The sequence below is a fragment of the Clostridium phoceensis genome, from assembly GCF_001244495.1.
Taxonomy (GTDB): Bacteria; Bacillota; Clostridia; order Oscillospirales; family Oscillospiraceae; genus Lawsonibacter; species Lawsonibacter asaccharolyticus.
The window spans coordinates 1,398,213-1,453,498 of sequence record NZ_LN866274.1 but is presented as its reverse complement, the minus strand read 5'-3'; the positions used below and the strand labels follow the sequence as shown (position 1 = coordinate 1,453,498).

The 55,286-nt window shown below is 63.6% G+C and carries 56 protein-coding genes, 2 pseudogenes and 1 riboswitch (1 of these 59 only partly in view); of the genes and pseudogenes, 21 read left to right on the top strand and 37 right to left on the bottom strand.

Annotated features, from left to right (window positions below):
* From BN1969_RS07865 to thiM, 7 genes are all read right to left on the bottom strand, one after another.
* Positions 1-617: the 5' portion of a SufB/SufD family protein gene (locus BN1969_RS07865; protein WP_050623797.1), read on the bottom strand. 301 nt of this gene lie to the left of the window's left edge; the window shows 617 of its 918 coding nt (coding positions 1-617); it begins with the start codon at positions 615-617; its stop codon lies off the left edge, out of view.
* A gap of 15 nt (positions 618-632) precedes the next feature.
* The gene (locus tag BN1969_RS07860) at positions 633-1,361 is read right to left on the bottom strand and encodes an ABC transporter ATP-binding protein (protein ID WP_050623796.1); all 729 of its coding nucleotides are present in this window, start codon (positions 1,359-1,361) and stop codon (positions 633-635) included.
* 363 nt (positions 1,362-1,724) lie between these two features.
* Positions 1,725-3,032, bottom strand: coding sequence for a phosphomethylpyrimidine synthase ThiC (thiC, locus tag BN1969_RS07855; protein WP_050623795.1), 1,308 nt, complete (start codon positions 3,030-3,032; stop codon positions 1,725-1,727).
* A 65-nt stretch (positions 3,033-3,097) separates the two neighbouring features.
* Positions 3,098-3,931 (bottom strand): bifunctional hydroxymethylpyrimidine kinase/phosphomethylpyrimidine kinase, encoded by an 834-nt coding sequence (thiD, locus tag BN1969_RS07850; RefSeq protein ID WP_050623794.1) that lies wholly within the window; start codon positions 3,929-3,931, stop codon positions 3,098-3,100.
* 366 nt (positions 3,932-4,297) lie between these two features.
* On the bottom strand, positions 4,298-4,957 hold the full coding sequence (locus BN1969_RS07845; protein WP_050623793.1) for an HAD family hydrolase: 660 nt from the start codon (positions 4,955-4,957) through the stop codon (positions 4,298-4,300).
* Complete coding sequence (gene thiE / locus BN1969_RS07840) at positions 4,954-5,595, bottom strand: thiamine phosphate synthase (protein ID WP_050623792.1); 642 nt, start codon at positions 5,593-5,595, stop codon at positions 4,954-4,956. Before thiE ends, BN1969_RS07845 begins: the two co-directional genes overlap by 4 nt.
* Positions 5,582-6,406 carry a hydroxyethylthiazole kinase gene (gene thiM, locus BN1969_RS07835; protein ID WP_050623791.1) on the bottom strand — a complete coding sequence of 275 codons (825 nt, stop codon included), beginning with the start codon at positions 6,404-6,406 and terminating at the stop codon, positions 5,582-5,584. The genes thiE and thiM overlap by 14 nt, the downstream gene beginning before the upstream one ends.
* 69 nt (positions 6,407-6,475) lie before the next feature.
* Positions 6,476-6,582, bottom strand: a riboswitch (TPP riboswitch).
* 558 nt (positions 6,583-7,140) lie between these two features.
* Here thiM and cdd point away from each other — a divergent pair.
* The 13 genes from cdd (at position 7,141) to BN1969_RS17085 (ending at position 17,998) form a co-directional block, all read left to right on the top strand.
* Entirely contained in the window at positions 7,141-7,539 is a 399-nt protein-coding gene (gene cdd, locus BN1969_RS07830; protein ID WP_050623790.1) for a cytidine deaminase, read from the top strand.
* Between the two features lie 69 nt (positions 7,540-7,608).
* On the top strand, positions 7,609-7,821 hold the full coding sequence (locus BN1969_RS07825) for a DUF378 domain-containing protein (protein WP_050623789.1): 213 nt from the start codon (positions 7,609-7,611) through the stop codon (positions 7,819-7,821).
* Between the two features lie 213 nt (positions 7,822-8,034).
* The gene (locus tag BN1969_RS07820) at positions 8,035-8,913 is read left to right on the top strand and encodes a phosphate ABC transporter substrate-binding protein (RefSeq protein ID WP_050623788.1); all 879 of its coding nucleotides are present in this window, start codon (positions 8,035-8,037) and stop codon (positions 8,911-8,913) included.
* Between the two features lie 215 nt (positions 8,914-9,128).
* On the top strand, positions 9,129-9,986 hold the full coding sequence (pstC, locus tag BN1969_RS07815; protein WP_050625431.1) for a phosphate ABC transporter permease subunit PstC: 858 nt from the start codon (positions 9,129-9,131) through the stop codon (positions 9,984-9,986).
* A 3-nt stretch (positions 9,987-9,989) separates the two neighbouring features.
* Positions 9,990-10,949 carry a phosphate ABC transporter permease PstA gene (gene pstA / locus BN1969_RS07810; RefSeq protein ID WP_082203537.1) on the top strand — a complete coding sequence of 320 codons (960 nt, stop codon included), beginning with the start codon at positions 9,990-9,992 and terminating at the stop codon, positions 10,947-10,949.
* 11 nt (positions 10,950-10,960) lie between these two features.
* The gene (pstB, locus tag BN1969_RS07805) at positions 10,961-11,722 is read left to right on the top strand and encodes a phosphate ABC transporter ATP-binding protein PstB (RefSeq protein ID WP_050623787.1); all 762 of its coding nucleotides are present in this window, start codon (positions 10,961-10,963) and stop codon (positions 11,720-11,722) included.
* Positions 11,722-12,366, top strand: coding sequence for a phosphate signaling complex protein PhoU (gene phoU, locus BN1969_RS07800; protein ID WP_050623786.1), 645 nt, complete (start codon positions 11,722-11,724; stop codon positions 12,364-12,366). The genes pstB and phoU overlap by 1 nt, the downstream gene beginning before the upstream one ends.
* Positions 12,367-12,409: 43 nt before the next feature.
* Positions 12,410-13,108 carry a response regulator transcription factor gene (locus tag BN1969_RS07795; protein WP_050623785.1) on the top strand — a complete coding sequence of 233 codons (699 nt, stop codon included), beginning with the start codon at positions 12,410-12,412 and terminating at the stop codon, positions 13,106-13,108.
* Positions 13,105-14,814 carry a sensor histidine kinase gene (locus tag BN1969_RS07790; protein ID WP_077138729.1) on the top strand — a complete coding sequence of 570 codons (1,710 nt, stop codon included), beginning with the start codon at positions 13,105-13,107 and terminating at the stop codon, positions 14,812-14,814. Before BN1969_RS07795 ends, BN1969_RS07790 begins: the two co-directional genes overlap by 4 nt.
* A gap of 260 nt (positions 14,815-15,074) precedes the next feature.
* Positions 15,075-15,287 carry a FeoA family protein gene (locus tag BN1969_RS07785; protein WP_050623784.1) on the top strand — a complete coding sequence of 71 codons (213 nt, stop codon included), beginning with the start codon at positions 15,075-15,077 and terminating at the stop codon, positions 15,285-15,287.
* A 14-nt stretch (positions 15,288-15,301) separates the two neighbouring features.
* Positions 15,302-15,523, top strand: coding sequence for a FeoA family protein (locus tag BN1969_RS07780; protein WP_050623783.1), 222 nt, complete (start codon positions 15,302-15,304; stop codon positions 15,521-15,523).
* Positions 15,524-15,584: 61 nt separating this feature from the next.
* Entirely contained in the window at positions 15,585-17,795 is a 2,211-nt protein-coding gene (feoB, locus tag BN1969_RS07775) for a ferrous iron transport protein B (RefSeq protein WP_050623782.1), read from the top strand.
* A 26-nt stretch (positions 17,796-17,821) separates the two neighbouring features.
* Positions 17,822-17,998: a FeoB-associated Cys-rich membrane protein gene (locus BN1969_RS17085; RefSeq protein ID WP_242850298.1), complete on the top strand. Its 177-nt coding sequence runs from the start codon at positions 17,822-17,824 to the stop codon at positions 17,996-17,998.
* Positions 17,999-18,311: 313 nt separating this feature from the next.
* Here BN1969_RS17085 and BN1969_RS07770 read toward each other — a convergent pair.
* From BN1969_RS07770 to BN1969_RS07745, 6 genes and pseudogenes are all read right to left on the bottom strand, one after another.
* Positions 18,312-19,802: pseudogene (locus tag BN1969_RS07770) on the bottom strand (RecQ family ATP-dependent DNA helicase); the annotation flags it as partial.
* A 335-nt stretch (positions 19,803-20,137) separates the two neighbouring features.
* Entirely contained in the window at positions 20,138-21,349 is a 1,212-nt protein-coding gene (rpoD, locus tag BN1969_RS07765) for an RNA polymerase sigma factor RpoD (RefSeq protein WP_077138818.1), read from the bottom strand.
* A gap of 92 nt (positions 21,350-21,441) precedes the next feature.
* Positions 21,442-23,205 (bottom strand): DNA primase, encoded by a 1,764-nt coding sequence (dnaG, locus tag BN1969_RS07760; protein WP_050623780.1) that lies wholly within the window; start codon positions 23,203-23,205, stop codon positions 21,442-21,444.
* A 66-nt stretch (positions 23,206-23,271) separates the two neighbouring features.
* Positions 23,272-24,276, bottom strand: a complete 1,005-nt coding sequence (locus BN1969_RS07755; protein ID WP_050623779.1) for a deoxyguanosinetriphosphate triphosphohydrolase — start codon at positions 24,274-24,276, stop codon at positions 23,272-23,274.
* 120 nt (positions 24,277-24,396) lie between these two features.
* Positions 24,397-25,050, bottom strand: coding sequence for an IMPACT family protein (locus BN1969_RS07750; protein WP_050623778.1), 654 nt, complete (start codon positions 25,048-25,050; stop codon positions 24,397-24,399).
* Positions 25,051-25,488: 438 nt separating this feature from the next.
* Positions 25,489-25,683: a type II toxin-antitoxin system RelB family anti-toxin gene (locus BN1969_RS07745; protein WP_050623777.1), complete on the bottom strand. Its 195-nt coding sequence runs from the start codon at positions 25,681-25,683 to the stop codon at positions 25,489-25,491.
* Positions 25,684-25,812: 129 nt separating this feature from the next.
* Between BN1969_RS07745 and BN1969_RS07740 the strand changes: the two genes are divergently transcribed.
* Positions 25,813-26,064 carry a hypothetical protein gene (locus BN1969_RS07740; RefSeq protein WP_050623776.1) on the top strand — a complete coding sequence of 84 codons (252 nt, stop codon included), beginning with the start codon at positions 25,813-25,815 and terminating at the stop codon, positions 26,062-26,064.
* Here the strand turns inward: BN1969_RS07740 and BN1969_RS07735 are convergent.
* From BN1969_RS07735 to BN1969_RS07675, 13 genes are all read right to left on the bottom strand, one after another.
* Positions 26,025-26,531, bottom strand: a complete 507-nt coding sequence (locus BN1969_RS07735) for a GNAT family N-acetyltransferase (protein ID WP_242850297.1) — start codon at positions 26,529-26,531, stop codon at positions 26,025-26,027. The genes BN1969_RS07740 and BN1969_RS07735 overlap by 40 nt on opposite strands.
* Positions 26,532-26,573: 42 nt before the next feature.
* Positions 26,574-27,860, bottom strand: coding sequence for a GTPase HflX (gene hflX, locus BN1969_RS07730; RefSeq protein WP_050623774.1), 1,287 nt, complete (start codon positions 27,858-27,860; stop codon positions 26,574-26,576).
* A gap of 59 nt (positions 27,861-27,919) precedes the next feature.
* On the bottom strand, positions 27,920-28,417 hold the full coding sequence (locus tag BN1969_RS07725; RefSeq protein ID WP_050623773.1) for a flavin reductase family protein: 498 nt from the start codon (positions 28,415-28,417) through the stop codon (positions 27,920-27,922).
* 134 nt (positions 28,418-28,551) lie between these two features.
* Positions 28,552-28,755, bottom strand: coding sequence for a 50S ribosomal protein L31 (gene rpmE, locus BN1969_RS07720; protein WP_050623772.1), 204 nt, complete (start codon positions 28,753-28,755; stop codon positions 28,552-28,554).
* Between the two features lie 133 nt (positions 28,756-28,888).
* Positions 28,889-31,450 (bottom strand): UvrD-helicase domain-containing protein, encoded by a 2,562-nt coding sequence (locus BN1969_RS07715; protein ID WP_082203660.1) that lies wholly within the window; start codon positions 31,448-31,450, stop codon positions 28,889-28,891.
* The gene (locus BN1969_RS07710) at positions 31,450-32,760 is read right to left on the bottom strand and encodes a UvrD-helicase domain-containing protein (RefSeq protein WP_050623770.1); all 1,311 of its coding nucleotides are present in this window, start codon (positions 32,758-32,760) and stop codon (positions 31,450-31,452) included. Before BN1969_RS07710 ends, BN1969_RS07715 begins: the two co-directional genes overlap by 1 nt.
* Positions 32,761-32,791: 31 nt before the next feature.
* Positions 32,792-33,205 carry an EamA family transporter gene (locus BN1969_RS07705; protein ID WP_050623769.1) on the bottom strand — a complete coding sequence of 138 codons (414 nt, stop codon included), beginning with the start codon at positions 33,203-33,205 and terminating at the stop codon, positions 32,792-32,794.
* 35 nt (positions 33,206-33,240) lie between these two features.
* Positions 33,241-34,074 carry a pyridoxamine kinase gene (locus BN1969_RS07700; protein WP_050623768.1) on the bottom strand — a complete coding sequence of 278 codons (834 nt, stop codon included), beginning with the start codon at positions 34,072-34,074 and terminating at the stop codon, positions 33,241-33,243.
* A 46-nt stretch (positions 34,075-34,120) separates the two neighbouring features.
* Positions 34,121-34,882, bottom strand: a complete 762-nt coding sequence (locus BN1969_RS07695) for an MBL fold metallo-hydrolase (RefSeq protein WP_050623767.1) — start codon at positions 34,880-34,882, stop codon at positions 34,121-34,123.
* A gap of 22 nt (positions 34,883-34,904) precedes the next feature.
* On the bottom strand, positions 34,905-35,600 hold the full coding sequence (locus tag BN1969_RS07690; protein ID WP_050623766.1) for an alpha/beta fold hydrolase: 696 nt from the start codon (positions 35,598-35,600) through the stop codon (positions 34,905-34,907).
* A gap of 13 nt (positions 35,601-35,613) precedes the next feature.
* Positions 35,614-35,943, bottom strand: coding sequence for a YqfO family protein (locus tag BN1969_RS07685; protein WP_050623765.1), 330 nt, complete (start codon positions 35,941-35,943; stop codon positions 35,614-35,616).
* 14 nt (positions 35,944-35,957) lie between these two features.
* Positions 35,958-39,293: a PD-(D/E)XK nuclease family protein gene (locus BN1969_RS18870; RefSeq protein WP_050623764.1), complete on the bottom strand. Its 3,336-nt coding sequence runs from the start codon at positions 39,291-39,293 to the stop codon at positions 35,958-35,960.
* A 122-nt stretch (positions 39,294-39,415) separates the two neighbouring features.
* A complete protein-coding gene (locus BN1969_RS07675) occupies positions 39,416-39,691 on the bottom strand; it encodes a hypothetical protein (protein WP_050623763.1) in 276 nt (91 codons plus the stop codon).
* Positions 39,692-39,922: 231 nt separating this feature from the next.
* Between BN1969_RS07675 and BN1969_RS07670 the strand changes: the two genes are divergently transcribed.
* Positions 39,923-40,432, top strand: a complete 510-nt coding sequence (locus tag BN1969_RS07670; protein ID WP_050623762.1) for a helix-turn-helix domain-containing protein — start codon at positions 39,923-39,925, stop codon at positions 40,430-40,432.
* Positions 40,433-40,527: 95 nt separating this feature from the next.
* Here BN1969_RS07670 and guaB read toward each other — a convergent pair whose 3' ends face one another.
* The 5 genes from guaB to BN1969_RS07645 all read right to left on the bottom strand — a co-directional run bounded on the left by guaB (position 40,528) and on the right by BN1969_RS07645 (position 44,363).
* On the bottom strand, positions 40,528-42,003 hold the full coding sequence (gene guaB, locus BN1969_RS07665) for an IMP dehydrogenase (RefSeq protein ID WP_050623761.1): 1,476 nt from the start codon (positions 42,001-42,003) through the stop codon (positions 40,528-40,530).
* Between the two features lie 93 nt (positions 42,004-42,096).
* Entirely contained in the window at positions 42,097-42,837 is a 741-nt protein-coding gene (locus BN1969_RS07660; RefSeq protein WP_050623760.1) for an acyl-[acyl-carrier-protein] thioesterase, read from the bottom strand.
* Between the two features lie 6 nt (positions 42,838-42,843).
* Positions 42,844-43,461, bottom strand: a complete 618-nt coding sequence (locus BN1969_RS07655; RefSeq protein WP_050623759.1) for a hypothetical protein — start codon at positions 43,459-43,461, stop codon at positions 42,844-42,846.
* Between the two features lie 167 nt (positions 43,462-43,628).
* On the bottom strand, positions 43,629-43,844 hold the full coding sequence (locus tag BN1969_RS07650; RefSeq protein ID WP_050623758.1) for a helix-turn-helix domain-containing protein: 216 nt from the start codon (positions 43,842-43,844) through the stop codon (positions 43,629-43,631).
* Between the two features lie 12 nt (positions 43,845-43,856).
* Positions 43,857-44,363 carry a DUF2975 domain-containing protein gene (locus tag BN1969_RS07645; RefSeq protein ID WP_050623757.1) on the bottom strand — a complete coding sequence of 169 codons (507 nt, stop codon included), beginning with the start codon at positions 44,361-44,363 and terminating at the stop codon, positions 43,857-43,859.
* A gap of 333 nt (positions 44,364-44,696) precedes the next feature.
* Here BN1969_RS07645 and BN1969_RS07635 point away from each other — a divergent pair, with 333 nt between their 5' ends.
* The 5 genes from BN1969_RS07635 to BN1969_RS07615 all read left to right on the top strand — a co-directional run bounded on the left by BN1969_RS07635 (position 44,697) and on the right by BN1969_RS07615 (position 48,246).
* Positions 44,697-45,323 (top strand): alpha/beta fold hydrolase, encoded by a 627-nt coding sequence (locus tag BN1969_RS07635; RefSeq protein ID WP_050623755.1) that lies wholly within the window; start codon positions 44,697-44,699, stop codon positions 45,321-45,323.
* Positions 45,324-45,354: 31 nt separating this feature from the next.
* Entirely contained in the window at positions 45,355-46,353 is a 999-nt protein-coding gene (locus BN1969_RS07630; RefSeq protein WP_050623754.1) for an asparaginase, read from the top strand.
* Between the two features lie 136 nt (positions 46,354-46,489).
* Positions 46,490-47,506: a stage V sporulation protein AD gene (gene spoVAD / locus BN1969_RS07625; RefSeq protein WP_050623753.1), complete on the top strand. Its 1,017-nt coding sequence runs from the start codon at positions 46,490-46,492 to the stop codon at positions 47,504-47,506.
* Positions 47,507-47,538: 32 nt separating this feature from the next.
* A complete protein-coding gene (gene spoVAE, locus BN1969_RS07620) occupies positions 47,539-47,895 on the top strand; it encodes a stage V sporulation protein AE (protein ID WP_050623752.1) in 357 nt (118 codons plus the stop codon).
* Between the two features lie 90 nt (positions 47,896-47,985).
* Positions 47,986-48,246, top strand: a complete 261-nt coding sequence (locus tag BN1969_RS07615; RefSeq protein WP_050623751.1) for a GNAT family N-acetyltransferase — start codon at positions 47,986-47,988, stop codon at positions 48,244-48,246.
* Positions 48,247-48,313: 67 nt separating this feature from the next.
* On the opposite strand, the gene BN1969_RS07610 is transcribed toward BN1969_RS07615, so the two are convergent.
* The 4 genes and pseudogenes from BN1969_RS07610 to BN1969_RS07600 form a co-directional block, all read right to left on the bottom strand.
* Complete coding sequence (locus BN1969_RS07610; RefSeq protein ID WP_050623750.1) at positions 48,314-49,213, bottom strand: AAA family ATPase; 900 nt, start codon at positions 49,211-49,213, stop codon at positions 48,314-48,316.
* Between the two features lie 95 nt (positions 49,214-49,308).
* The gene (locus tag BN1969_RS07605; protein ID WP_050623749.1) at positions 49,309-50,811 is read right to left on the bottom strand and encodes an FAD-dependent oxidoreductase; all 1,503 of its coding nucleotides are present in this window, start codon (positions 50,809-50,811) and stop codon (positions 49,309-49,311) included.
* Complete coding sequence (locus BN1969_RS18540) at positions 50,804-51,646, bottom strand: sulfide/dihydroorotate dehydrogenase-like FAD/NAD-binding protein (protein WP_242850388.1); 843 nt, start codon at positions 51,644-51,646, stop codon at positions 50,804-50,806. Before BN1969_RS18540 ends, BN1969_RS07605 begins: the two co-directional genes overlap by 8 nt.
* 297 nt (positions 51,647-51,943) lie before the next feature.
* Positions 51,944-53,467 (bottom strand): annotated as a pseudogene (locus BN1969_RS07600) (bifunctional metallophosphatase/5'-nucleotidase); the annotation flags it as partial.
* A gap of 310 nt (positions 53,468-53,777) precedes the next feature.
* Here BN1969_RS07600 and BN1969_RS07595 point away from each other — a divergent pair.
* Positions 53,778-53,990, top strand: coding sequence for a hypothetical protein (locus BN1969_RS07595; RefSeq protein ID WP_050623747.1), 213 nt, complete (start codon positions 53,778-53,780; stop codon positions 53,988-53,990).
* Positions 53,991-53,996: 6 nt separating this feature from the next.
* On the opposite strand, the gene rfbA is transcribed toward BN1969_RS07595, so the two are convergent.
* Together rfbA and BN1969_RS17890 are read right to left on the bottom strand one after the other, a co-directional pair.
* Positions 53,997-54,854 (bottom strand): glucose-1-phosphate thymidylyltransferase RfbA, encoded by an 858-nt coding sequence (gene rfbA, locus BN1969_RS07590; RefSeq protein ID WP_050623746.1) that lies wholly within the window; start codon positions 54,852-54,854, stop codon positions 53,997-53,999.
* Between the two features lie 212 nt (positions 54,855-55,066).
* Positions 55,067-55,286 (bottom strand): biotin/lipoyl-containing protein (locus BN1969_RS17890; protein WP_147577159.1); only part of this gene is annotated, 220 nt, incomplete at its 5' end.

Below are 55,286 nucleotides of genomic sequence, written 5' to 3'. Positions count from 1 at the left end.
CCGTCCAGGTCCACAGTGAAGTCGGACTTGGCCAGCTGCCTGCCGTGGGTCATCACCTTCTCCCTGATGATGAGGGTGGCGCGGGGCCCCAGCTTGGCGTTGGTGGTGCGCACAGTGGAGTCCACCCCCTTGATCTGGGTGGTCTCCATCTCCATGTAGCTGTCCTCGTCCATCTCCACTACGGTAGTGGGGTTCATGATGTTCTCCCCCCGGCCGTCCCCCTCGCCGTAGTGGCGCTCCACATAGCGCACCTTGGAGCGCTTGCCCACATGGAAGGTGTGGATGCCGGAGTGCTCCGAGTTCTGCACCCCGCAGTTGTGGATGCCGCAGCCGGCCACGATGGTCACGTCGCAGTCGTCTCCGATCAGGAAATCGTTATATACCGTCTCCGTCAGACCGCTCTCGCTCAGCACCACCGGGATGTGGACCGACTGGTTTTTGGTCCCCGGCTTGATGATGATGTCGATGCCGTCCTTGTCCTCCTTGGAGACGATGTCGATGCTGGCGGTAGTGTTTCGGGCCGCCGCCTTGCCGTTTGCCCGGATGTTATAGGCCCCCTCGGGCACCTCGTGGAGCCCGGCCACCTGCTCCAGCAGGCTTTTCTGGATCGCGTCCATCTCTCTGCTCCCTCCTTACCGCACTTTTTCCGACAGGGCGCTGCACACGCCCGGGACCTCTCCCAGCAGCTGGGGCAGCACCTCATCCCGGGTCCCCTGGGTCTGGATGCGCCCGTCGGCCAGCACGATGATCCGGTCCGCAATGTCCAGGATACGCTCCTGGTGAGATATGATGATAATAGAGCCGTTGATCTTCTCGTGCAGATGCTCAAACACCTGGATCAGATTGCTGAAGCTCCACAGGTCGATGCCCGCCTCCGGCTCGTCAAAGACAGACAGCTTGGTGCCCCGGGCCATGATCATGGCGATCTCGATACGCTTGAGCTCTCCGCCGGACAGAGATGCGTCCACCTCCCGGTCGATGTAGTCCTTGGCACACAGCCCCACCTCGGACAGATAGCCGCACGCCTCCGGCACCCCGATCTGCTTGCCCGAGGCCAGGGTGATCAGGTCCTTCACCGTCAGGCCCTTGAAGCGGACAGGCTGCTGGAAGGCAAAGCTGATCCCCTTCTGGGCCCGCTGGGTGATGTCCAGCCCGGTGATATCCTCCCCGTCCAGCAGGATGCGCCCCTGAGTGGGGGTCAGGATGCCCGCAATGACCTTGGCCAGAGTGGACTTTCCTCCGCCGTTGGGCCCTGTGATAGCCACGAACCGCTCGTCGATGGTCAGGCTGATGTCCCGCAGGATGTTCTTGCTGTCGCCGTCCTGCTCCACGCCATAGCTGATGTTTTGTAACTCTAACATGAGGTTCCTCCCGCGTACAGGCCCGGACCTGCTCCGACCGGGCTCCGCTTTCTTTCTATCAGTTTGCCCCGGGACTCCGCTCCTCAAACGGCGCTCAGCCCCTTCTCGCCAGGATCTGCCCCTATTCTAGCACGTTCTGCTCCAAATGTCTAACTGTATTTTTTCTGAAAACAGAAATTTTCCTATTATTTTAATGGGTAAAACAACGAAGCGGCCCGTCTCCGGCATTTCCCCCCGTATTTGTCAAGACCGCCCTCGTGAGAGGGCGGTCTTCAGCGCTGTTCAGCTGTTGGTCCGGGAATGGGCGCCCACCCTGGGGGGCGCCTATCCCTCCTGCTCCCTTTTCTGATGGGAGACAATCCATCAGAGGATGTCGATATACTCCCCGCTGAGGGCCTTGTTCATGGAGCGCACAGCACAGAACTTGCCGCACATGGAGCAGGTGTCGTCATGCTCGGGGGAGCGGTCGTCCCGGATGGCCTTGGCGGTCTCCGGGTCCAGGGCACAGGCCCACTGGGCCTCCCAGTCCAGGGCCCGGCGGGCGTCGCCCATCTTGTCGTCGATGTCCCGGGCGCCCCGGATGCCCTTTGCGATATCGGCGGCGTGGGCAGCGATCCTGCTGGCAATGATGCCCTGCTTCACATCGTCCAGGTTGGGAAGCGCCAGGTGCTCGGCTGGGGTGACATAGCACAGGAAAGCAGCGCCGCTCATGGCGGCGATGGCCCCGCCGATGGCAGCGGTGATGTGGTCATAGCCGGGGGCGATGTCGGTGACCAGGGGGCCCAGCACATAGAAGGGGGCTCCCATGCAGATGGTCTGCTGCACCTTCATGTTGGCGGCGATCTGGTCCATGGGCACATGGCCGGGCCCCTCCACCATCACCTGCACGTCCTTCTCCCAGGCCCGTTTGGTCAGCTCGCCCAGGCGGACCAGTTCCTCGATCTGACATACATCGGTGGCGTCAGCCAGGCAGCCGGGGCGGCAGGCGTCGCCCAGGGAGATGGTCACATCGTACTCCCGGCAGATATCCAGGATCTCGTCGTAGAACTCATAGAAGGGATTCTCCTCCCCGGTCATGCACATCCATGCGAACACAAGGGAACCGCCCCGTGAGACGATGTTCATCTTCCGCTTGTGCTTGCGGATCTGATCTATGGTCTTACGGGTGATGCCGCAGTGGAGGGTGACGAAGTCCACGCCGTCCTGGGCATGGAGGCGGACCACATCGATGAAGTCCTTGGCACTGAGGGTGGCCAGGTCCCGCTGGTAGTGGATGACGCTGTCATAGACAGGGACGGTGCCGATCATCACCGGGCACTCGGCAGTGAGCTTCTGGCGGAAGGGCTGGGTGTTGCCATGGCTGGACAGGTCCATGATGGCCTCGGCCCCCATATTCACCGCAGAGAGCACCTTCTGCATCTCCACGTCGTAGTCCTTGCAGTCCCGGGAGACTCCCAGGTTGACATTGATCTTGGTGCGGAGCATGGAGCCGATGCCCTCCGGGTCCAGGCATTTGTGCAGGCGGTTAGCAGGGATGGCCACCTTGCCGGCTGCGACGAGGGGCATCAGCTCCTCCACGGACATGTGCTCCTTTCGGGCGACAGTCTCCAGCTCCGGGGTCACGATCCCCCGGCGGGCGGCGTCCATCTGTGTGGTATAATTGCGTTCCATAAAGATCTTCTCCTTTATCTATTGATTCCTATTTCATGGATCTCGGTCATCAGGCGGACCGCCCCTCACCTTCCTCCGGCGGGGGACTGAAGGGACCGGATGCGGTCCAGGTCCAGCTCCGGGATGGAAAAGAGGTGGTCCAGGGGGCCGCTGCCCGCCCCCAGGTCAAGCATGGAGGACAGCGCCCCCGAGAGATAGATCTTCGCCCGCTCCACCGCCGTCTCCAGGTCGCAGCCCTTTGCCAGATTGGAGGCGATGGCACTGGAGAGCGTGCAGCCTGTCCCGTGGGTGTTGGGGTTATGGATCCGGCGTCCGCAGAACCATTTGCAGCTCCCATCCTGCCACAGCAGGTCGTTGGCGTCGTTCAGGTCGTGCCCGCCCTTGCACAGCACAGCGCAGCCGTACCGCTCCCCGATCTCCCGGGCAGCCCGCTCCATGTCCTCCGGACCGGAGATGGTGAGGCCCGACAGGACCTCCGCCTCTGGGATGTTGGGGGTGAGGACGGCGGCCAGGGGGAGCAGCTGGCTCTTCAGCGCCTCCACCGCTTCCTCCGAAATCAGGCGGGACCCGCTGGTAGCGATCATCACCGGGTCCACCACGATGTTCCGGGCCTGGTACCGCTTCAGCTTGTCCGCGATGACCTGGATCAGCCCGGTAGAGGACACCATCCCTGTCTTGACGGCATCGGGGAAGATGTCGGTAAAAATGCAGTCCAGCTGACTGGCCAGGAATTCCGGGGTGGACTCCAGGATGCCGTAGACGCCGGTGGTATTCTGGGCCGTCAGGGCGGTGACCGCACTCATGGCGTAGACGCCGTTGGCAGTCATGGTCTTGATGTCGGCCTGGATCCCGGCGCCTCCGCTGGAATCGCTCCCAGCGATCGTCAATGCTGTTTTCATCAGAAAACTCCTTTCTCCGCATTGAAGTTTTGTTCCGCGACACCAGGTGGTGCCCCCGAGGTGCCGCGTCGTCGGAGCAAAGTACGCTCTGTTCGGGACAGCCTGACGGCCATCCCTCACTGCGCTCCCTTGCTCCTCCTCTCCGGGCCGCACCCGCTCCGCTGGGCTGCGCCCCGGCTGGGCGGCCTTACGGCCGCCCCATTTTCGCTCTGTTCGGGACAGCCTGACGGCCATCCCTCACTGCGCTCCCTTGCTCCTCCTCTCCGGGCCGCCCCCATTTTCGCTCTGTTCGGGACAGCCTGACGGCCATCCCTCACTGTGCTCCTCTGCCCCTCCTCTCCGGGCCGCACCCGCTCCATTCCCGGCTCAGCCCCGCTCCAATGCTGCCAGGAAATCCGGGGAGTCCAGCCGGGGAAGATACCAGTCGCAGAGGCACCGCAGTGCCTCCTGATCCTCCTCGGCGGAGGGGTCATACACCCCCGCCACCAGAAAGCCCGCCCGTTTGGCGCTGCGTGCGGCATGGAGGGCATCCTCAAAGACCACCGTGCGCTCCGGCGCGCTGCCCAGGCTGCGGGCAGCAGCCCGATAGAAGTCCGGTCCGGTCTTAGGCCCGTACTGAAGGGAACTGAAGGCGAACAGAAAGTACTTCCACAGCCCCAGACGGACCATGGCGTCCCGTGCCTGAAAGGCCTCGCTGGCGGTGGCGATGCCGCAGGGGACCCTCAGGGCTCCCAGCCGCTCCAGCAGTGTGTCCGCCCCCGTCTTCATGGGGATCCTGTCCCGGTATTCCCCTGTCACCAGGGCGTTCACCCCTTCCATCACCTGTTCGGGCGTACAGGGGAGGCAAAATGTATCCACCATGTACTCCGAGGCTTCCCGCCGCCCCATCTCCCGGATGTCCCGGGCCAGGTCCTCCGGCGGCTCTCCTCCAAACTTCCGGACCAGAGCCTTGGGCGCCTCGTTCCAGATGTACATGGAGTCGGTGAGGGTCCCGTCCAGATCGAAGATGGCCCCCTCGATCCTCATGGGCCCACCACCCGCTCCACTTGGGCCCGGAGGGAGCGGGTGGCCGCTTCCACGTCGGGCTGGGCGTACAGGGCTGAGACCACCGCCACCCCGGCGATGCCGCTCCCCGCCAGCTCCGCCACATTGCCGGCTCCGATGCCCCCGATGGCCACCACAGGGATGTCCACGGCGGCGCAGATGGCCTTCAGGGTGTCATAGCTCACTGGTCGGGTGTCCTGCTTGGTCCCGGTGGGGAACATGGCTCCTACCCCCAGGTAGTCGGCCCCCGCCGCCTGGGCGGCCAGGGCCTGCTCCACCGTGCGTGCGGACACGCCGATGAGTTTGTCTTCCCCCAGCAGGGCCCGGACTCGCCCCGCCTCCATATCGCTCTGGCCCACGTGGACGCCGTCCGATCCTGCCGCCTGGGCCAGTTCCGCATCGTCGTTGAGGATCAGGGGCACGCCGTAGCGCCCGCACAGCTCCCGCAGTTCCAGGGCCTGGGCCAGAATGCTCCCACGGTCCATATGCTTCTCCCGCAGCTGGATCATGGTGGCGCCTCCCCGCAGGGATGCCTCCACCTGTTGGGCCAGGGTCCTGTCCCCCAGCCAGCTCCGGTCCGTTACGCCGTAGAGCAGCAAATCCTTTTTATCGCATCTCATAGTTGGCTCCTTTCTCCAGCGCCGCGCCGTCCATCCGGCACACAGCGTCAATGATCCGATCCCGATAGGTGGCGTTTCCGTCCTGAGGGGACATCCTCGCCCAGGCCAGCTCCCCTGCCACTCCCATGGCGCACACCGCGGCGGCGGCCGCCTCCAGGGGGTGCTCCGGGCTGGCGGCCAGGCAGGCCGCAGTCAGGGCGGACAGCTGACAGCCGGTACCGGTGACCAGCCCCATCTCCGGGCGGCCGTTGCGGATCACGACGCACTGCTCCCCGTCTGAGACCAGGTCAATGGCCCCGGTGACCGCCACTACGGTCCCGGTGCAGCGGGCGGTCCCTTTGGCGAAGGCCACCCCCCGCTCCAGTTCCGCTTCCGTCACTGCGTCCGCCCCGCCGGCGTCCACCCCCCGGGTGTGCTCCTGGCCGCCCGCCAGAGCCCGCAGCTCTGAGACATTGCCCCGCAGCACGGTAAAGGGGACACGGGCCATCAGCTCCTGGGCCGTGCGGAGACGCAGGGCGCTGGCCCCCACCCCTACCGGGTCCAGCACCACTGGGCGGCCCAGCTCCCCAGCCTTGACTCCGGCCCGCATCAGGCTGGGGATGGTGCGCCGGCTGGGTGTTCCCAAGTTGAGGCACAGTCCGGCGCACCGGGCCGTGATCTCCTCCACTTCCTCCGGCTCATCGGCCATGATGGGGCTGGCCCCGCAGGCCAGCAGGAGGTTTGCCACGTCGTTGGCCGTCACATAGTTGGTGATGCAGTGGATCAGCGGCCTCCGCTCCCGCACCCGGTCCAGGCAGGCTCCCAGCTCCATATCCCTCTCTCCTTTGTCCGCAGACAGCAAAAACCGCGGGGCACCCCACTTCGGGATATCCCCGCGGCCTAGTTCCGCAAGTATATTTCCCTACGTTGGCATTACCCAAATCAGGTCACAGGTCGGAGCGAACAGCTCCCTCTCAGCCCGTCATGCGAGCTCCCTTTTCTCGTCATTTTTCTCTGCTGTCGTTTTTCTTATTATAAGCTCTGTGTCCCGTTCTGGCAAGAGCAGGAACTTGTTTTTTTCACATAGGTCGTTGCAAAAAATCACTGTTTGGAACAAATGTCTTATTTTGCTCCTGCTTGTTCCTGTTTCTCCCAGGCCGGCCCCGGGTGCGTAACAAGGCGTTCCTCCCGCCAAAGGGCACAAAATTTTTTCCTTTACTCCACCATGTTGTCCTGTCCTTTGCAAGGCAGTGGTCTCCGATCACCCGGTTTTTTTCAAACTGCCGGAGCCATCCCCTGGCAGTTCCCGGCGCAGAAGAGACGTGGAGGCCCTTGAGAAGCACCGGTCTCTGTGGTAAAATAGAGACGAAATGCAGGGACTCTGCCTGTACTGACCGTAAAGGAAACCACAGGTCTTTTTCACGCTCTGTTTTATAATATGGCCCTCTCTCCTTCACATTCTGTTTTTCCCCCAGAGCGATGTCTCCCTTTGCGGTCCCCGCCGGGGCATTCCGCAGCACCGGCGCTTCCCGCTTTCCGGATATCCGCCACAGAAAGGAGCAAACTATGACTGATGCTGAGCTGATCTCCACGGCCGTCTCCATGCAGGAGCGGGCCTATGTACCCTATTCTCATTTTCCCGTGGGCGCTGCCCTGTTGTGCAGTGACGGGGCGGTGTTCACCGGATGCAATGTGGAGAACGCCGCCTACGGCTCCACCCTCTGCGCCGAGCGCACGGCGCTGGTCAAGGCGGTGAGCGAGGGCCGCACCGGCGGCTTCACCGCTATCGCCATCGCCGGCCGGGGAAGCGACTTCTGCTGGCCCTGCGGTGCCTGCCGGCAGATGCTGTTTGAATTTGCTCCCCAGCTCCGGGTCCTGGCCGTCCGAGGGGACGGTGCCTTCCAGTCCGCCCCGCTCTCCACCCTGCTGCCCTGCGGCTTCGGGCCGGGCTCCCTTAATTTTTGAATCGACGGAATAAAAAGCTCTCTTTTGGCCAAACTACCTCCGGAATACCAATGCGAGGAGGTATGAACCATGATAATGGATAAGATCGCCCTGACTCTGCTGATCATCGGCGGCCTGAACTGGGGCAGCGTGGGTCTGTTTCGATTCGACCTGGTGGCCTTCGCCTGCGGCGGTTCCGGCAGTATGATCAGTCGCGTGATCTATACCCTGGTGGGTCTTTCCGCCGTGTGGTGCATCTCTCTGCTCTTCCGGGACAAGGACCCCGTGGAGGAGCGGAGCTGAGGCCAGTCCACCGTTCCATTCAGAACATGTGATATTCCAAACCGGCCGCCGGAAGTCCCGGCGGCCGGTATTTTACATTTTTACTCTCTGATTTTACCGCACTTTACGCAGATTTAACATATCCGCTGTTTCGCATTTTACATTTCTTTTTTATACTGAGCCCTGTACTCCATAGGAAACACAAAACGAATGCAATAAAGGAGAAGATCTTACATGAAAAAACTGACTTGCATGGGGCTGTCTCTGGCCCTGATGGCCGGCCTGCTGGCCGGCTGCGGCTCCAATGGGACCACCTCCACTCCCACCAGCACCCCCGCCGCCAGCTCCACCCCTGTCCAATCCCAGACCACCACCCTCAGCGGCACCGTGAACACAGACGGCTCCACCTCCATGGAGAGCGTGGTCAAGGCCCTGGCTGAGGCTTTTATGGAGCAGAACCCCGATGTGACCGTCAACTACTCCGGCACTGGCTCCGGCACCGGCATCCAGGCCGCCATCGACGGCACCGTGGACCTGGGACTGGCCTCCCGTGCCCTGAAGGACGAAGAGAAGAGCAACGGCGCCGTAGAGAACATCGTAGCCCTGGACGGCGTGGCCGTGGTTGTCAACCCTGAGAACGGCGTGACCGACCTGACCGTGGAGCAGATCGCCCAGATCTTCACCGGCGAGATCACCAACTGGTCCGAGCTGGGCGGCGCCGATGCCGAGATCGCGGTCTTTGGCCGTGAGGCCGGCTCCGGCACCCGGGGGGCCTTTGAGGAGATTGTGGGCGTTGAAGATGCCTGTAAGTACACCAACGAGTATTCCTCCACCGGCGACGTCATCGGCAACGTGGCCTCCAACCCCAACGGCATCGGCTATGCCTCCCTGTCCGCCGTGGACGACACCGTGAAGGCCGTGGCGGTCAACGGCGTGACCCCCTCCGAGGACACCGTGAAGGACGGCTCCTATGAGATCCAGCGTCCCTTCGTTATGGTCACCAAGGAGGGCACCCAGCTCTCCGAGGCAGCCCAGGCTTTCCTGGATTTTGCCATGAGCGCTGACGCCGCTGAGATCATTGCTGTTGCCGGCGCTGTGTCTGCCAACGCCTGAGCTCACCCGATCCAATTCAAAACAAGCCCCCGAGCCCGGGGGCTTGTTTTGAATGATGTCTCCCCTTCTGCCCCCTTTCCTCAGTTGACACACAGGCACGGCCCCCGCGCCCGTGTGTCAGCTGAGGAGACAGAATCTACAAGAAAAGGTTGAGTACTATGAAAAAAGAGCATCCCGGCGTCCCCGGCGGGGGCGCCCTCCGGGCCAAAGAGGCCATGGAGCTGATTATGATGATTGTGTTTCTGGTCTGCGGCTTCATCGCCATCGCCTTTGTCCTGCTGATCACCGTGTACCTGATCATCTCCGGCCTGCCCGCTATCCGTGAGGTGGGGTTGACCGACTTCCTCTTCGGAACTCGCTGGGCCTCCACCGACAAGACCGACCCCGCCTATGGCATCCTCCCCTTTATCCTCACCTCTATCTATGGCACCGCCGGGGCCATCCTCATCGGGGTGCCCATCGGCTTCCTCACCGCCGTCTTTCTCTCCAAGGTGGCGCCCCCCAGGGTGGCCGCCGTCATCCGCCCGGCAGTGGATCTGCTGGCGGGCATCCCCTCGGTGGTCTACGGCCTGGTGGGCATGATGGTCCTTCTCCCCGCCATCCGTAAAACCTTTGACATCGCCGCCGGTGACAGCCTGCTGGCCGCCATCATCGTATTGGCAGTGATGATCCTGCCCTCCATCATCTCGGTGTCCGAGACCGCCCTGAATGCGGTGCCCCGGGAGTATGAGGAGGCCAGCCTGGCCCTGGGGGCCACCGAGCTGGAGACCTACTTCCGGGTCTCTGTCCCCGCAGCCAAGAGCGGCATCGCCGCCGCTGTGGTGCTGGGCGTGGGCCGGGCCATCGGTGAGGCCATGGCTATCCTGATGGTGGCCGGCAATGTGGCCAACATGCCCTCTCTGCTCTCCAGCGTCAAATTCCTCACCACCGCCATTGCCAGCGAGATGAGCTATGCCGCCGTGGGCAGCCTCCAGCGCAACGCCCTGTACTCCATTGGGCTGATCCTATTTCTGTTTATCATGTGCATCAATGTGATCCTAAACGTATTCCTGAAACGGAACAAGGAGGGCTGAGCTATGACCAACGCCATGATCTCCTCGGAAGAGGCCCAGAGCTACCAGTCCAAGGGCCTCTCTCCCCGCCGCCGCACCTATGAGGTGGGGATGCGCGGGCTGCTGTATCTCTCCGCGGGCATCACCTGCCTGCTGCTCCTCTTTCTCATCGGCTACATCCTCTACCGGGGCCTGCCCAATCTGAACTGGACCTTCCTCACCAGCCAGGAGAGTGTCCTGCGGGGGACCGACGGCATCATGCCTGCCATCCAGAACACCCTCTATGTCATCGTGGTCACCCTGATCTTCATCCTGCCCCTGGGGGTGGGGGCCGCCATCTACCTCACCGAGTACGCCTCCAACCACAAGCTGGTCTCTGCCATCGAGTTCGCCACCGAGACTCTGGCCGGCATCCCCTCTATCCTGTACGCCCTGGTGGGTATGCTGATCTTCTGTCAGGTCATGGACCTGGGCAAGACCCTGCTGGCCGGCGCCCTCACCCTGGTCATCATGACCCTGCCCACCATCATCCGCACCACCCAGGAGTCCCTGAAGACGGTGCCCCAGAGCTACCGGGAGGGCTCCCTGGGCCTGGGGGCCGGCAAGTGGCACATGATCCGCACCGTGGTGCTCCCCTCCTCCGTGGACGGCATCGTCACCGGCTGCATCCTGTCCATCGGCCGTGTGGTGGGCGAGTCTGCGGTGCTCATGTTCACCGCCGGCATGGGCACCACCCTCCAGAACTTTTTCGGCAGCTTCAACGACCAAGCTCTGTCGCATTTTCTGTCCACCGGTGACCTTTCCCTTCTGTTCAGTGGCCTGACTGACAGCTCCGGTGCCACCCTCACTGTGGCCCTGTACGTCTACGCCAAGGAGCGGGCCGAGTTCGACCTGGCCTTCTCTGTGGCCCTGGTCCTGCTGGCCATCACCCTCGCCATCAATCTGTCCGCCAAGCTGGTGGGCAAGCGCCTGAAAAAGCGCTAAGGAGGACAACTATGGATCAATCTGTCATTCTCTCGGCCTGCGGGCTGAACCTGTATTACGGTGAGAACCACGCACTGAAGGACATCTCCATCGACATCAAAGCCAACAAGATCACCGCCCTCATCGGGCCCTCCGGCTGCGGCAAGTCCACCTTTCTGCGGACCATCGATCGGATGAACGACCTGATCCCCAGCGTGAAGATCACCGGCTCCCTCACCTTCCACGGGCAGGAGATCTACGCCCCCGGCGTAGACGTCACCGACCTGCGCCGGCGCATCGGCATGGTGTTCCAGAAGCCCAACCCCTTTCCCATGTCTATCTACGACAACGTGGCCTACGGCCCCCGCACCCATGGAGTGCGCTCCAAGCTGGCCTTGGACGAGCTGGTGGAGAAGTCCCTGCGTCAGGCCGCCATCTGGGACGAGGTGAAAGACCGGCTGAAAAAGCCCGCCCTGGGCCTGTCTGGCGGCCAGCAGCAGCGCCTGTGCATCGCCCGGGCCCTGGCCGTCCAACCGGAGGTGCTGCTGATGGACGAGGCCACCTCCGCCCTGGACCCCATCTCTACATCCAAAATAGAAGACCTTGCCATGGAGCTGAAAAGCGAGTACACTATCGTCATGGTGACTCACAACATGCAGCAGGCCGCCCGCGTCTCCGACCAGACCGCTTTCTTCCTGCTGGGCGACCTGGTGGAGTACGGGGACACGGAGCAGCTCTTTTCCATGCCCCAGGACAAGCGCACCGAGGACTACATCACCGGGAGGTTTGGATAATGCGAGTCAAATTTGAAGCACAGTTGGAGCGGCTCAACGTAGAACTTATCACCATGGGTGCCCTGTGCGAGGAGGTCATCTCCGGCGCGGCCAAGGCCCTGCTGGACGGCGATTCCGGCCTGCGGGAGACCGTGCTGGCCGCGGAGCGGGACATCAACCAAAAGGAGCGGGACATCGAAAGCCTGTGTATGAAGCTGCTGCTCCAGCAGCAGCCGGTGGCCCGGGATCTGCGCACCATCTCCTCCGCCCTGAAGATGATCTCTGACATGGAGCGCATCGGCGACCAAGCCGCAGACATCGCTGAGATCACCCGGGATATCGCCGACAACAGCATCAAGGACCTGGTCCCTATCGGGGACATGGCCCGGGCCACCATCAAGATGGTTACCGACAGCGTGGACTCCTTTGTCCGCAAGGACCTGGGTCTGGCGGAGGCAGTGATCTCCTCCGACGACGTGGTGGACGATCTGTTTCTCCAGGTCCGTGAGGAGTTGATCCGCCGCATCGGCATGGGGGACAGCGGAGAGGTGTGCATCGACCTGCTGATGATCGCCAAATATCTGGAGCGCATCGGAGATCACGCCGTCAACATCGCCGAGTGGGTGGAGTACTCCCTCACCGGGCACCATGCTGACCTGCCCTGAACGGCGGGCGCCCCAATTTTCACAGCCGTAGGAGGTCCTACCCATGATTTATTTTCTGGAAGACGACCCCAGCATCCGCAAGCTGGTCATTTATACCCTGAACAGCCAGGGCATGGAGGCGGAGGGCTTTGAACTGCCCTCCCAGTTCTGGGCCGCCATGGAGCGGCAGCTCCCCTCCCTGGTCCTGCTGGACCTGATGCTCCCGGAGGAGGACGGCCTGCACATCCTCAAGCGCATCCGCGCCGGCGCCTCCACCGCCAGGCTCCCCGTCATCCTGATCACCGCTAAGGGGACCGAGTACGACAAGGTGGTGGGCCTGGACGGCGGGGCGGACGACTACATCGCCAAGCCCTTCGGCATGATGGAGCTGATGGCCCGCATCCGCACCGCCCTGCGCCACAGCGGCGGGGAGGCGGAGCCGGTCCACGCCCTTACTTTGGGCCCACTGCGCATCGATCCGGCCCGCCATCAGGTGCTGGCCCACGGGCGGGAAGTCACCCTCACCCTGAAGGAATTCCAGCTGCTCTCCCTTTTGGTGGAGCATGCGGGGACCGTATTCACCCGGGACCAGCTGCTCAACACCATCTGGGGCTATGAGTTCGACGGCGCCAGCCGCACAGTGGATGTCCACGTCCGCACCCTGCGTCAAAAGCTGGGGGAGGCGGGCCGCTGCATCGAGACCGTGCGGGGCGTTGGCTACAAGGCGGAATCTGATCCGTCCAAAAGTGAGGAACAGCCATGACATCTAAAATCTTCCGCAACTCCTTTCTGGTGGGCGTTGCGGTGTTCTTTCTCTCTATCGCTCTGTTCATGGGCGTGCTGTACCAGTATTTTGGCAGCCAGCTGCTGATCCAGCTGGAGTCGGAGGCCGCCCTGGCTGCCCGTGGGGTGGAGATGGGCAGCATGGATTATCTGGACGGCCTCTCCTCCGCCAACCGTATCACCTGGATCGACGCCGGCGGCACTGTCCTCTTTGACAACCAGGCCGACCCCGCCCAGATGGAGAACCACGCCGACCGGGAGGAGGTGCGAGCCGCTCTGGAGAGCGAGACAGGCACCGCCTCCCGCTACTCCACGACCCTCTCTCAGCGGACCCTGTACTTTGCCCAGCGGCTGGCTGACGGGACGGTGCTACGGGTGTCCAGTGAGCAGCGCAGCCTCCCTTCCCTGCTCCTGTCCATGGTCCAGCCCATCCTCATCATCCTGGTGCTGGCCGTGGCCCTGTCGGCGGTGCTGGCCTCCCGCCTTTCCAAGCACATCATCAAGCCCGTCCTTGCCATCGACCTGGAGCACCCAGAGGACTCCGACACCTACGAAGAGCTCACCCCCCTGCTTTCCCGCATCAAGCAGCAGAACCAGACCATCGCCCAGCAGATGGCCCAGCTGCGCCAGAAGCAGAACGAGTTCACCGCCATCACCGAGAACATGAGCGAGGGCTTCCTCCTGCTGGACCGGCAGGGGCGCATCCTCTCCCACAACTCCGGTGCCCTGCGCCTGCTCCACGCCGCCGCCCCTGAGGAACGGGCCAGCTACCTCACTCTGAACCGCACCGAGCGCTTCCGCCAAGCGGTGGATGCCGCCCTCACCGGCAGGCGGGACGAGCAGCTGGTGGACCTGGGAGGCCGCTGCTGCCAGCTGCTGGCCAACCCCGTGATTCAAGACGGCCAGGTGGCCGGCGCCGTGCTGGTCATCCTGGATGTCACCGAGCGGGAACAGCGGGAGGAGCTGCGCCGGGAGTTCACCGCCAATGTATCTCATGAGCTCAAGACCCCCCTCACCTCCATCTCCGGCATTGCGGAGATCATCAAGGGCGGGCTGGTCAAGCCGCAGGACATCCCCGGCTTCGCAGACGACATCTACGGCGAGGCCCAGCGCATGATCCGCCTGGTGGAGGACATCCTCCGCCTGTCCCAGCTGGATGAAGGGGGCAGCTCCCTCCAGACGGAGGAGGTGGACCTGTACCACCTGGCCCAGGAGGTGGCCGGCCGCCTGACCCCCGCCGCTGTCAAGGGGCAGGTCACCCTGGAGGTGACGGGCGGACCGGTGCGGATCTCTGGCGTGCGCCAGCTTTTGGACGAGATGATCAGCAACCTGTGCGACAACGCCATCAAGTACAATCGTCCTGGGGGCCGGGTCACTATCTCCGTCTCCCGCTCCGACCGGGGCGCGGAGCTCTCTGTGTCCGACACGGGCATCGGTATCCCTCCTGAGGACCAGAGCCGGGTCTTTGAGCGGTTCTACCGGGTGGACAAGAGCCACTCCAAAGCCATCGGAGGCACCGGTCTGGGACTGTCCATTGTCAAGCACGGGGCGGCCTTCCACGGGGCCGACCTCTCCCTGGAGAGCCAGCCGGACCGNGGCGCGCCTCCCCCGGGGCCCACCCCCCCCGGGAGAGCCGGCCGGCCCGCGGGACCCCCATCCGCCTCACCTTCCCCGGCCAAAACGTGAAATAAGGCACATGGCCCGCCGCTGGTACGGCGGGCCATGCTTTTTTCTCTCTGGGAAAAATAGACGGGATCCTGCTCTGTTCACCGGCTGCTTTTGTCTCGGCTGGAAAAGTGCGGAGCACGGCCCAATTTTTTCAGAAAAGGGCTTGACAAATCCGGTTAGCAGAAGTAAACTCTATCTGTTCCGATGGTTAGATTAAGCTAACCAGCTTTTCAAGCAATTCTAGCAGCAAAAGTCAACCTGATCTGGGAGGGAGTCTCATGATGCCCCTGACAATGGCCAGACCCGGCGAGACCGTGGTCATCCGAAAGATCACCGGCAGGGACGAGGTGCGCCAGCATCTGGCAGAGCTCGGCTTTGTGGTGGACGAGTCGGTGACCGTCATCAGCGAGATGGCCGGCAACCTGATTCTTCAGGTAAAGGACAGCCGGGTCGCTGTGGACAGGACCATGGCCAACCGTATTATGATCTGAGGAGGAGAGAAAGGATGAAAACGCTGAAAGACGCCAAGGTGGGAGACACCGTCACCGTGGCTAAGCTCCACGGCGAGGGAGCCGTGAAGCGCCGCATTATGGATATGGGGATCACCAAGGGAGTGGAGATCCACATCCGAAAGGTCGCCCCGCTGGGGGACCCTATGGAGTTGAATGTGCGGGGCTATGAGCTGTCCGTCCGCAAGGCAGACGCGGAGATGATCGAGATCCTCTGAGCTCCGCTTTCGTTTTTCACTGTTAGTTAGTCACTTCTAACTTTCTGAAGGGAGAAATACCATGAACATCAAGATCGCGCTGGCGGGCAACCCGAACTGCGGTAAGACCACCCTGTTCAATGCCCTGACCGGCTCCAACCAGTACGTGGGCAACTGGCCCGGCGTCACGGTGGAAAAGAAGGAGGGCAAGCTGAAGGGCCACAAGGAGGTCATCATCCAGGACCTGCCTGGCATCTACTCCCTGTCCCCCTATACGCTGGAGGAGGTGGTGGCCCGCAACTACCTGGTCAATGAGAAGCCGGACGCCATCCTCAACATCGTGGACGGCACCAACATCGAGCGCAACCTGTACCTGACCACCCAGCTCATCGAGCTGGGCCTGCCCGTGGTAGTGGCGGTCAACATGATAGATCTGGTGCGGAAGAACGGCGACAAGATCGACCTCCAGAAGCTGGGCCAGGCCCTGGGCTGCCAGGTGGTGGAGATGAGCGCCCTGAAGGGCGAGGGCGGCATGGCCGCCGCCGAGCGGGCCGTAGCCGCGGCCCAGGCCCACAAGGCCGGGGAGCTCCCCCACGTGTTCACTGGCAGCGTAGAGCACGCCATCGCCCACATTGAGGAGTCCATTCAGGGCATGGTGGACGACCAGTATCTCCGCTGGTATGCCATCAAGGTGTTCGAGCGGGACGAGAAGGTGCTGGAGTCCCTGACCCTGACCAAAGACCTGGAGGCCCACCTGGAGGCCCACATCGCCGACTGTGAGAACGAGCTGGAGGACGACGCTGAGAGCATCATCACCAACCAGCGCTATGCGTACATCAACTCTGTGGTCAACAGGGCAGTAAAAAAGAAGGCCCCCAAGCACAGCCTGACTACCTCCGACAAGATCGACCGGATCGTGACCAACCGTGTCCTGGCCCTGCCCATCTTCGTGGCAGTGATGTTTCTGATCTATGCCATCGCCATGGGCGGCTGGGCCATCTCCATCGGCACCGCCGCCACTGACTTCACCAACGACACCATCTTCGGTGAGTGGGTGCCCGGCTTCTTTGACAGCTTCCTGCTCAACGCCAGCGGCGAGCCTGTGGTGGCCGACTGGCTGTACGGCCTGATCCAGGACGGTATCGTGGCCGGCGTGGGCGCCGTGCTGGGCTTCGTGCCCCAGATGCTGGTCCTGTTCGTCCTGCTGGCTGTCCTGGAGGATGTGGGCTACATGGCCCGCATCGCCTTCATCATGGACCGGATCTTCCGCCGCTTCGGCCTGTCCGGCAAGAGCTTCATCCCCATGCTGGTGGCTACCGGTTGCGGCGTGCCCGGGATCATGGCCTCCCGCACCATCGAGCAGGACCGTGACCGCAAAATCACCATCATGACCACCGGCTTCATCCCCTGCGGCGCCAAGATGCCCATCATCGGCCTGTTCGCCGGCGCTGTCTTTGGCAACTCCGCCTGGGTGGCTACCTCCGCCTACTTCATTGGCGTGGCGGCGGTCATCGTCTCCGGCATCATGCTGAAGAAATTCAAGGCCTTTGCCGGCGAGCCCGCCCCCTTTGTCATGGAGCTGCCCGCCTACCACGCCCCCTCCGCCGGCAACGTGCTGCGGGCCACCTGGGAGCGTGGCTGGTCCTTCATCAAGCGGGCCGGCACCGTCATCCTGATCTCCTCCATCATCCTGTGGTTCCTCCAGGGCTACGGTTTTGTGGACGGCGTATTCCAGGCCGTGGAGGACAACAACGACTCCCTGCTGGCCGTCATCGGCAATGCCATCGCCTGGATCTTCTACCCCCTGGGCTGGACCGGTTCCATGGCCTGGAAGGCCGCAGTGGCTACCTTCACCGGCCTCATCGCCAAGGAGGAGGTGGTTAACACCTTCGGTGTGCTGTACCACTACGCCGGCGACATCGATCTGATGGAGGACTCCAGCCCCATCTGGGCTATGGTGGGGGCTGACTTCGGCGCCATCTCCGCCTACTCCTTCATGATCTTCAACCTGCTGTGCGCCCCCTGCTTCGCTGCCATGGGCGCCATCAAGCGGGAGATGCACAACACCAAGTGGACTCTGGGCGCCATCGGCTACATGTGCCTGTTCGCCTATGTGACTGCCATGATCGTCTATCAGATCGGCGGTCTGTTCACCGGCGAGGCCGCCTTCAGCGTCTTCACCGTCATCGCCATCGCCCTGCTGGCCGGCATCATCTTCCTGCTGGTGCGCAGGGGCTACCAGCCCAGCGAGGAGGTCCGTCACCTGACCGACATCCCTGCCGGCAAGAAATAATCTGTGATCGACAAGGAGGGTCAGATATGTCCCAGCTGCTGCCTACCATCATCGTCTCCCTGATCCTTGCGGGCGTGGTCGCCCTCGCGGTCCGCTCCCTGTGGCAGTCCCACAAGTCGGGCGGCCACTGCAATGGGGACTGCGGCACCTGCGGCGGGTGCGGCGGACACCACACTCGCTGCGGCCCCCACGCTCCGAAGTAAAATATGTATATAAGAGCCTGCCCCGGACACCATCTGTCTGGGGCAGGCTCTTATATTGCCGCTGTCTCCTGAAAATCCGAGATGATCTCCAGGAACTGAGCTCCGTACTGCTCCGCCTTGAAGCTGCCCACGCCGCCCACGTTCTGGAGCTGACGCAGATCCCGTGGCTGGGCAGCCGCCATCTCCCGCAGGGNGAGGTGTATAGGAGACAGGTCGGGGGGCTGCCCTCCGCCCGCCGGCGGTCGGCCGCCGGCCGCTCCTCCCGAACGGCCTTCATCATCAGCGGTCCGTCGCTGTACGCCACGTCCTCCGCCCGCTCCCCGCACCGGAGGACCGGGTACTGGCCGTCAGTGAGCTCCAGGATGTGCTCGTCCACCAGGAAGCGGATGCGGTCCTGGACCTCCCGCTGACTCAGGGCGGCCAGGGCTCCATAGGTCCTCTCCCGCTCCAGCCGGTAACGGCGGATCTTCTCGTTCTCCCCGCCGCACAGCACTGCGGCGATCAGTCCGGCGCCGAACCGCTGGCCGGTCTCCGCCACACAGCGGAGGATGGCCCGGGCGTCCTCCCCCACATCGATCTCCTGGAAATTGTGGAGGCAGTTGTAGCAGGCGCCGCAGTAGTCCGGGGCCGACTGGCCGAAATAGTTCAGGATATACTGACGCAGGCACCGCCGGGTGCAGCAGTAGAACGTCATCTGCTTCAGACGACCCAAGTCCCGCTCCTGGAGCTGCCGCGCCGTCTCCGGGTCCAGCTGCTCGCTGGGCTCGCTCTGGCTGATGAGGAACTGGGCTGTGCGCACGTCCTGCCCGCTGTACAGCAGGATACATCGGGCCTCCGCCCCGTCCCGGCCCGCCCGGCCCGCCTCCTGGTAGTAGCTCTCCAGGTCCTTTGGCATGTTGTAGTGGATGACGAAGCGCACGTCCGACTTGTCGATCCCCATCCCGAAAGCGTTGGTAGCCACCATCACCTGGACCCGGTCGAAGAGGAAGTCCTCCTGATTCTGCTGCCGCTCCTCCGGCTCCAGCCCAGCGTGGTAGCGGGTTGCGGAGATGCCGGAGCTCTGGAGGAACTGGCAGACCTCCTCCACGTTCTTCCGGGTGGAGCAGTAGACGATGCCGCACTCCCCCGGCCGCTCCCGCACCCGGGCCAGCAGCTCCACCCGCTTTACGGAGGGGTGGCACACCTCCAGATACAGGTTGTCCCGGTCAAACCCGGTGGTGATGGACAGGGGGGCCTCCAGCTCCAGCAGCCGCTGGATATCCTCCCGGACCTCTGAGGTGGCGGTGGCGGTGAAGGCCCCCACCACCGGCCTCTGGGGCAGCCGGTCCACAAAGTCCGGGATGTTCAGATAGGCGGGGCGGAAGTCCTGCCCCCACTGGGAGATACAGTGGGCCTCGTCCACTGCCACCATGGAGATCTGGGCCGAGCGGACAAAGGACTGGAACCCCTCGGTATCCAGCCGCTCCGGAGCCACATAGATGATTTTGTACCGGCCCTCCCTGGCCCGGTCCAGGGCCAGCAGATACTGCCGGTAGGTGAGAGAGCTGTTGAGGTAGGCGGCGGGCACTCCCATCTGCACCAGCTGGGTCACCTGGTCCCTCATGAGGGAGACCAGCGGGGAGACCACCAGGGTGATGCCGGGCAGCAGCAGGGCAGGCACCTGATAGCACACCGATTTCCCCGCTCCCGTGGGCATGACGGCCAGCACATCCCGCCCGGCCAGCAGTGCGTCGATGATCTCCTCCTGACCGCCCCGGAAGGTGTCATAGCCGAAATACTGCTTCAAAACATCCTGCTTTGTCATAGTCGTTCTCCGCTCTTTCCCGCAAAGCACACCCCCGGAGCCGCGCTCCGGGGGATGTGTGTTCCGCTGGGGTCCTTTTTGCAGGTGGGGCACCTGAAACCTGCGCCCCGGCCCTCCGGTGCTCTGCCCGCCTGTCAGTTCAAAAAGTCTTTTCGTTTCTTGGAACGAGAAGGATGACGCGTCGCCGTCGCGGACTGCATATCCCTCGCCCCTGCCGGAGGCGGGAGCTCACTCATTCCGTCGCTCCGGCTCTCCCCGTGCGGCCCGCTGCGCTGGGCCCGCCCGGGGGCCCCGGAAAGCTGCGCCCCGGAACACTCAGCAAAACGATCCCCGGATCAGTTCAAAAAGTCTTTTAGTTTCTTGGAACGAGAAGGATGACGCAGCTTTCTGAGGGCCTTGGCCTCGATCTGGCGGATGCGCTCCCGGGTGACGTTGAACTCCTTTCCCACCTCTTCCAAGGTACGGGTCCGTCCGTCCTCGATGCCGAAGCGCAGCTTGAGCACCTTCTCCTCCCGGGGGGTCAGGGTGGAGAGCACATCCACCAGCTGCTCCTTCAGCAGGGTGAAGGAGGCGGCCTCGGCGGGCTCGCTGGCATCCTCGTCGGGGATGAAGTCCCCCAGGTGGCTGTCCTCCTCCTCCCCGATGGGGGTCTCCAGAGAGACAGGCTCCTGGGCGATCTTCAGGATCTCCCGCACCCGGTCCACCGGCATGTTCATCTCGTCGGCGATCTCCTCCGGCGTGGGGTCGTGGCCCAGCTCCTGGAGCAGCTGGCGTGAGACCCGGATCACCTTGTTGATGGTCTCCACCATGTGCACCGGGATGCGGATGGTGCGGGCCTGGTCAGCGATCGCCCGGGTGATGGCCTGACGGATCCACCATGTGGCGTAAGTGGAGAACTTGTACCCCTTGGTGTAGTCGAACTTCTCCACCGCCTTGATCAGGCCCAGGTTGCCCTCCTGGATCAGGTCCAGGAACTGCATCCCCCGGCCCACATACCGCTTGGCAATGGAGACCACCAGGCGCAGGTTGGCCTCTGCCAGCCGCTGCTTGGCCCGCTCGCCCTTTTTGATGGCTTTCTCCAGCTCGGTGCGGACCTCGGCGGGGATCTCCTCTCCGGAGCTCTCCAGCTCCTCCATCTGCTCCTTTGCCTCGGCGCCCGCCCCCATGGCCTGGGCCAGGTCGATCTCCTCATCGGAGGTGAGCAGGTTGACCTTGCCGATCTCCTTCAGATACATCCGCACCGGGTCGTCGGTGCCGAAGGCGTCCACCATGGTGTTGGGGTCCACGATCTCTTCCTCAGGCAGCTCTTCGATGGCCTCAATGGTGGGCTCCACGTCGTCGGGCAGCTCGGGGATGTAGTCCTCCCCCACTGTGTCGATGCCTAGGTTCTCCAGAGTATCATAGATCTTGTCCATCTGCTCGGACTCCAGATCCATGTCCTCCAGCACGTCCATCAGCTCGGCGGCCGACAGATTGCCCTTCTTCTTGCCCCGCTCGATCAGTTCGGCCAGCTTTTCCGCACCTGGGATGCCTCCCACCACCTTCATGACCTCCACCTTGCCCGCTTCCATGCGGGTCTCGATGTCGGTCTTGCTCTTCTTCTCTTCCACAGCGGCGGAAGTCTCTGTCTTCTTGGTGCTCATGGCTTCTCCTCCATATATGCTTTTGTTTCCTGATATCTCTTTTGCGCCGCCCTCAGCAGAGCTTCCTCATCTGTCCCGCTGCGGCGCAGCCCCTCCTCCCGGATGAGGGCGATGTAGTCGGCCAGGGCTCTGCGGCTGTTGGCCAGATTTTCCGGCTGCTCGGCCACCCAGGCCAGGTGGGCCATCTCCTCCGGCTCCAGCGCTCCGGCCAGGGCGGGCAGCTGGGTGCTCAGTCCCTCTGCCGCACGGCTGCGCAGCAGGTCAAAGATCCGCCCCAGCAGCGGAGAGGAGAACTCCGAACCCGTCAGGCCCTCCGTCTCCTCCAGCAGGGAGCTGTCCAGCAGGATCAGGCGCAGCACCCCCTCCTCCGCCCGGGCGGAGCGGATGTTGTCGTAGCGCATCCCCCTGGCCTTGGGCTGGAGCTGGATGGCGGGGGACAGGTCCCGCCGCTCCTGCTGCTTTTTTTCCTTCTGGATGCGGCGGCGGAGCTCCTTTTTGACCTCCTGGGCCATGGCCTCGGCGGAGATGCCCGCCATCTGGGCCGCATGGCCCCCATAGATCTCCCGCTCCACCGCGCTGTGCAGGGAGGCGATCACCCCGGTGGCCTCCCGCAGAAACTCCACCCGCTGGCTGTCGTCGCTCAGGTCATACCGGCCCCGCAGCTGCTCCAGCCGGTAGTCGATGTGGTTCTCGCTCTTGTCCAGCAGACGGGCGAAGGCCTCGGGCCCGTATTTCTTGATGAACTCGTCCGGGTCCTTTGCCCCCTTCACCCGGAGGACCTTCACATTCAGCCCCGCCCGCTCCAGCAGGGGGATGGCCCGCTGGGCGGCGGACACCCCCGCCCCGTCGCCGTCGTAGGCGATGACCGCGTCCTTGAAGTAGCGGGCCAGCAGCTGGGCGTGCTCCGCGGTCAGAGAGGTGCCCAGGGAGGCCACCGCGCTGTCAAAGCCCGCCTGGTGGAGGGAGATGGTGTCCATATACCCCTCCGTCAGGATCACCCGCCCCGCCCTGGACTTCTTGGCGATGTTCAGGGCAAATACATTGCGGCTCTTGTTGTACACCGGCGTGTCCGGCGAGTTGAGGTACTTGGGGGTGGAGTCATCCATCACCCGGCCGCCGAAGCCGATCACGTCCCCCCGGATGTCGATGATAGGGAACATGACCCGGTTTCGGAAGCGGTCATAGATGCGGCCGTCCTTGTTGCTCACCGCCAGCCCGGCGTCCAGCAGGTCGGCCTTGTCCCACCCCTGCTCCGCCAGGGCCGTCAGCAGACCGTCCCAGCGGTCGGGGGCGAAGCCCAGTCCGAACCGGGTCAGGGTCCCCCGGCTCAGCCCGCGCCTCTGAAGGTAGGCCAGCCCCGCCGCCCCCTCCGGGGCGTACAGCCACTTGTGGAACACCCGGGCCGCCGCCTTGTTGATGGTCAGCAGCTTTTCCCGCCGCTCCTTCATGCCGGCGCTGAAGCCGCCGGTGTCCGGCACCTCCAGGTTCACCCGCTTGGCCAGCACTCCCACCGCGTCCCGGAAGGGCAGGCTGTCCAGCTCCATGATGAAGTTGATGGCCCCGCCGCCCTTCCCGCAGCCGAAGCACTTGAAGATCTGCTTGTCCGGGGAGACGGAAAAGGAGGGGGTCTTTTCTGAGTGGAAGGGGCACAGTCCCCAGTAGTTGCGGCCCTTTTTGGTCAGGCGCACATACTCGCCCACCAGGTCCACGATGTCAGTCCGGGCGATCAGCTCGTCCAAAAACCGCTCCGGTATGGGCATTTTTCTCCCCCTTCCGCTATTGATGGCCCGAATCCCGGCTCTTTATCCCTATTCGGGGAAAAAGGCCTACTTCACGCCCCATCCCATGGGGATGAACAGCCGGGTGTACTCGCTCACCGCGAAGGGGTCGGTCATCCCTGCGATATAGTCGCACACCGCCCGGTCCACCCCCTCCTCCAGGCGGATCGCCTGGAAGTCGGCGGGCAGCTCATCGGGGTTTTTCTGGTAATACCCGAAGAGCATCTTCAGCATGTCCTGGGCCTTGCTCTCCTCCCCCTTTGCGATGGGGTTGGTGTAGACATTGGCGAACATGAACTCCTTCAGCACCGCCATGGCCTCCCCCACCTGGGGGGACTGACAGATGCGGTCCTGCCCCCGGCTGGCGGAGATGGCGTCCACCACCAGGGCGTTGATCCGCTCCCCGTGGGTAAAGCCCAGCACCTGGGACACCTCCAGCGGGATGTCGATGGGGTAGATCACTCCGCCCCGCAGGGCATCCTCGATGTCGTGGTTGATGTAGGCAATCTTGTCGGCCAGACGGACCACCTGCCCCTCCAGGGTGGCGGCGTCCTCCCCGCCGGTATGGCGCTCGATGCCGTTGCGCACTTCCCAGGTCAGGTTCAGTCCGGCTCCCTCCTTCTCCAGCCGCTCCACCACCCGCAGGGACTGCCGGAAGTGGGCGAAGCCGCCGGGCACGATGGAGTTGAGCAGCCGCTCTCCCGCGTGGCCGAAGGGGGTGTGGCCCAAATCGTGGCCCAGGGCGATGGCCTCGGTCAGGTCCTCGTTCAGCGCCAGCCCCCGGGCGATGGTCCGGGCAATGCGGCTGACCTCCAGGGTGTGGGTCATCCGGGTACGGTAGTGGTCCCCCTCCGGCTGGAGGAACACCTGGGTCTTGTGCTTCAGCCGCCGGAAGGACTTGCAGTAGACGATGCGGTCTGTGTCCACCTGGAAGCAGGTGCGCACGCCGCAGGGCTCCTCCGGCCGCGCCCGGCCCCGGGTCTGCTCCGCCAGGCAGGCGCGGGAGGACAGTGTCTCCCGCTCCCTCTGTTCAGTCTGCTCTCTCAGCGTCATGGTCCCTCCTGTCCCACCCCGCCGGGGTGCATGTGAGGTCGTACAGTTCCGTACACTTTATCTTATACGAGGCCGCTCCCCATTTTCCTTCTAAAAAATCAAAATTTTTCAAAAAATTTTTTATCCGGGTCCGCCGGCCCCTCCGGCGGGCCGCCAAGGCACGTCCTGGAACCGCTCCCCGGTGGCGATGCCCTCCACCGTCCCGGCGGTCATGTCCAGGATGTGTGCCAGATATGCCTCCGCCTTCTCCTCCGGCAGCAAGACAGTGAGGGTCACATCAGCCCCGTACTCCGTCTCCGGGATCACGCCGCCCCAGGCGGCGGTCTCCGACTTCAGGAGCTCCAAAAGGCTGTATGGACAGGGCACCAGCGTCTCCACCCAGCGGCGCACCACCGAGATGCCGGCGGCGTCCAGGGCATCCTTGGCGCTTTGAGTATAAGCCCGGACCAGCCCCCCCGCCCCCAGAAGGATGCCCCCAAAATACCGGGTGACCACACAGCAGACGTTGGTGACCTCCTCCCGCTGGAACACGTTGAGCATGGGCTGGCCCGCCGTCCCCTGGGGCTCCCCGTCGTCCGAGTAGCGCACCGGCCCCTCCCGCAGCAGGTAGCACCAGCAGTTGTGCCGGGCGTCGTAGTACCGCTTTTTCATCTCCTCGATGCGGGCACGGGCCTCCTCCTCGCTCTCCACACGCCAGACATGGCCGATGAAGCGGGAGCGCTTCTCGACCAGCTCCGCCTCACCGGCCTGGGTGGGGATGTAATACTCTGTCATGGGGTCACCTGCCTTTGCACGTTTTGGGGAATACTCGCGGGGCGCGCCTAGATTGGCACAATAGGGGCGGCTGGTGGGAAACCGGCGGGCGCACATTGCGCGCCCCTGCGCAAAGGCCGAAAATATCATGTAGGGGCGGCCTCCAGCCGCCCGAAAAGCCTTCCCCTCCTCCGGGGGGGAAGGTGGCACGGCGAAGCCGTGACGGATGAGGGGGCGTTCTTCCGCCAGAGCGATTCAATAGCCCGGGCAGGTCTGGAAATCACTCCTGCGGCACATCGCAGACCTGGGACCGGCGGGCGGGGGCAAGCCCCACCCCCTACACAAAGACAGGGAGAAGCACGCACCCAGCAGGGCCCGATGCCCGCATCGGGCCGCATCCTCACGGACGGCGGGCGCACAGTGTGCGTCCCTGCGCAGGGACCGGGGCCGCGGCGCCCCTTAGGGCTCGTCAGGAAAGACTTTGATCTGCAATTCCTTGCAGATCCGGAAAAACTGTTCCAACGATGGATTTTTTCTTCCCCGCTCTATTTCACTGATAAATGTCTGTGTCACGCCCAGCCGTTTTGCCAGCTTGTTTTGACTTAATCCCTGCTTCTCTCGGTTCCTTTTCAAAATTGCCCGATAATCTTCCATCGTTCTCACCTTCTTCTCTATTATAGCTCATAGCTATTGTTTTGAAAATTATAGCTTTTAGCTCTTGACCGAGCAAGAGCTGTTCGCTATAATAGCTTTAAGCTCTATATCAGAAGGAGGTAATCATCTATGGAACACGAGCTCGATCTGCTGGACCATCTGAACGACACGGTCACCCGCATCACAGAGGACACGCTGCTGCTCTCCCTTCTGCTGGACTATATGGACGGTCTCTCCTGCCGCCCGGAGCAGGTTTCCCGGGAAATCTCCGAAAACCTCCTCCAGCGGCTGGGGGACAGCCTGGAGCAGGACGCCGGCGCCCTCCGCCGCCTGTGGCAGTCCTACGGGGTCTCCGGCCGCAGCAGGGCGTACATGCAGTAGTCCCGCAGCCGGCCGTTTTTCCATATGCCGCAGCGCATGACGCCCTCCAGAGCGAAGCCCGCCTTCTCCAGCACTCGGCGGGAGCCGGCGTTGTGGGCGAAGGGCTCCGCGTAGATGCGCACGATGTCCCACGCCTCAAAGCCCGTCCGGCACATCTCCTCCACCGCCTTGGTCATGATGCCCCGGCCCCAGAAGGCCCGGCCCAGCCAGTAGCCCAGCTCGGCCGACCGGCGGCAGACATCCGTGCCCCGGGTGAGGGCCACGCTGCCCACGGCCTGTCCATCCACCACGATGGCCCGGAATATGGCCTGCTCCGGCTCCGCCGCCCTGCACAGGCGGATGAACTCCTCCGCGTCTGACAGTTGGTAGGGGCAGGGGAACACATCCCGCAGGTTGGCGGCCACCTGGGGGTCATCGGCATGCCGGGCGATAGAGGGGGCGTCCTCCGGGCGCCAGGGTCTGAGCATCACGTCCATGGTCCTTTCCCTTTCTTTTCTGAGATGGGGCTTTCAGTCTTCCCAGGGCTCCCGACGTGGCCTCCAGCCCTCCACCAGCGGGCCCAGCTGACCGATCACCTTGGGGGTGCAGACCGCCGCCACATCGATGGTCTCGCCGTACTCCACCGACTCCACCTTGGCCTGCTGGTAGAGCTTGTCCAGCAGCCCGCCCTGGTCGTAGGGCAGATGGATGATCACCCGGCGGGCGCCGTTGTCCAGCCGCCTGCCGATGGCGGCCAGCAGTTCGGGCACCCCCTCGCCGGTCCTGGCGGAGATGGAGACGATGTCCTCCCCGTGGGGCCGGATGTCCCCCAGATACCGGTCGCATTTGTTGAAAACATCCAGGCGGGGGGTCTGTTCGGCCCCCAGCTCCCGGATCAGGTCCTCCACCACCGCCGTCTGGTCCCGCCACTCCGGGTTGGAGGCATCGATCACATGGAGCAGCAGGTCGGCGTACTCCAGCTCCTCCAGGGTGGCCTTGAAGGCCTCCACCAGATGGTGGGGCAGCTTGCGGATAAAGCCCACCGTGTCGGAGATGAGCACCGTGCAGGTGTCGGAGATCTCCAGGGTGCGGGTGGTGGTGTCCAGGGTGTCGAACAGCCGGTCATTGGCCGGGATGGCCGCCCCGGTGAGCCGGTTGAGCAGGGTGGATTTGCCCGCATTGGTATAGCCCACAATGGCCACCACCGGTACCTCGTTCTTGATGCGCCGCTCCCGCTGGGTGGCCCGCACCCGGCGCACATCCTTCAGCTCCTCCTCCAGCTTGGAGATCTTGCGGCGGATGTGCCGCCGGTCGCTCTCCAGCTGGGTCTCGCCGGGGCCGCGGGTGCCGATGGCGCCCTCCTGCCGCTCCAGATGGGTCCACATGCCCATCAGGCGGGGGAGCAGATACTTATACTGGGCCAGCTCCACCTGGAGCCGGCCCTCCCGGGTGCGGGCCCGCTGGGCGAAGATGTCCAGGATCAGGGCGGAGCGGTCCAGCACCGACACCCCCAGGTCCTCTGACAAGACCCTCTGCTGGGAGGGAGACAGGCCGTTGTCAAAGATCACCATGTCCGCGTCCATGGCATGGGCCACTTCCTTCACCTCAGCCACCTTGCCCTCCCCGATGAAGGTGCGGGGGTCCGGGCTGTCCTTGGACTGGGTCACCACGCCCACGCACTCTCCCCCCGCTGTCTCCAGCAGGGCGGAGAGCTCCTCCATAGAGGCCTCGTCGGCGTTCTCCTCCGGGGCCAGGACGCGGGAGGACAGGCCCACCAGCACCGCCCTGTTTTTCTTTTCCGTGTTGTTTTCTGTCATAGATCCTCCAAAATGGGATTTTCCCCGTCTGTCAGGAGGCGGTCCGGGCGCTGAGGCCCTTATTTCCTCAGCGCCTCCACGACCTCTCCGATATACATGGTATGGTAGTCCTTCTCAGGATAAAATCTGTCCTTGGCATCCTGGGGGATGGCCTGGGGGTCCATCTCCTGGGCATAGCGCTTGCGGCAGACCAGCACCAGCTCCGCCTCCTCAAAATAGGGGGCCCCGCACTCGGCCTTGGCCACGGTGAAGCCGCACTCCTTCACCTTGTCCACCTCCCGGCCGCTCTTGCTGCCGCACAGGGTGAGGGCCTTGCGCTGCTCCTCCCCGAAAAAGGCCAGGGTGAAATACTCCTCCCGGTCCACGAACTCCTTGGTGTACCGCTGGGGCCGCAGGTAAATGGTGGCCGCCGGGGCGCCCCACAGCACGCCCAGTCCGCCCCAGCTGGCGGTCATGGTGTTGCACCGCTCCGCCGTGCCGGCGGTGATGAGCATCCACCGGTCCCCGATGAGGGAAAATACGTTGTCCTGCAAGCTCTTCACGTCGATCTTCTTCATGATACAGCCTCCTAACTCATTTTTGATCTCATCTGTTAGTTTATGCCCCTCCCTGGGGCGAGGATACTCCGGGCCGACAGCAAAATACGACAAAAAGCCGCACCGATCCACGGTGCGGCTTTTGAGGCGCAATCTCACTTGTCCAGGCCGAACTTCTTGTTGAAGCGGCTGACACGACCACCGGTGTCCACCATCTTCTGCTTACCGGTGTAGAAGGGGTGACACTTGGAACACACTTCCACGCGGATATCCTTCTTGGTGGAGCCAGTCTCGATCACATTGCCGCAAGCGCACCGGATGGTGGTCTGCTGATAATCGGGATGGATGCCTGCTTTCATTGTATCTTCACCTCTTTCTCCATGGAGGGATCATCTGTAAACGCAACTGATATAATAGCATGGATCTCCCGCAAAAGCAACTATTTTTTCAAAAAATTATCCTGACTTTTTTCTCGGCCCTTTTGTCGCCCTTTCACAGAAGGACCAGCTCCCCCGGTTCGAAGAACCAGAGCGCCTTTCGGACCACCTGTTTTCCGGTGATCTCCTCCAGGGCCCGGCTGTACGCCTCCAGCTGAGGGCGGTACTCCTCTCCCCGGGCCGCCGCCCCGGACCGGGAGACCCGGTCGCTCTTGAAGTCCACCACCGTGATGCCCTCCAGAGTCTCGAACCAGGCGTCCACTACGCCCTGGAGCAGCACCTCCTCCCCCGGCTCCAGGCCGGGGCAGAACTCCTCCGCCGGCAGCAGCACGGAAAATTTGAATTCCCGGCGGCACACGGGGGCCGACGCCATCTCCCTGCCCAGGGGCGAGTTAAAGAACGCGGACAGCTGTCCCGGATCGGCCGCCGCCCCCTGCTGGGGGGTGAGGAAGCCGCCGGACACCAGGCGCTCCAGCTCCGCCGCTGCCCGCTCCGGGGTGTCCGTGTCCAGGGGGAGATACTGCATGGCCAGGTGCAGGGCTGTGCCCCGCTGGGCCGGGGTGAGTCCCCGCTCCTCCGCCACGAACTGGGGCCGCAGGATGGAGAGCGGCTGGGGCGGAAGGGCCGCCGGGGCGGCCTCCTCCCGGGTCTCCTGGTCCAGGCTCCGCCCCTTGAGCTGGGTGGCGGTGAGCTTGGAGGGGGTCTGGGAGGAAAGGGAGAACGGATAGTGCCAGGCCAGCGCCTCTCTCAGCCCCTCCGGTTCCGTCTCCGACTCTCCGGGCAGATCCGCGAAGCGGCCCCTCTGCTCCGGAATCTGGGCCAGTGCCGCCCCATCTACCCATCGAATATCCCAGGCGGGCCCCAGAGTCCCCGGGGACACCTCCGGCAGCCCCGCCATGCTCCGCAGGGCGGACGCCTCGGGCCGGGCCAGGGCGTGAAGCAGCACCCAGCCGCCCACGCTCTGCTGGCGCTCCAACGCCATGGGGGAGGGTGGAACAGACAGGTCCTCCCCCAGCTTCTCCAGCTTCTCCGCTCCCCGCCGCAGCGGGATGGAGAGGATCAGCTTCTCTTTGGCCCGGGTCATGGCCACATAGAGCAGACGCAGCTCCTCCGCCATCATCTCCCGCTCCAGCTTCCGGGCCACCGCCTTGCGGGCCAGGGTGGGATACTCCACCATCCGCTCCCGGTCCAGGCCCCGGGGGCCCACCCCCAGCACCGGATGGAAGAGGACAGGCCGCTGGAGGTCGTCCCGGTTCAGCCGCCGGGACAGGCCGCACAGCAGCACCACCGGTTTCTCCAACCCCTTGGAGCGGTGGATGGACATGATGGTCACACCGCCCCCCTCCCGGCCTGGGGCGGACAGGGACAGTCCCCCGGTCTGGCGCATCCGCTCCAGGCGCAGCAGGAACTGGAAGAGAGACCGGCACCCCGCCTCCTCCAGACGCCCCGCCAGGGCATAGAGGGTGAGCAGGCGGCCCTGCCGCTCCTGCCCCCCGTCCATGGCCCCGAACAGGCCCAGCAGGTTGGTCCGTTCATAGATGTGCCAGATCAGCTGGCGGCAGGTGCGGTCCCCTGCCCCGAAGCGCAGCTCCTCCAGCTCCGTCAGGAAATCCCGGCACGCCTGGTCCCCCCGGCCGGCGGCCTGAACCACAGCGGAATAGAAGTCCCCCTCCCCCTCCGCCCGGAGCAGAGCCAGCTGATCTCCTGAAAAGCCGTACACCGGGGAGCGCAGGGCCGCGATCAGCGCCACATCCTGGCGGGGATTGTCCACGATCTGGAGAAGGGACAGGGCCACATTGATCTCGGTGGAGGCAAAGAAGTCCTCCCCGCCCTCGGCGGACCAGGGCAGCCCCGCCTCGTTGAGGGCCCGGATATAGTGGTGGAGCACCGCCCCAGGGGAGCGCAGGAGAAGGAGCACGTCAGAGGGCTCCGCCCGCCGCTGCCCGCTCCCCTCCGTCAGCATCAGCTCCCCGTCCAGCAGCTCCCGGATACGGCGGGCCGCCCAGCGGGCCTCCAGCAGATTTTTGTCCGCCCGCTCCCCTTCCTCCTGGTCCCCCAGGAAGGACAGGTCCTCCAGGTCCAGCTCCACCCGCCAGTCTCCCTCCGGCGGGAAGGCGGCCCCCGGCGCCAGCGCCTGGTCCTGGGTGTAGTCCAGCTCCCCGAATTCAGTTGACATAATATTTCGAAAGAGGTCGTTGGTCCCCTCCAGGACCTCCGGCCGGGAACGGAAGTTGCGGGTGAGCACCACTGTCCGCTCCTCCCCCTCCGCCGCCTGGTCCCAAGGTTTGAAACGGCGGTACTTGTCCAGGAAGATGGTGGGGTCGGCCAGCCGGAAGCGGTAGATGGACTGCTTCACGTCTCCCACCATAAACAGCTTCCGCCCCCCATCGGACACGGCAGTGAAGATGGCGTTCTGCACCTGGTTGGTGTCCTGATACTCGTCCACCATCACCTCGGCGAACCGGCCGCTCCAGTACCGGGCCAGCGGGCCGGGCCCTCCGTCCCCGTCCTGGGTGAGCAGCCGCAGGGCCAGATGTTCCAGGTCGGAAAAGTCCAGTACGCCCCGGCGCGCCTTCTCCCGGGCGTAGTCCTCCTGAAAGCGGGCCGTCAGCTCCATCAGGCCCCGCACCNCCGGAAGCGGTAGATGGACTGCTTCACGTCTCCCACCATAAACAGCTTCCGCCCCCCATCGGACACGGCAGTGAAGATGGCGTTCTGCACCTGGTTGGTGTCCTGATACTCGTCCACCATCACCTCGGCGAACCGGCCGCTCCAGTACCGGGCCAGCGGGCCGGGCCCTCCGTCCCCGTCCTGGGTGAGCAGCCGCAGGGCCAGATGTTCCAGGTCGGAAAAGTCCAGTACGCCCCGGCGCGCCTTCTCCCGGGCGTAGTCCTCCTGAAAGCGGGCCGTCAGCTCCATCAGGCCCCGCACCGCGGGCCGGGCCAGGGCCAGGTCGGCCAGCAGCTGCCCGCTGTCCCCGCCCAGGTCCTCAAAGAGCTTGTCCATCTGCTTCTTGCAGCGGGTGCGCAGTCCCTTCACCCGCTCCGCCGCCTCCAGGTCCTCCACGCCCTTTTTCCGCCCCGCCGCCGGGAACTCCACTGGCAGGGCCCGGTACACGCCGTCCCAGCTGTCCGCCGCCAGCAGGGCCCGCACCCCCTGGATGGACTGGGAGAGACTGGGGCCGTAATTCTGGCTGAGCACGCTGTCCCGGCCGGTGAGTTCCAGCGCCCGGAGCAGCAGCTCCAGGCAGCGCTCCCCCTGCCGCCTGGCGTCGGCCAGCAGCAGCGCCCCCCAGGGGGTGTCCCCCGCGTCGGTGACCCCATCCAGCTCCCACAGGCGGCTCTGGTCTGCCAGCCAGCCCGCCGGGTCCGGGTGGCTCTGGATGCGGCCGAACACGTCCAGCACGATCTGCTCCAGGCGGCTGTCGTCCCGCCCGGCGGCCATGGTGTCCACCAGGGCGGCAAAGTCCCCCTCCGGGTCCAGATCCTCGTACTGGCGGTCCAGGGTCTCCCCCAGCACCCGGGCCATCAGGACCGCGCCCTCCCCCTCGTCGCACAGCCGAAAGTCCGGGTCCAACCCGATCTGGTGGCCGCTCTCCCGCAGCAGAGCGGCACAGAAGGCGTGCACCGTAGAGATCTGGGCCTTGTAGACCAACGTGGTCTGCCGCCGCAGGTGCCGGTCGTTGGGCCGCTCCGCCAGCCGGTCGGACAGCTCCTGAGCAATCCGGGCCCGCAGCTCTGCCGCAGCCGCCCGGGTATATGTAATGACCAGGAAGTCGTCGATATCCGCTCCCTCCCCGGTCACCTGGTCCAGCAGCCGCTCCACCAGCACCCGGGTCTTGCCCGAGCCCGCCGCAGCCGACACCAGCAGTCCGCCCCCCCGGTCATGGACTGCTCTGCTCTGTTCCTCTGTCAAGGCAAAGGCCATCTGCGCGTCCTCCTCTCTCTGTCCGCTCCATTCACAGGATCAACACCAGCGTCCCTGCCGTGATGAGCAGGCCGCCTATGACGGTCTGGACGGTCACCGCCTCCCTCAGCACCACAAAGGCCAGCACCATGGAGATGACCACGCTGAACTTGTCGATGGGGATGACCCGGCTGGCCTGGCCGATCTGAAGGGCGTGGAAATAGCACAGCCAGGACAGGCCGGTGGCCAGGCCGGACAGGAGGAGGAACACCCAGCTCCGGGTGGAAATATCCCCGATCTCATGCTGCTTCCCTGTCAGGAACACAATAGCCCAGGCCATCACCAGCACCACCACGGTGCGGATGGCGGTGGCCAGGTTGGAGTTGATGCCCTCCATCCCCAGCTTGGCCAATATCCCGGTCAGCGCAGCGAACACCGCAGACAGGAGCGCAAAAACTGCCCACATATCCCTTTTCTTCCTTTCTTCCGCCCTCTGGAGGCTCAGAGATCCAATTCCTTCAAAAACCGCTCGATGCGGATACCCTTGTTCTTCTCCACCTCGTTGCGGTCCAGACAGACCAGGCGCTCCACCGTATCCATGGCCTTCCGGGCCGTCTGCTCCAGGCCGGTCCCGGCCAGCAGCTCTCCTACCAGGACGGCAGAGAACACGTCGCCAGTGCCGGGAAAGTGGACCTGGATGAAGTCGAAGGGCAGGGTGAAGTACCGCCCCTGCCGGTGACAGTAGCCCCACACCACGTGGCGGCCGGTCTCCGCCTCCAGCCCGCTGGTGATGACCACCGATCTGGGCCCGCAGGCCAGCAGGGCGTCCACCACCTCCCGGGCCTGATGCCGGTCGAGGGCCTCCGCCCCCCGGTACCGCTCTGTCAGGAACTCCGCCTCCGTCAAATTGGGGACGATCACGTCCGCCACCCCGATGAGGCGGCGCATGTTCTCCACCGTCTCCTCGGTGACGCCGTTATAGAGCTTCCCTTCATCCCCCATGATGGGGTCGGTCATCACCAACAGGTCCTCCTTCCTCTGGCTCTCGATGAAGGCGCGGATAATGTCCACCTGCTCCGCCGAGGCCAGAAAGCCCGTGGTGATGCAGTCAAAGGAGAAGCCCAGCTCCTTCCACACGGCAATGGACTTTTTCATATAGTCGGTGGTATCCAAGATGGTGAACTTCCCATAATCCAGGGTGTTGGACACCAAGGCGGTGGGGAGGTTATAGATATTATGCCCCATGTGGGACAAAATCGGCAGCATGGCGGCCAAAGCGACCTTTCCATATCCCGGCATGTCGTTGATGATCAAAATATTCTTGTTCTGCTGCATGGTCCATTCCTTCTTTTTTCATCGTTCTGCTTTTCCGGTTTTCCTGTCACAGCCGGACCGCCCAGTCCCCGTAATCAAAGGTGCCGCCGCCGTGGCGGAGCTTTCCCTGCTCTTTCAGCCTGCGGAAAGCGTCCCGCACACGGCCCAGGAGCTCCGGCCCGATGTCCAGGGCGTGGTGGGCAGGGAGCAGGCGCTCCATCGGCAGGCAGGCGGTCCGCTCCAGGGAACTCAGGTATTCCTCCGGGTTGGTAGAGGGGTAGCAGGCGAACAGGGTGCCTCGATAGACTAGATCTCCGGAAAAAAGATAGCCCCGCTCCGCCTCCCAAAAACACATGTGGCCAGGAGAGTGGCCCGGCGTGTGGAGCACCTCCAAGGTCCGCCCGCCCAGCTCGATGCGGTCTCCGTCCCGCAGCACGCGGGCGGGATGCCCCTGGAACAGGGTGTACCGGCTCACATCAAAGTCTTCCGGCAGGCAACAGTGGTCCGCCACCATGGCCCGGACGGCCTCCACGGACAGCGGGAACCCGCCCGACAGCCAATTCAGCTCTGCCTCGTGGGCGTAAAACTCCGGAAAGTACCGGTGGCCCCCGATGTGGTCCCAGTGGATGTGGGTGGCTACCGCCGCCACTGGCCGATCCGTCAGACGGTCCACCGCCTGCCGGATGTCGCAGATCCCCAGCCCGGTATCGATGAGCAGGCTGCGCTCCCTTCCCCGCAGCAGGTAGCAGTGAGTCTCCTCCCAGTGGCGGTACTCACTGAGGATGTCCGTATCCTCATCGATCCGCTCCAGCGTGAACCAATCATCCATCTCTGTCTTTCCTTTCCAATTCCTACGGGATCTGTGCGCCGTCCAGCAGGAAATCCAGCACGAGGGGATTGAAGGTCTGCCAGTTCCGCCGAGCCACGAAGTGGTCCCCGGGCAGGATGGCCAGCCGGCTGTCCGGGATGGCGGCGGCGATGGCCCGGGTATGGCCCTCCCGGATCATGTCCCGCTCCCCTGCCACCACCAAGGCGGGCATAGGGAGCCGGGCAAGCGCCTCCGTGGGGATGTGGGGCTGGGTCACCATCAGGTCCAGCATCTCCCAATTCGCCCTGGCCTTCCGGCTGAACAGGGCTGGCACCCGGCACATTCCCCAGCCCAGCACGATGGGCAGCTGGGTGGTCAGCTTCACGCCGGAGGGGCACAGGTCCGCCCCATTGAGGATCAGCTTTTCCACATACTCCGGGTATTTCAGGGCGAACAGCAGAGCGATGTTGCCCCCGTCGGAGAAGCCCAGCAGGTGGCATCGGGTAATGCTCCTCCCGTCCAGGAACTCCTTCAGATCCTCCGCAAACTGCTCCAGGGTGAAGGGGGCAGTCCCTCTGGGGCTCTCCCCATGGCCCCGGGTGTCCACCGCGATGACCCGGAAGTGCTGGGAAAAGGGTCCCATCTGCCGCTTGAAATAGGTGTGGTCCTCCCCGTTGCCGTGGAGGAGCACCAGCGGGAATCCCTCCCCCGCCTCTACACAGCACAGCCTGATGTCCATCACAGTTCTCCTCTCACAGCCCTGTGCCCACCAGGGGCAGCACGTTGATCACGGGCTCCTCATAGGGGTGGGCCTCCTTCACTGCCGCCAGGGTCTCCCTCAGCCGCTCCCCCCGGCAGCACACCTCGATCTTCAGCTCCTGTTCCTGGGACAGCTCCCCAGGGATGCCCTCAAAGGGGTCCGCCCCCTCCAGGGGCCTCCAGCAGCTGTTCACCCGGCTCCAGCTCAGGCACCGGTCATACTCCCCGATATGCCCGGCGTCCACCGACCACAGGGCCTGACGGACAGCCGCGAAATAGTCCTCCGGCACAAAGATCTCCAGCTTATAAAAACGATGTTCCATCTGCTGCACCTCTCTCAGTCTGTCTCCCGCTCTACGTTCTCCCAGAACTCCTGGGCCTTGACCCCCGGCAGCCAGCGCCGGCAGTCCCCGCCTCTGCCCTCCTCAAAGTGGCAGGCGGCGGCGTAGTCGCAGAAACGGCAGGCATTCTTCTCAGGCCCCCGCCAGAAGGGATCGGCAGCGATGTTGCCTGCCGCCAGTTCCCGGCAGATCTCCTCCAGGACTTTGCGGGTGTGCTTCTCCAGCCGCCCCAGCCGCTCGGCGCTCACCAGGGCCTCGCCGGTGATCTCCCCTGTGCTTTTGGACACCCGCAGGGGCAGGAAGCGGTAGCCCCCCGGCCCTGGCCGCTCCATGGCCTCCAGCACCGCCCCATCGGAGAGGACCAATCCCCGGCGGACCAGCTCTTTGTCCACTGCCTTCTGCCGCTCCTCCTCGCTCATGGTCCGGCTGCCCCGGACCACCGCGTCCCGGGCAGGCAGGTAAAGCACCCCCGCCCCCTCTACCGGCAGTCCGTAGACCCCCTCTCCCCGCTCCTCCAGTGCGAAGAGGTACAGAAGCATCTGGAGGCCCAGGCCGTTCCACACCTCCGTCAGGTCAAAGCTTTTACGGCCGGTCTTGTAGTCCACCACCCGGAGGTGGAGCCGCCCGTTCTCCACCCAGCCGTCCACCCGGTCCACGAAGCCGGAGACGCTGATGGTGACTCCCTCCGCCGTCAGCTCCACCGGAGGCAGCTCCCCCCGGCTCCCAAAGCCCAGCTCAAAGGAAATGGGCCGGAATCGGGAGGCACACAGCTCCTGGGCCACGTTGTCCACCACCGCCTGGACGGAGCGCAGCAGGCGGCGGAACAGATAGCGGAAGCGCTGGCTCTGGTGCTCCAACCCTCCCAGTTCCTCTGCCGTGTAGCGGTCCACCGCCGCCCGTACCGCCGCTCTCAGCCGCTTTTGCAGCTCCTCCCCCCAGCTCTCCTCCCCGATGGGGCAGCTCTGGAGCACATGCTCCAGCACATAGTGGACGAAGGTGCCGTACTCCGGCGCAGTGAATCCGGCAGGCTTCCGGGGCTCCGCCTGGAGGCCGTAGCGCATGAAGTAGGAGAAGTGGCAGGACTTGTACTTGTCCATCCGGGAGGCGGACATGGGTACCCGCTGTCCATACAGCCGGTCCACCGCCCCCCGGGTCAGCCTGCCCCGCTCCCAGCGTCCGGCCCGTTCCAGCCGCTCCACCTGGGGGGCGTACTCCGGCAGGGACCCCATCACCCGCCGGACTGCCGGGCTCCGCCCCGCCAGCTCCAAGGCGGGCAGGGGGGCCGCCATGCGGAAGGAGTCCCCCAGTCCCTCCTCCCGCACCTCTGCAAGGCCGGGGAAGAGCAGCTTCAGCCGCCCCACCAGGAAGCAGGACCGCCGCTCCTCCCCCCCCGCCCCCTGGGCGGGCCAGGTGAGAATCAGACGCCGGCTGGGCAGGGCGCAGATCTGATACAGGGTGGTCATCTCCCGGTAGAGGCGCTCCTCCGCGCTCTGGTTCAGCTCCAGGCCGTAGGAGGCCAGCAGGGTGCGGTCGTCGTCGGAGAGCAGGCCGGGCTCCGCCCCCACCTGGGGGATGGAGCTGTCGTCCGCCCCCAGCAGGAAGAGCACCTTCACCCGGTGGCCGGTCTGCCGGGTGGTCTCCCCCGCTGTCACCCGGTCCAGGGAGACCGGGATAGTGCCCACGTCATACTGAGAGAGCACCAGCTGGAACAGACTGGAGAACTCCTCCAGCTCCATAGGCACCTCCCCGGTGAGGGCGGCACACTGCTCCAGCCCGCCGCACAGGATCTCCCAGAGCTGGCGATACTCCTCGGCCAGCGCGGGCTCCCCCCGCCGGCGCAGTTCCTCCACCCGCTCTCCCAGCCGCCGGGGCAGGCCGATCTCCTCCAGAAAGCCGTAGAGAGCCATAGCCTGTCCCCGTCCTGTACGGGCCGAATTTTTCCGCAGCCTCTCCAGCGGGGCCGCCACCTGCCGCCGGGCCCGGTCCACCCGCTCCAACAGGGCCTGGTCCTCCTCCGTCATGGGGAAGCCATAGCCCCTGGGGTGCATGGTCCAGGGCTTCTCCTGCGTCCACCGGCTCCCCCGGATGTCCCACTTCAAGACATAGTTCTCCAGCAGATCCCGGTCCTCCTCCCCTAGGTCGGTGAGGCCGGTCTTGAGATAGCGAAACACGTCGTCATAGACATATCCCCCCGCCACCGTGTCCAGCGCCCCGGTCACCAGAGCCAGGATGGGCTTATCCAGGATCTCACTCATAGAGGAGGAGAACACCGGCACCCCGTACCGGGCGAACACCGACTCCACCAAATCCTGATAGGTCCTGTAGGACCGGGCTACCACCCCGATGTCCCGGAAGCGGAGCCCCTCCCGCCGCACCAGCTCCAGGATGCGGGCCGCAGTCCACTCCACCTCTCCCCGGGGCGTCCGGGCGGCAAAGAGCTCCACTGCCCCCTCCGGCTCCCGCTCCAGGCCGGGAGCGTGGGCGAACAGGGCCTTTTCCAGGAAGTCCAGATCCGCCGCCCGTCCTCCTCCCTCCGCCGCCAGGTGCTCCACCTGGCTGGGGACGCGGCGCTCCCGGGCCGCCCGCAGCAGCTGGGCGGCCGTTCGGCGGGCGGGGGAGAAGATGCCGGTCCCCCCCTCATCCTCCTCCAAATGGTCACAGGTGAGGGTAACCGTCACCGAATGGGCCTGCTCCAGCAGGCGGGAGAGCACCTCTATCTGCTGGGGAGTAAAGTCGGTGAAGCCGTCCAGCCACAGGTCCCTCCCCGCTGCCCAGGGGCAGTCCTTCAGCTTCTCCGCCGTCCGGGTCAGCCGGTCCCTGGGGTCCAGGGCCACCTGGGCAGTGAGGGCATCGTAAGCCCCGCAGATCAGGGACAGGTCCCGCAGCTTCTCTCCCTCCGGTCCCTCCGCCTCACAGCCCGCCCGCTCCAAGTCTGCCGGGGAGACCCGGCAGCTCTTCAGCTCGTCTACAGTGGCGATCAGGCTGCGGAGGAAAGAGGCCCGCCCCGCTGAGCGGGCGCACACGGTGAGCTGGGCCGCCACCGACTTCACTGCCCGGTGCATCAGCAGCAGGCGGCCGCCTGCGTCCAGCTCCGCTTCTCCCAGCCCTCCGGCCGCCAGAAAGACTCGGTTGGCCAGGCGGCTGAAGGAGAGCACCTCCGCATACAGGGATACTCCGTTCCCCCCCACCTTGCACAGCGCCCGCTCTGCCTCGTGGGAGTTCTGCTCCGGCACCAGCAGGACCTGGGGGCGCTCCGCCCCCGCCCCGCACATGCGGCGGTAGACGGCGGTAGTCTTCCCCGATCCCGCCCGGCCCAGTATCAGCTTCAGCACGGTCCTCGCCCCTCTCCAGCCTGTTTTTCAGCTATACGCATTGTAGCACAAAGCCCCCCGGAGAGAAAGTAATTTCTCTTCGGGGGCCCGCTTGTCCCTCCCGTCCGCCGGACAGCTGGGTCTCATTTCAGTCCCTTCCGCTCCAGCAGTTGGATCAGGCTGCTGTTGACCAGCTTTTGGGCCAGCAGTTCCCGGAACTGGACGGTCTTTTCCTTCCGCTGTCCTCTCAGCTCCTCCAGACGCCGGGAGATGGACTGCTGCTCCTCCTCCAGTCCACAGGCCAGGTCCTCAAAGGCCGCCAGCCGCTCCAGCGCCGCCTCCAGGCGCTCCGTGGGGCAGAGGACCCTCCCCCCTTCCCGCAGGGTGTACCGCTCCATATTCTTCTCCTCCTTATTCATGGACTTCCGCCCCTTCTTCTTTCTCCCAAGCGCAGGGAAATTTACATGTATATGAAACGCTCCAAAGCATCCAGAGATCGAACTCATTTTTTCTGCGTATGAACAGCGGCCAGCCTCAAATCATGGAACAAAAATGGCCATTTTCCTGAAATGTTAACATACGTTGCTTGCGGCAACGGGCCGCTCTCTATATAATTATGGCAGAGAACAGATGGAAGGAGACCATCCCAAATGCTCAACGAAAACATAAAAGCGATCCGAACATCAAAAGGACTTTCCCAGCAGGAGCTTGCTGTCAAGCTGAACGTGGTGCGGCAGACGATCTCAAAATGGGAACAAGGAATATCTGTCCCCGACTCTGACCTGCTGATCTCTCTGTCGGAAGCCCTTGAGACCCCCGTGAGCACCTTGCTGGGAGAAACTGTCATGGCGTCGGACGTTGATACCCTGAAAGCCATCTCCGCAAAACTGGAGGTGATAAACCTGCAGCTTGCGCAGAGAAAAACCACAAGGAGGCGTATCCTGCATTGGCTCCTCCTCTCATTGTGCGCGGTCACAGCGGCCATCTTCGCCTTCTTGTCGGCCCTGAACAGCCCTTACTTAGGCTGGGATTACAGCGATCCCGAGACCGCTGTAATCGGGGTGGCCCTTCACGGGTTGGAATGGCTGTTCGTCAGAGCGGCCCCCATCATCCTGATCGCCGCGATCGTCGGGATCTTCTTGACACGGAAAAAGGGATAGCTCCCCATTGGGTCAGACTCACTCCGCTCCGGGAGGACAAGGGGGATCATAGAAATGGAAAAGCCCGGGCCGCAGCTGCGGCCCGGGCTCTGCGATTAGTCGGGACTGATGGTATAGTTGGGAGCTTCCTTGGTGATATAGATGTCGTGGGGGTGGGACTCCCGCAGGCCGGCGGCAGTGATCTGCATGAACTGGGCGTTCTGCTGGAGCTCCGCGATGCTGTGGCAGCCGGTGTAGCCCATGCCGGCCCGCAGGCCGCCCATCAGCTGATAGATGGTGTCGCTGGTGGAGCCCTTATAGGGGACGCGCCCCTCCACGCCCTCGGGCACCAGCTTCTTGTTGGACTCCTGGAAGTAGCGGTCCTTGGAGCCGTGATTCATGGCGGCCAGGGAGCCCATGCCGCGGTAGGTCTTGAACTGGCGGCCCTGATAGATCTCGGTATCGCCGGGGGACTCCTCGCACCCCGCCAGCAGAGAGCCGATCATGACCACACTGCCGCCAGCGGCGATGGCCTTTACGATATCGCCAGAGAACTTCACGCCGCCGTCAGCAATAATGGGCACACCATACTGGGCGGCCACGCAGGCGGCGTCATAGATGGCGGTGATCTGAGGCACGCCGATGCCGGCCACCACGCGGGTGGTGCAGATGGAGCCGGGGCCGATGCCCACTTTCACACAGTCGGCGCCTGCCTCGATGAGGGCGCGGGTGCCCTCGGCGGTGGCCACGTTGCCAGCGATCAGCTGGACCTCCGGGTAGAGGGCCTTGATGCGCTTGACGGTCTCCAGCACGTTCTGGGTGTGCCCGTGGGCAGAGTCCAGGTTCAGCACATCCACGCCGGCCTCCACCAGAGCGGATACCCGGTCCAGCACGTCGGCGGTGGCGCCGATGGCGGCACCCACCAGCAGGCGGCCCTTCTCGTCACGGGCGGAGTTGGGGTACACCTCCGCCTTCTCGATGTCCTTGATGGTGATCAGGCCCTTGAGGCGGAAATCCTTGTCCACCAGGGGCAGCTTCTCGATTTTGTGGCGGCGCAGGATCTCCTTAGCCTCCTCCAAGGTGATGCCCTCGGGGGCGGTGACCAGGTTCTCCTTGGTCATCACGTTGTCGATGAGCTGGTTCATGTCGGTCTCGAACTTCATGTCCCGGTTGGTGATGATGCCGATCAGCTTCCCGTTGTCACAGATGGGCACGCCGGAGATGCGGTACTTGGCCATCAGCTCGTCGGCCTCCGCCAGGGTGTGGCCCGGAGCCAGCCAGAAGGGGTTGGTGATGACGCCGTTCTCGCTGCGCTTGACCATATCCACCTGCTCCGCCTGCTGGCTGATAGACATGTTCTTGTGGATGACGCCGATGCCGCCCTCCCGGGCGATGGCGATGGCCATGCGATACTCGGTGACGGTATCCATAGCGGAACTGATAAGCGGGATATTCAGCCGGATTTTCTTTGTCAGATTGGTGTGCAGATCCACATCAGCGGGCAGCACATCGCTGGCGGCGGGGATCAGCAGCACGTCGTCAAAGGTAAGCCCCTGCTTGACAAACTTCTGGGAAGCGTCCTGGTTGACCATAGTTCACAGCTCCTTTTCTCTCCAATAGCAAGGAATGATGTTGGGATTTGAGGATCATATTTTTTCTATTGTACCCCCCGCCTCGCGGGCTTGTCAATGAATCTCTTCTCCAAATTTCGCGGCCGCTTCAAAGTGAGTTTTGCCCGCCTCGTCTACACCCTTCACAAAGTGCTGCCCCCCCTGTTCTCCCACCTCCAGAGTCAGCACATCACCTGCCCGGCTCTCTGCGGTGTATCCGATCTGGAGGTCGCTCAGAAAGCGGCTGCGGGGCAGGCCCTCCAGCCGCAGGGCATCGCATACGAAGTCGGCGTAGCGGGTGTTGTTCACATGGCCGTTGATGTCGGTGTCGCTGTACCCCATCCTCCGGCGGTCCCGCTCCTCCATCTCTCCAGGCATGCGCAGCTTGGAGAGGGTCAGCTGCTTGCACAGCCCGCCGCCCTCGGTCCCCTCCAGCTCCCGCATCTGGGACAGGCGGAGCAGCTTCCGGTCCTCCACACCAGCCAGCACCCAGGCGGACACCGCCTCGCCCACTGGGACGCCGCCCGCCAGCAGGTCAAAATCGCGGTACATCAGCGCCGTCTTACTGCCCCGGTGCCAGGTGCGCACCGTCACCTTCTCCTCCCACCGCAGGGGGCGGTCCAGACGGAACCAGATCCGGGCCAGCATCCAGAAAGCGTGGTACTCCAGGGTCTTCTCCCGCCCGAAGCCCCCGTCCTCCGCGGCCAGGGTGGCCGCCTCCTGGAGATAGCCCAGCACGGCGGAGGGCCGGCACCGGCCCCAGCCGTCCACATCCCGGCTGTCCACCGTCATCTCATATTCAAAAAACTGTCCCATGCCGTTTCACTTCTTTCCCCGGATCAATATGGTATTTTTACAGCAGATGTCGTCGATGTCGTCCGCCGTAGCGGCCGGGATGCGCATCTGGGCGCCGCACTGGGCGCAGATGAGGTCGATGGAGCTGTAATTCACCTTCAGCTTCCATTCCCTGGAGCCGCAGGCGCAGGAGACACCTCCCCGGGCCGCGATGTCCTTCACCTCGGAGAGCACCTCGTGCATGACGATCTCGTCCAGGAACGCGGCTTTCTCCTCGGCCGCCTGCTCCTCCTTCAGCTTATCGGCCGCCCGCTCCAGCCGGGCCGTAGCGGCAAAGACAGGGCCCTCCTCCCCCACGTAGCAGCAGTCCAGGCCGGAGGCCGCGCAGGAGAAGGCCAGGGCCTTCTGGTGCAGGAAGGCGTGGGTGGAGCAGCTCACCCGGTGTTCCCGGCCGCAGAACAGGCAGGGCACCTCCAGGTCCACATGGTCGTCCACAAATTCCACCCGCAGCTCCGATCTGCCGCAGGGGCATTTGATATGGGCCGTGGCGGCAGCCAGGGAAAACAGGTCCCGCTCCACAATGACCGACTGACGGCAGGCGGGGCAGATATAAGCCAGGGTACGCTTTGGCTCTTCAACCGACATAACGAATTTCCTTTCTGTGGCAGTCCAGCCTCCGCCCCCGATGGGCCGTTTTCGCCGGACGCAGGATCTCTGATTTTTTATTATATCAATTTTTTCCTCTTTTTCAACTCCGTCAATTTCACTACACACTGGACAAAGCAGAAAAATATCATAAAAAAACAGAAATTCTATTCTTCCATATCTTTCTGATATTCTAATATATCCCCTGGCTGACAATCCAGTGCTTTGCAAATGGAATTCAGTGTAGAAAAGCGGATAGCACTTACTTTACCTGTTTTGATTTTAGATAAGTTGACATTTGCGATGCCGACCTTTTCAGATAGTTCGTTTAGGCTTATTTTTCTATCTGCCATCATTCTATCAAGCCTTAAAATTATTGCCATATCATATCTCCTTTACAGCGTTTCATCCACCTCTTGCTGCAACTCACATCCATAGTCAAAAATAAGGGAGATACAAAACAGAACGAGGGCAAACAAACCACTCATGAAGAATTGTGAAAATGCCATTTTAAAGACAGAGAATGCAGAAAAAACAGCAAACACCAGGACATACAATGCTATTTTCCGTATCTGACTGGCTGTTTCAGCTGTAAAAGGAGAATTTCCTTTGCCGATACATCCAAACAATCTTTTGGCGTTATACAGGGCTAAAAAGATACAGATGAGCATTCCAAGACAGCAAATGAAAAAGAATGCGCATTGTCCAAAGCTAAGAGTTTGTCCTGCCTTAACAGCAGTTTCCCATGCCTGGCGGAACATTTCCGGCAAAAAAAGCCGGGCACAAACGATAACCACGATCCCTGCAAATAATGATACACTTAATACGCCGAAAACAATGCAGACGATGTTAAGAAGTATGGAGATAAAATGAGCATATCTTTTCAACGCTTTTTCTTTCATAAATAAGGGCCCCTTTCATTTCTTAACACACAGTATATCACTCAACATATTTTTGTCAATTATTTTTTAATGATAAACATAAAATAATTATCCTTTATCGTTTCAGATAAAGTAAAAAGGCTTTCAGGTCCCCCGCTTAATATCGCTGTGGCCAGAAGGGCGCCTCGGATCGAGTCAGCTCTCTTCCGTGCCCCAGCCCCGAACAAAATCGGAATTCTCCCTTGATGGCGGGTGAAAAATATCGTATGATGGAAAAAACGGGCCCTGTCCGGTCCGATCTTACTCTCTTCCGGCCGCTCCTCTACCGGTCCGGGAGGGCCAGGAGGCGATCCCATGTCTGTTGTCTATCTCCATGGCTTGGGCCAAACCCCGGCCAGCTGGGAGTCGGTGCTCCGCGTGCTGGGGCAGGAGTCAGGCGGCCTCTGTCCCGATCTCTTCGGTCTGATTCGGGGAAAGGAGGTCTGTTATGAAAATCTCTATCAGGCCTTCTCACGGTACTGCGGCGCCCTTCCCGCCCCCCTCACCCTGTGCGGTCTGTCCCTGGGCGGGGTCCTGGCTCTGCAATACGGGATCGAGCATTCGGACCGGGTTGGGGCCCTGGTCCTGATCGGCACCCAGTTCGTCATGCCCAAGGGCCTGCTCCGGCTCCAAAACGCCATGTTCCGCCTGATGCCCGGGTCCATGTTTTCCGCCAGCGGGCTGAGCAAGGCGGATACGATGCGCCTGTCCCGCTCCATGATGGCCCTGGACTTCCGAGGCTGCCTGGCCCGGCTCCGCTGTCCTGTCCTGGCGGTCTGCGGCACGGGGGACCATGCCAACCAGAAAGCCGCCCGGCAGCTCTGCCGGCTGGTGCCCCAGGGGGAGCTGGCCCTCATCCCCGGTGCGGGGCACGAGGTGAACACAGACGCCCCCGAAGCGCTGGCGGAGGTCCTCGTCCGGTTCTTACGCCCCCTCCCCTGACCCTTCCATCTCTTCTGCAAGGAGGTTTTCCATGACCCGAGTCCTGCTTCTCACCACCGGGGGCACCATCGCCTCCCGCCGGGGCGACCAGGGACTGGAGCCCCAGATCTCTGCCCGGGGCCTGCTGGAATATATGTCGGACCTGCGCGCCCACTACCACATCGACGCCCGGGACATCCTCAACCTGGACAGCTCCAACATCCAGGCTGAGGAGTGGCAGACCATCGCCCGGGCGGTGATGGAAAATCTGGACGCCTATGACGGCATCGTCATCACCCACGGCACTGATACCATGGCTTACACCGCCTCGGTGCTGAGCTACATGCTCCAGAATCTCACCAAACCCGTAGTCCTCACCGGCTCCCAGATGCCCATCGACAACCTGCTCACCGACGCCCGCAACAACCTCTATACCGCCTTTTCCGCCGTGGACTGCCGCATCCCCGGCGTCTCCATTGCCTTTGACCACAAGCTGATCCGGGGCTGCCGGGCAGTGAAGGTGCGCACCATGGGCTTTGAGGCTTTCGAGAGCGTCAATGCCCCCTATCTGGGGGAAGTTTTCGCCAACGGCATCCACCGCAACGAGAGCGCCATCCGCCCCGGCGACCCCAGCCGCCCCACCCGGCTGCTGGATCGGCTGTGCCCCGACGTCTTTCTGCTCAAGCTGATCCCCGGCACCAACCCGGCGGTCTTCTCCATGCTGATGGACATGCACTACCGGGGCATCGTCCTGGAGACCTTCGGCGCCGGCGGGATGCACTTTCTCCGCCGGAACCTGCTGGACCGGCTGGGCGAGCTCACTGCCCACGGGGTGTCGGTGGTGGCGTGCAGCCAGTGCCTCTATGAGTCCAGCGACCTGTCCATCTACGAGGTAGGCCAGCGCCTGCTGGAGTGCGGGGTAATCCCCGGCCGCGACATGACCACGGAAGCCGCGGTGACCAAGCTCATGTGGGCCCTGGGCCAGACCGAGGACCCGGCGCAGGTCCGCGATATCTTCGACTCCAACCTGGCCGGAGAGGTCACCCTCTAAAAAAGTTTTTCCACCAGCTGCTGCGCATGTCCCGTCCGCCGTATTTTGTCGGACGGGACATGCGCCTTTTTTCATATTTTTTCATTCTTGGGGCAAGCTACCTCTGATTTTCAACAGCACGGAGGTCCTTGACGCCATGACAACAAAAAAACTGGGCCGTCAAACGGTGGCCCTTGCCAACCCGCCCACCCTGGCCGGACACGCCAATGTAGTGGGCAAGAAGGAAGGGGAGGGCCCTCTGGCCAGCTCCTTCGACCTCATCGGCTCTGATGACACCTTTGGGGAGGCCACCTGGGAGAAGTCGGAGAGCGCCATGCAGAAGCAGGCCCTCGCCCTGGCGCTGGACAAGGCCGGCCAGGCTGCCTCCGCCATGGACTGGCTCTTTGCCGGCGACCTGCTCAACCAGTGCATCGGCTCCTCCTTCGCCGCCCGGGGGCAGGACATCCCCTTTTTGGGGCTCTACGGGGCCTGCTCCACCATGGGGGAGGGTCTGGCCCTGGCCTCCATGACCTTGGACGGCGGCTTTGGGGAGTGGGCGGCGGTGGTGGTCTCCTCCCACTTCTGTACGGCGGAGCGGCAGTACCGCACCCCCCTGGAGTACGGAGGCCAGCGCACCCCCACCGCCCAGTGGACGGTGACCGGCGCCGGGGCCGCCATCCTGGCCCGGGAGGGGCCCGGTCCCTACGTCACCCACTGTACCCTGGGCAAGATCACCGACAAGGGGATCACCGACACCAACAACATGGGGGCCGCCATGGCCCCGGCGGCCTATGCCACCCTCACCGCCCACTTTCAGGATACCGGCCGGGGGCCGGACTACTACGACCTGATCGTCACCGGCGACCTGGGCAAGCTGGGGCGTGAGCTGCTGCTGGAGCTGTTCCGGCAGGACGGGGTGGACCTGTCCACCAACCACAACGACTGCGGTCTGATGATCTTCGATCTGGAAAATCAGGACGTCCACTGCGGCGGCTCTGGCTGCGGCTGCTCCGCCTCGGTGCTCACCGGCTATCTGCTCAACGGGATGCGGGAGGGCCGCTGGAAGAATATCCTTTTCTGCCCCACCGGCGCCCTCCACTCCCCCACCTCCGCCTTTCAGGGAGAGTCGGTGCCCGGTATCTGCCACGCCATCGCCATCTCCGCTGTCAAATGATCCCGTCATGTCCAAGAAAAGAGGTCACTGATATGGAATATTTCAACGCGTTTCTCTGCGGCGGCATCCTGTGCCTGATCGGACAGCTTCTCATCGACAAGACGCCTCTCACCCCGGCCAAGATCCTGGTCCTCTATGTGGTCACCGGCGTGGTCCTGGGCGGCGCGGGCGTCTACCAGAAGCTGGTGGACTGGGCCGGGAGCGGAGCCACCGTCCCCCTCACCGGTTTCGGCTATCTGCTGGCCAAGGGGGTGCGCAAGGCAGTGGAGGAGCAGGGCTTCCTGGGGGCCCTCACCGGGGGTGTCACCGCAGCGGCGGGCGGCATCACCGCCGCCATCTTCTTCGGCTTCCTGGTGGCGCTGCTCTTCAAGTCCAAGCCCAAGAGCTGATGCCCCCGCTCTGGGGGCTCTTTTCCTCAGAGCAGGATTTTTCTGGCTTTTTCTCCACCTGTGTGCTACACTGGGCACGAGGTGATAAACATGGAGCTGCAATTTGAGCCTACCCGGGTCTACGGGCTGGACGGCGGGGGCCGTCTGGTGGCTGAGATCACATTCCCCTGCACTCAGCCCGGGATCTATACCATCGACCACACCTTTGTGGACCCCTCCCTCCGGGGGCAGGGGATGGCGGATAAGCTGGTCCGGGCCGCCCTGGAGCAGATCCGCAAAAACGGCGGCACCCCCGCCGCCACCTGCACCTATGCTGTCTCCTGGCTGGAGAAACACCCGGAGCAGGCATAAAAACGCGCGAAAAAGCGGCGGAGCTCCCCCCAGTATGGCTTTCTCCACAAATGAAACGGCGCCCCGGTCAGTCCGGGGCGCCGTTCTCATCCTCAAATTCCTCCCGGCGGCTGCGGAAGAACTCGTAAAAGGTGCGGACACTGGGCACCTGGGTCCAGCGGCAGGGCTCCACCGGGTCCTGGTCCAGGTCATAGATCTTCGCCCCCCGCAGGGCCAGCAGGAAGGGGGAATGGGTGGAGATGACGAATTGACAGCGGTAAAAGCGGGCGGAGTCCTCTAGAAAGCGGGCCAGCTCCAGCTGGATCCGGGCAGACAGACTGTTTTCCGGCTCGTCCAGCAGGTAGAGCCCGCCCTCCTGGATCTCCCTAGTGAAGTAAAGGAATGCGCTCTCCCCGTTGGAACGGCCCGGGATATCCTTCATCACCCGGTCCCGCACATAGTGGGAGCCGGTCTTGCGCTGGGCCTCCACCACCTGGCGCAGGCGGTCATAGTCCTCCAGAGAGCGCATCTGAAAACGGGCGTACCGGGCATCCGCATATTCCTCCAGCAGTTCCTTTCTCCTGTGCTCGATGTTCTCATTCATATATCGGAGATCCAGCAGGCCGTCGAACACATCGTCACTGGTGATGATCCGGCTGTTCTCAAGCTCCGCCGCCCCGAAGGCCCCTGCCGTCTCCGCCTCGCAGAGATCCAGATAGGGCTGAAAAAAGGAGCTCCGGTTGAACACAGTCCCGCGACGCAGCTTCAACTTCTCCGCCATCAGATTGAGCACCGTGGTCTTGCCGCAGCCGTTCCCGCCGCACAGGATGGTGATGGGCTCAAAGGTCAGAGGAGGGACCTTTCGGGACAGAAAGATGCCGAAGGGGTAGCGGCTGCCGTAACAGGTCCGTTTGTTCTCGCTGTCACGTGCCAGGAAGCTGGCCTCTGCCCCCTGCCCCGGCAGGGAGAACCTCCTCAGATAAAGCATGTCTTTCCCCTCCTTTTTCCATCCTACCGCAGAAGCAGCCCCAAAAACAGGACTTTTACAGTAAGGGCCCCGCAGCTTGTGCGGAGCCCTTTGTCTTATTTCTTGCTCTTCAAATACTCGTCGATGGCCTTTGCGGCGTGCTTGCCGGCCCCCATGGCCAGGATGACAGTGGCGGCGCCGGTGGCGGCGTCGCCGCCGGCAAAGACCCCCTCCACCGAGGTGTGTCCCGCCTCGTCCGCGGCCACGCAGCCCTTCCGGGTGCGCTCCAGACCGGGAGTTCCGCCGTAGCTCATGGGGTTTGGACTGGTCCCCAGGGCCATGATGACGGCGTCCGCCTCCATGGTGAACTCACTGCCCTGGATGGGCACCGGGCTGCGGCGGCCGGAGGCGTCCGGCTCTCCCAGCTCCATCCGGATGCAGGTGATGGACTCCACATGCCCCTTCTCATCCCCCTGGATAGAGACAGGGTTGGTGAGCAGGTCGAAAATGATGCCCTCCTCCCGGGCGTGGTGGACCTCCTCCGCCCGGGCAGGCAGCTCCGCGTCAGAGCGGCGGTAAACGATGTGGACCTCTGCCCCCAGGCGCTTGGCGCAGCGGGCGGCGTCCATGGCCACGTTGCCGCCGCCCACCACCGCCACCTTGCGGTTGTGGAGGATGGGAGTCTCGCTGTCCGNAACGATGTGGCCCTCTGCCCCCAGGCGCTTGGCGCGGCGGGCGGCGTCCATGGCCACGTTGCCGCCGCCCACCACCGCCACCTTGCGGTTGTGGAGGATGGGAGTCTCGCTGTCCGGCTGATAGGCCTTCATCAGGTTGATGCGGGTGAGGTATTCGTTGGCGGAGTACACCCCCACCAGGGACTCACCGGGGATCTTCATGAACATGGGCAGCCCGGCGCCGGAGCCGATGAACACGGACTCATAGCCCATGTGGAACAGCTCGGGGATGGTCAGCACCTTGCCGATGACCATGTTCAGCTGGATCTCCACCCCCATCTTCTCCAGGTTGGCCACCTCCCGGGCCACGATGGCCTTGGGGAGACGGAACTCGGGGATGCCGTAGGTCAGTACGCCGCCGGGCAGGTGGAACGCCTCGAACACCGTAACGCTGTATCCCATCCGAGCCAGCTCGCCGGCGCAGGTCAGGCCGGCCGGGCCGGAGCCGATGACCGCCACCTTTCTGCCGTTCTTGGGGGCGGTGGCCGTGTTAGCCACTCCCTGCTGGGCGGCCCAGTCAGCTACGAACCGCTCCACCCGCCCGATGGCCACCGGCTCCCCCTTGATGCCCCGGACACACTTGCCCTCGCACTGATTTTCCTGGGGGCACACCCGGCCGGAGATGGCGGGCAGGGCGTTGGCGTTGGACAGGATCTCATAGGCGGCAGCGATGTTCCCCTGGGCCACCTGATCCAAAAATTCCGGGATGGGGATGCCCACCGGGCAGCCAGACACGCAGGCCGGGTTCTTGCAGTGGATGCACCGCTTGGCCTCGTTCATGGCCTCCTCGAGGGTGTAGCCCTGGGCCACCTCCAGGAAGTTCTGGTTCCGGACCTGGGGGTCCTGCTCCGCCATGGGGGTCTTGGTCAGCTGCATGTTAGCCATTCATGGCACCTCCTCCCAGGCGGCACAGGTGGTCCTGCTTCCGCCGCGCCTCAAATTCCCGATAGGTGGCGTTGCGGGCGATCACCTCGTCAAAGTCCACCTGATGCCCGTCAAAGTCCGGGCCGTCCACACAGGCGAATTTCACCTCGCCCCCCACCGTCACCCGGCAGCACCCGCACATGCCGGTGCCGTCGATCATGATGGGGTTCATGCTCACCGTGGTGGGGATGTGGTACTTCTCGGTGAGCTTGCAGGCAAATTTCATCATCATCAGGGGGCCGATGGCCACCACATGGTCATACTGGGCCCCGCCCTGGATCAGTTCCTCCAGCTTGCCGGTGACAAAGCCGTGGTAACCGTAGCTGCCGTCGTCCGTGCATATGTACAAGTCGGTGGCCGCCCGTCCCATCTCCTCCTCCAGGATCACGATGTCCTTGGAGCGGAAGCCGCCGATCAGGTCCACCTGGGCCCCGGCCTCCTTCATGGCCTTGGCCACCGGAAGGGCGATGGCACAGCCCAGGCCTCCGCCCAGCACCGCCACCCGGCGGTAGCCCTCCACGTGGGTGGGGGTGCCCAGGGGGCCCACAAAGTCGTGGAGGCAGTCCCCCTCCTGCAGCTGGTCCAGGGCCAAGGTGGTGCCCCCCACCTTCTGATAGACCACAGTGACCTTTCCGTCCTGGGCGCTGGAGATGGTCAGGGGGATACGCTCCCCCGCCTCGTCCACCCGCAGGATGATGAACTGGCCCGCCTTGGCTTTGGCGGCGATCAGCGGCGCCTCCACCGAGATCTGCCCGATCTCCGGGGTCAGNGCCGCCAGGACCGCCGCCGCCGCCAGCAGCGTGACCAGGGTGATCCAGTTGGGGGAGCGGAGCAGCTCGATGGGGTTCCAGCTGCGGTCCACCGACTTGCGCCCGTCCCCCTTCGGCATGCCGTACCGCTCGGGCACCCCTTCATCCCCGAAGGACTGAAGGTAGGCGGCCAGGGCATACCACTCCTTGATCTCGCTGCCGTTCCCGTCCCGGAGCACCCGGGTGGCAAAATCGGTGATGGGCACTCCGTTCTCGTCCTTGGGCTCCAGAGACAGCAGCCCCAGGGACTTCTCCTTCACCGTGCCCAGCATCTGGGCGGAGTACATCCCGGTCACCACCCGGTAGAGCTGGTCGTCCTTGATCCGGGACATCTCACGCTCCAACAGGCCGGTGGCGAAGGAGGGCTCCTCCAGCCAGCAGGAGGTCACCCGGTTGAAAAACATCCGGTGGGGGTTGAAGGTGTACACCATCCCCGACATGTACAGCTGGGCCGCCGGCATGATAGGGGTCACCGAGGCGTCCACCTCTGCCGCCGCCCGCAGCTCCTTCCCGGTGAGGTAGCAGGTCACCAGTGGAAAACCAGAGGTCCCATCCTCCCCCACTCCCATGGAGAGCACATCAAAGGCCTGGGAGACGGTGATATCCCCCGCAGGCAGATCGGCCCGCAGTACGCCGTCGGCAGTGACTGCCACCGTGGGCACCCCTGGGTCCTCCGCTGCCAGCTCCCGCGCCGCCCAGAGGAAGGCGTCCGCCACCAGCTCCCCCAGGGGATTTCCCTGCTGGACGCCCGCCTCCGGCCGCGTCAGGGAGAAGTCCGCCCGGGCCAGCACCTGGTCATAGGTCAGGTGGTAGCGGGCCAGATAATCCACCCCCACCTGGGCCTTCCACTCCTCCACCAGGGAGGCGATCTCCTGGTCCTCCGGCAGGGTCTGGTCGATAGGGATCAGCTGGTAGTCCACCAGGGTCTTGCTTCCGTCCTCCGACCACTCCAGAGTGATGCTCCCCAGATTCTCGCAGTAGGGCCCGGCGGAGACGATATAGGTATCCCCCTCCACAATGGGCTGGGTGAGGGTGGTGTGGGTATGGCCAGAGAGGATCAGGTCGATCCCCTCCACCTCCCTGGCCAGCTGCTGGTCCTCCGACTTCCGCTCCCGCTCGTCGGTCCCGCTGTGGGACAGCGCGATGATAAACTGCGCACCCTGCTCCTCCAGGCTGTCCACGCAGCGCTGGGCCGCCTGCACCGGGTCCTCCAGCGTGAAGCCCGAAGTGGGGGCGCAGTCGTCCGAGTCGGTGCCCATCAGGCCGAAAATGCCGTAGGTGACCCCGCCCCGCTCCAGCAGCAGCGTGTCGGTCACGCCGTAGGCCGACATGGCCCGCTGGATGTCCAGCTGGTCAGGACCACCGGCCGATGGGGCGTAGTTGGCCATGAGCAGGGCCGGAAGCGGATCTCCGCTGGTGTAGGCCGCCGTGAGCATCTGGGCAAAGCCCAGGCCAGTGTGGTCAAACTCATGGTTGCCCGCAGTCGTGGCGTCATAACCCAGAGCGCCCATGGTCCGCAGCTCCGCCGCCCGGGTGGTGTAGAGGGTCTGGACCAGAGAGCCGATGGAGAAGTCTCCCCCGTCCAGGGTAAGAGCATCCGGGTGGAGGGCCCGCTGCTGCTCCAGTGCGGAGGCCAGCCGGGCATAGCCTCCGGACTCCCCGCCGTCCGCCCTCTCCAAGGGCAGGAAGTGGGAGTGGAGATCATGGGTAAAGAGCACCGTGGTCTGGTGGGGCCCAGGGGCCGGCTCCGCCAGACCCCAGGGAATCAGCAGGGTCAACAGGAGAAGCGCTGTGAGCACAGCGGTCATTCTCCGCCGCAGCCGCCTCATGAAACCAGCCTCCTTTCCGTCTGCTCCCGTCATTCTGCAAAAACCGCTTTGCAGGATTTCATTTTGCCATAAAATCAGACAAATGGCAATATCAAAGTCTTAATTCCTCACCTCCGCCTCTCCTTCTAATGGGGAGACAGGCGGATCAGGACAGCCACCCGCCCTCTCCACTATGATACTCCAAAATCCACTTTGTTGGTATTGTATGTTTCGACAAAATCCCCTATCATTTTATGTGGGGACACTTGAAGCGCAGCCCCGCCATTTGGAAAAGGAAGGAGGGGTAGACATGGGTCTCACAGAGAACAAGCGGGCAGTGGATGCCTTCACATACGGAGCGGGTACATCGGGGTATCCACCTCAGGAGCTCCTCGCCGCCCTGCTGACGCTGGATGGCGCCTCCCTCACGTCCGGAGAGGTGGAGGAGCTGCGCCGCACCTGTCTGGCCCAGGGCGGCACACAGGAAAACCCCGGCGGGACATCTCCCGCCGGGGCCCGATAGAGGCGTTCACAGGCACTTCAGATACTTGCCGTAGAGGGTCATCTCCAGCTCGTCCCCGATGGCGTGGACCTGCTCCTCCGAGATCCAGCCCTCATAGAAACCCAGCTCCTCCAGGCAGCCTACATAGCGGCCGGTGGTGTCCTGGATCTCCTTGATTGTCTGGGCCGCCGCCAGCAGACTGTCCGCCGTGCCGGCGTCCAGCCAGGTAAAATTTTTTTCCAGCGGTATCACCTGGAGCTGCCCTCGGCTGAGATACTCCAGATTCACATCGGTGATCTCCAGCTCTCCCCGGGCGGAGGGCTTCAGGGCTCGGGCGATCTCCATCACCTGCTGATCATAGAAGTAGAGACCGGGCACGATATAGTTGGACTTGGGGTAGCGGGGCTTCTCTTCAATGGAAATGGCCTTTCCATTCTTGTCGAACTCCACCACGCCAAAGGGGCGGGGGTCCTCCACGTAGTAGCCGAACACTGTGGCGGCCGCGGGACTGGCCGCAGCCTTTTTCAGGGTGGCTCCCAAGGTGGGGGCGTAGAAAATGTTGTCCCCCAGCACCAGACAGACCCGGTCGTCCCCCACGAACTCCTGCCCAATGAGCAGGGCGTCCGCGATCCCCCGGGGCACCGGCTGCTCTGCGTAGGAGATCTTCAGCCCGTACTGGCTCCCGTCCCCCAGCAGGGCGGTGAAGGTGGCGGTCTCGTTAGGGGGGACGATCACCAGAATCTCTGAGATCCCAGCCTGCATCAGAATCGCGATGGGGTAGTAGATCAGGGGCTTGTCGTACACGGGAAGCAGCGGCTTGCAAACCGGCTTGGTCATGGGATACAGACGGGTGCCTTTCCCTGCGGCCAATACGATCCCTTTCATGCGGTCACTCCTCCTCTTCCATCCGGCCTGTTCAGATGATTCAGTTTACCATGTTCCCTCTGCCTTTTCAAGGTGATTTCCATTAAGACTTCCTTAAAAGTGTGTGAGAGGGCCGCAGTGCTTCTCTTCCCCTGCCCGGGCGGTCAGAAAGGCTCCCCGCCAGCCGGAACTGGCTGGCGGGGAGTCGTTGCTTATCCTCTGAATTTCTGTTGTCAGCCCAGGACTACCAGCAGGTCATCGGTATTGACGGCGGTGCCCACTGTGGCGGATACAGACTTGACGGTGCCGTCCACCGGGGCAGAGACCTCGATCTCCATCTTCATGGCCTCCAGCACCACCAGTACATCGCCCGCCTTCACTGCCTGGCCGGGCTTGCACTCCACCTTAAAAATATTGCCGGGCATGGGACTGTTTACCGGCGTCTCGCCGGCG

Excerpts from the sequence above, each read along its gene's own strand:
- BN1969_RS07740 (WP_050623776.1), top strand. The coding sequence starts at position 25,813 with ATGGAACACGAGCTCGATCTGCTGGACCATCTGAACGACACGGTCACC.
- rpoD (WP_077138818.1), bottom strand. The coding sequence starts at position 21,349 with ATGAAGGTGGTGGGAGGCATCCCAGGTGCGGAAAAGCTGGCCGAACTG.
- guaB (WP_050623761.1), bottom strand. The coding sequence starts at position 42,003 with ATGGTCAACCAGGACGCTTCCCAGAAGTTTGTCAAGCAGGGGCTTACC.
- pstB (WP_050623787.1), top strand. The coding sequence starts at position 10,961 with ATGGATCAATCTGTCATTCTCTCGGCCTGCGGGCTGAACCTGTATTAC.
- BN1969_RS07690 (WP_050623766.1), bottom strand. The coding sequence starts at position 35,600 with ATGGACATCAGGCTGTGCTGTGTAGAGGCGGGGGAGGGATTCCCGCTG.
- rfbA (WP_050623746.1), bottom strand. The coding sequence starts at position 54,854 with ATGAAAGGGATCGTATTGGCCGCAGGGAAAGGCACCCGTCTGTATCCC.
- BN1969_RS07660 (WP_050623760.1), bottom strand. The coding sequence starts at position 42,837 with ATGGGACAGTTTTTTGAATATGAGATGACGGTGGACAGCCGGGATGTG.
- BN1969_RS07655 (WP_050623759.1), bottom strand. The coding sequence starts at position 43,461 with ATGTCGGTTGAAGAGCCAAAGCGTACCCTGGCTTATATCTGCCCCGCC.
- BN1969_RS07675 (WP_050623763.1), bottom strand. The coding sequence starts at position 39,691 with ATGAATAAGGAGGAGAAGAATATGGAGCGGTACACCCTGCGGGAAGGG.
- thiC (WP_050623795.1), bottom strand. The coding sequence starts at position 3,032 with ATGGAACGCAATTATACCACACAGATGGACGCCGCCCGCCGGGGGATC.
- phoU (WP_050623786.1), top strand. The coding sequence starts at position 11,722 with ATGCGAGTCAAATTTGAAGCACAGTTGGAGCGGCTCAACGTAGAACTT.
- pstC (WP_050625431.1), top strand. The coding sequence starts at position 9,129 with ATGGAGCTGATTATGATGATTGTGTTTCTGGTCTGCGGCTTCATCGCC.
- BN1969_RS07595 (WP_050623747.1), top strand. The coding sequence starts at position 53,778 with ATGGGTCTCACAGAGAACAAGCGGGCAGTGGATGCCTTCACATACGGA.
- BN1969_RS07695 (WP_050623767.1), bottom strand. The coding sequence starts at position 34,882 with ATGGATGATTGGTTCACGCTGGAGCGGATCGATGAGGATACGGACATC.
- spoVAD (WP_050623753.1), top strand. The coding sequence starts at position 46,490 with ATGACAACAAAAAAACTGGGCCGTCAAACGGTGGCCCTTGCCAACCCG.
- dnaG (WP_050623780.1), bottom strand. The coding sequence starts at position 23,205 with ATGCCCATACCGGAGCGGTTTTTGGACGAGCTGATCGCCCGGACTGAC.
- BN1969_RS07785 (WP_050623784.1), top strand. The coding sequence starts at position 15,075 with ATGATGCCCCTGACAATGGCCAGACCCGGCGAGACCGTGGTCATCCGA.
- BN1969_RS07715 (WP_082203660.1), bottom strand. The coding sequence starts at position 31,450 with ATGGAGCTGACGGCCCGCTTTCAGGAGGACTACGCCCGGGAGAAGGCG.
- BN1969_RS07780 (WP_050623783.1), top strand. The coding sequence starts at position 15,302 with ATGAAAACGCTGAAAGACGCCAAGGTGGGAGACACCGTCACCGTGGCT.
- BN1969_RS07825 (WP_050623789.1), top strand. The coding sequence starts at position 7,609 with ATGATAATGGATAAGATCGCCCTGACTCTGCTGATCATCGGCGGCCTG.
- BN1969_RS07820 (WP_050623788.1), top strand. The coding sequence starts at position 8,035 with ATGAAAAAACTGACTTGCATGGGGCTGTCTCTGGCCCTGATGGCCGGC.
- BN1969_RS07635 (WP_050623755.1), top strand. The coding sequence starts at position 44,697 with ATGTCTGTTGTCTATCTCCATGGCTTGGGCCAAACCCCGGCCAGCTGG.
- BN1969_RS07755 (WP_050623779.1), bottom strand. The coding sequence starts at position 24,276 with ATGACGCTGAGAGAGCAGACTGAACAGAGGGAGCGGGAGACACTGTCC.
- BN1969_RS07860 (WP_050623796.1), bottom strand. The coding sequence starts at position 1,361 with ATGTTAGAGTTACAAAACATCAGCTATGGCGTGGAGCAGGACGGCGAC.
- BN1969_RS07750 (WP_050623778.1), bottom strand. The coding sequence starts at position 25,050 with ATGACAGAGTATTACATCCCCACCCAGGCCGGTGAGGCGGAGCTGGTC.
- rpmE (WP_050623772.1), bottom strand. The coding sequence starts at position 28,755 with ATGAAAGCAGGCATCCATCCCGATTATCAGCAGACCACCATCCGGTGC.
- feoB (WP_050623782.1), top strand. The coding sequence starts at position 15,585 with ATGAACATCAAGATCGCGCTGGCGGGCAACCCGAACTGCGGTAAGACC.
- cdd (WP_050623790.1), top strand. The coding sequence starts at position 7,141 with ATGACTGATGCTGAGCTGATCTCCACGGCCGTCTCCATGCAGGAGCGG.
- BN1969_RS07630 (WP_050623754.1), top strand. The coding sequence starts at position 45,355 with ATGACCCGAGTCCTGCTTCTCACCACCGGGGGCACCATCGCCTCCCGC.
- pstA (WP_082203537.1), top strand. The coding sequence starts at position 9,990 with ATGACCAACGCCATGATCTCCTCGGAAGAGGCCCAGAGCTACCAGTCC.
- BN1969_RS07610 (WP_050623750.1), bottom strand. The coding sequence starts at position 49,213 with ATGCTTTATCTGAGGAGGTTCTCCCTGCCGGGGCAGGGGGCAGAGGCC.
- BN1969_RS07650 (WP_050623758.1), bottom strand. The coding sequence starts at position 43,844 with ATGGCAATAATTTTAAGGCTTGATAGAATGATGGCAGATAGAAAAATA.
- BN1969_RS07670 (WP_050623762.1), top strand. The coding sequence starts at position 39,923 with ATGCTCAACGAAAACATAAAAGCGATCCGAACATCAAAAGGACTTTCC.
- hflX (WP_050623774.1), bottom strand. The coding sequence starts at position 27,860 with ATGACAGAAAACAACACGGAAAAGAAAAACAGGGCGGTGCTGGTGGGC.
- thiM (WP_050623791.1), bottom strand. The coding sequence starts at position 6,406 with ATGGAGCTGGGAGCCTGCCTGGACCGGGTGCGGGAGCGGAGGCCGCTG.
- BN1969_RS07705 (WP_050623769.1), bottom strand. The coding sequence starts at position 33,205 with ATGTGGGCAGTTTTTGCGCTCCTGTCTGCGGTGTTCGCTGCGCTGACC.
- BN1969_RS07700 (WP_050623768.1), bottom strand. The coding sequence starts at position 34,074 with ATGCAGCAGAACAAGAATATTTTGATCATCAACGACATGCCGGGATAT.
- thiE (WP_050623792.1), bottom strand. The coding sequence starts at position 5,595 with ATGAGATGCGATAAAAAGGATTTGCTGCTCTACGGCGTAACGGACCGG.
- BN1969_RS07745 (WP_050623777.1), bottom strand. The coding sequence starts at position 25,683 with ATGGAAGATTATCGGGCAATTTTGAAAAGGAACCGAGAGAAGCAGGGA.
- BN1969_RS07615 (WP_050623751.1), top strand. The coding sequence starts at position 47,986 with ATGGAGCTGCAATTTGAGCCTACCCGGGTCTACGGGCTGGACGGCGGG.
- BN1969_RS07725 (WP_050623773.1), bottom strand. The coding sequence starts at position 28,417 with ATGAAGAAGATCGACGTGAAGAGCTTGCAGGACAACGTATTTTCCCTC.
- BN1969_RS07845 (WP_050623793.1), bottom strand. The coding sequence starts at position 4,957 with ATGAGGATCGAGGGGGCCATCTTCGATCTGGACGGGACCCTCACCGAC.
- BN1969_RS07795 (WP_050623785.1), top strand. The coding sequence starts at position 12,410 with ATGATTTATTTTCTGGAAGACGACCCCAGCATCCGCAAGCTGGTCATT.
- BN1969_RS07735 (WP_242850297.1), bottom strand. The coding sequence starts at position 26,531 with ATGCTCAGACCCTGGCGCCCGGAGGACGCCCCCTCTATCGCCCGGCAT.
- BN1969_RS17085 (WP_242850298.1), top strand. The coding sequence starts at position 17,822 with ATGTCCCAGCTGCTGCCTACCATCATCGTCTCCCTGATCCTTGCGGGC.
- BN1969_RS07645 (WP_050623757.1), bottom strand. The coding sequence starts at position 44,363 with ATGAAAGAAAAAGCGTTGAAAAGATATGCTCATTTTATCTCCATACTT.
- thiD (WP_050623794.1), bottom strand. The coding sequence starts at position 3,931 with ATGAAAACAGCATTGACGATCGCTGGGAGCGATTCCAGCGGAGGCGCC.
- spoVAE (WP_050623752.1), top strand. The coding sequence starts at position 47,539 with ATGGAATATTTCAACGCGTTTCTCTGCGGCGGCATCCTGTGCCTGATC.
- BN1969_RS07685 (WP_050623765.1), bottom strand. The coding sequence starts at position 35,943 with ATGGAACATCGTTTTTATAAGCTGGAGATCTTTGTGCCGGAGGACTAT.